Raw genomic sequence first — 57671 nt, forward strand, 5'->3', positions numbered from 1 at the left:
TCTCTTTACCACACTCCCCCCCTCCCCCCCGCGCGGGTGTGCTGGGCACATTATCGCCCCCGCCCCACCGCACTGCCGTGTCGTCCTGCCCTACCGGTGGATCAGACCGCCGGAGCCGGGAAGGTCGGGTACTCGACGCCCGAGATGTACTGCACGACCCGGACGACCTGGCACGAGTAGCCGAACTCGTTGTCGTACCACAGGTACAGGATCGCGTTGTCGCCCTCGACCTTGGTCGCGCCGGCGTCCACGATCGAGGCGTGGCGCGAGCCGATGAAGTCGCTGGAGACGGCGTCGGGCGAGTCGGTGAAGTCGATCTGGCGCTTCAGCGGCGAGGTCAGCGAGATCTCCCGCAGGTAGTCGAGGACCTCCTCGCGGTTGGTCTCGCGCTTCAGCTGCAGGTTCAGGATCGCGATGGACACGTCCGGCACCGGCACGCGGATCGAGCTGCCGGTGATCTTCGCCTTGAGGTCCGGCAGGGCCTTGGCGACGGCCGAGGCGGCACCGGTCTCGGTGATCACCATGTTCAGCGGCGCCGAGCGGCCACGACGGTCGGCCTTGTGGTAGTTGTCCAGCAGGTTCTGGTCGTTGGTGAACGAGTGGACGGTCTCCACGTGGCCGCGGACCACGCCGTACTCGTCCTCCATCGCCTTCAGCGGCGGGACGATGGCGTTGGTGGTGCAGGAGGCGCAGGAGATGATCTGCTCGTCCGGCTTGATCATGTCGTGGTTGACGCCGTGCACGATGTTCGGCACGTCGCCCTTGCCCGGGGCGGTCAGCACGACCTTGGCGATGCCGGGGCGCAGGTGCTTGGACAGGCCCTCGCGGTCACGCCACTTGCCGGTGTTGTCGATCAGGATCGCGTCCTTGATCCCGTACTCCGTGTAGTCGACCTCGCTCGGGTCGTTGGAGTAGATCACCGTGATCTCGTTGCCGTTGACGACGATCTTGTTGTTCGCCTCGTCGACGGTGATCGTGCCCTGGAACTGGCCGTGGATCGAGTCCCGGCGCAGCAGCGAGGCGCGCTTGACCAGGTCGTCGCCGCCGCCGTTGCGCACGACGATGGCCTTCAGCCGCAGACCGTTGCCGGACGCCTTCTCGATCAGCAGGCGGGCGACCAGGCGGCCGATCCGGCCGAACCCGTACAGCACGACGTCCTGCGCGGACCGGCGCTCCAGCTTGTTCTCGCCCGTGGCGCCGACGACGGCCTGGGCGGTGAACTCCGCCACCGACAGGCCCCGGTCGTCCGCCTTGTAGGTCGAGGCGAGCATCCCGAGGTCGATCTGCGAGGGGCCGAGGTCCAGGGCGGTCAGGGCCTCCAGGAACGGCATCGTCTCGGTGACCGAGAGCTCCTCGCCGGCTATCTGCCGGGCGAAGCGGTGCGTCTTGAGGATGCTGACCACCGACTTGTTCACCAGGGACCGGCTGTGGAGCAGGACGGTGACGTCCCGCTCCCGGTGCAGGCGCCCGATGATCGGGATCATCGACTCCGCGATCTCCTCGCGGTTCTTCCAGTCCGTGAACACGTCGTCGTTGACAGTCACAAGTCCATCTTTCGAGCTGAGGGTGTTGCCCACATGGTAGCTTCGCCCGCCCGCGCCCCGACCGCCGGTCCCCGCCCAGCCCTCTCCACCCACGCCCCCGACCTGCGCTTTCGCCCCCCGCCCCACCACCGAAGGTGATCACCGCCACCCCGCAGGGGCTCCCGCCGGGCGGCCCGCCGCGAGTGATCACCGGGGCCAGTACAGTGAGGCGCACTGCCCGGCCGCGCGGACGGGCCGGGAGCGCGAGGGGGGCCGGGGTGGCGACGCTGGGCATGCACCGGGACTTCCTGATGGAGTTCGCGGCGCTGGAGAAGCCGGTGCAGCGGCGGGTCTTCGAGACCTTCGAGAAGTTCACCGAGGCCACCCACACCGGCGTGCACCTGGAGAAGCTCACCAACCAGCGGGACCCCCGGATCCGGACCATCCGGATCACCGACTTCTGGCGCGGGGTCGTCCTCAAGGCCGACCGGGGCGACGGCTACCTCCTGCTGAAGGTCCTTCCGCACGACAAGGCCAACGACTGGGCCGCCAAGCACCGGGCCTCGGTCAACGCCGCCACCCAGGGCGTCGAGATCCGCAACGACGTCGCGCTGGAACGGGCCTCCCGGTCGCTGAGGGTGCTGGCCGCCGACGAACCCCGGAGGCTCTTCGCCGACCGCTCCGACAAGGTCCTGCGCAGCCTGGGCGTCGACGAGGAGATCCTGCCGATCATCCGGCTGCTCCCCGACGAGGCCCACCTGGAGGCACTCCACCGCGTGCTGCCGGAGCAGCAGTTCGACGTCCTGATCGGCCTCGCGAGCGGGATGGAGCCGGCCGAGATCGACCGTGAGATCGTCCAGGCGTACGCCCGGGCGGCCGCCCCCACGAGCGTCGAACAGCCCGCCGACGGTCTGGTCTCGGCCATGGCCCGCGCGCGCGGCCGGGTCGCCCTGGTGTCCGGGCCCGAGGAGCTGCTGGAGATCCTGGAACGCCCCTTCGACGCCTGGCGGATCTTCCTGCACCCGGCCCAGTACCGGGTCGCCTACCGGGAGTCGTACAACGGGCCGGCCCGGGTGACGGGTGGCCCCGGGACCGGGAAGACGGTGGTGGCCCTGCACCGGGCGTACCACCTGGCACGCCGGTTGCCGCAGGACGCACCTGACGGATCGATTCTGCTGACCACCTTCTCCGAGGACCTCGCCGCGGAGCTGGAGCGCTGCCTCGCACTGCTCGTCACGAACGAGCGGATCCTGGCGAAGGTCCGGGTGGTCACCGTCGACGCGCTGGCCGAGGAGGTCCTGCGGCGGTCCCCCCGCGGCGCCCCGACGAAGGTCCTCTTCCAGCAGCCCGCGGTCCTCGCCCGCTGGGGACGGGTCGTCCGTCGGCTCGGCGCCGAGTTCACCGACGTGTTCCTCGACCAGGAGTGGCGACAGGTCGTCCTGGCCCAGGCGATCGAGAGCCACGAGCAGTACCTGCGGGCACCGCGCTCCGGACGCGGCAAGGCCCTCGGGGCCACGGAGCGGACCCGGCTCTGGCGGGTGGTGGCCGCGTTCGAGGAGGAGCTGCGCCAGGCCGGGGAGTTGACGTACCTCCAGGTCTGCGCGCAGGCCGCGCGGGCCCTCGACGACCAGGACGCCCGCCCGTTCCGGCACGTGGTGATCGACGAGGCGCAGGATCTGCACCCCGTCCAGTGGCGGTTCCTGCGGGCGCTCGTGGCCGTCGGGCCGGACGACCTGTTCCTCGCCGGCGATCCGCACCAGCGGATCTACGGGAACAAGGTCTCGCTGCGCTCGCTCGGCATCCAGGTGGTCGGCCGTTCCTTCCGCCTGCGGATCAACTACCGGACGACGCAGGAGATCCTCAGCTGGTCCGCGTCCCTGCTCACCGGCGAACGCCCGGACGACATGGACGGCGGGGAGGACTCGCTGGCCGGCTACCACTCGACCCTGCACGGCGCGCACCCCGAGGTGGTCGGCCACCCCGACCAGGCCGAGGAGATCCGGGCCCTGGTCGCGCGCGTCGAGGAGTGGACCGCCTCGGGCGTGAGCCCGGCGGACATCGGCGTCGCCGTGCGCACCGCCCGACTCGGCCGCGACATCGCCCGGGCCCTGGAGCGGAGCGGGACGCCGGCCCACCTGCTCGGCGACGTGCCCTCCCCCGGTGTCCGGGTCGGGACCATGCACCGGATGAAGGGGCTGGAGTTCCGCTGCGTCGCCGTGGCGGGTGTGAGCGACGGGATGCTGCCCATGCCCAGCGCGGTCACCCCGCAGGACACGGATCCGCTGCAGCACCGCGAGGACCTGGACAGCGAACTGAGCCTGCTCTTCGTGGCGTGCACGCGCGCACGGGAAGCCCTCTTCGTCTCCTGGCACGGGGCACCCAGCGACTTCCTCGAACCGGTCGTCCCGGCGCACTCGCCCGCCCGGTGACCCGCGCGGCCGTGGGACTGCGGGACCGCGGGGCTGCGGGACTGCGGGTGACGCTCGGTGAGGGGCCGAAGGCGGTCGATCCGCCCGGAAGTTGCCCCGGTCTCCGTGGGGTGGGGTAATGGGAGGCGGCCGGTGTTCGAGCGTTGACGAGCAGCCCCGGGAGCTTGGGATGAGCGGTGGGCCGGAACCGATCAGTGCCGAGGGTCTGCGTGCGGTGCGGGAGGAGTTGGCGCAGCTGCGGGCGGACCGGGGGAAGGTGGCGGCGACGCTGCGCGGGGTGGAGCCGACGGGGGACCGGGCGGACGCGGCGGACGAGTTGCAGCGGGCGTCGGAGGTGACCCGCCTGGACCGGCGGATCACCGAGCTGGAGACGCGTCTGCGGGAGGCCGAGGTGGCCGGGGAGCCGTCCACGCGCGTGGTCGGGGTGGGGTCGACGGTGACCGTGCGGTTCGGCGACGGCACGGAGGAGACCGTCGAGATCTCGGAGTTGGCGGAGGAACGGGACCTCACCCTGGTCACCTTCGACAGCCCGCTCGGGAAGGCGCTGCTGGGCCGCCACGCCGGGGAGACGGTGCACTACGAGACTCCGGCCGGCGCGGCCAGCGCGATGGTGCTGTCGGTGGGCGACACGGCGTAGCCCGGGCGGAATCGCGGAATTCCCGATCGCACTTCCGGGATATTCGTGGAAGGGCGTTCGGGAATTCACCGATAGGTGTCGCCTATCAGCTCACAGGAACTGCTTCTTTGACGCTCCGGAACGATGGACCACACACTGGACCTGCGGAAATCCAGGAATGGCCGGAAAGTCGGGAACGGGGCAGAACATCGCATGGGCGGTACCGATGGAATGCGTATCGATGGAATGTCCGTGCCGCACCCCACCAGCGCTTGGCTCCCGGCGGCCGCCGCCGTCGCCGTCGCCGCCTGGGGCGCCAATCAGTTCACCGCACTGGCCTCCGTGTACCGGGCGCGCACCGACTGGTCGGCGCTCTCGCTCGCCGCGATGTTCTCGGTCTACCTGCTCGGCCTGGTGCCCGGTCTGCTGCTGGGCGGACCGGCCGCCGACCGGTGCGGACGGCGGCGGACGGTGCGCGGTGCGCTGGGCCTGTCCGCCGCCGCCAGCGTGGTGCTGGCCCTGCCGGACGAGCCGTCGGTGTACGCCGCCCGGCTGGCCACCGGCTTCGCGGCCGGGCTGGTGTTCCTCGCCGGGACGGCCTGGCTGCGCGAGCTGTCCGGGCCCGGCGTCCCGGCCGAGCGGAGCGCCCGCCGGGCGATGTACGCCACCGGTACGGGCTTCGCGGCGGGTGCGCTGGCCTCCGGGGTGATCGCCGAGTGGCTGCCCGCCCCGACGGTGCTGCCCGCCCTCGCCCAGGCGCTGGGCTGCCTGCTGGTGCTGCGGGCCACCCGCGGGCTCCCGGAGACCGCCCGCGGCCGCGGCAACGGACTCGGCGCGGGACCCGGCAAGCGCGACCGCACCGGACCGGTGCACGGCACACCGCCGCCGCCCCGCACGGCCGCCGTCCGCCACCCACGGTTCCGCTACGTCGTCCTGCCCGCCAGCCCGGCCGTGCTCGGCGCCGCCACCGTGGCGTACGTGGTGCTGCCGCCGCTGGTTGCCGACCGGGTGCCCGGCTACGCGCCGCTGTTCAGCGGTCTGGTCGCGGCGCTGACCCTGGCCACGGGCGTGGTCGCCCAGCCCTTCGCCGCCCGGCTGGACGACGCGGACAGCGCCCGGGCCACCCTCACCGCGATGGCCACCGTGATCGCCGGACTGCTGCTCGGCGCGCTCGCCGCCGCCCGGGACTCGGTGGGCCTGGTGGTGGCCGCCGCCGTCGTCCTCGGCACCGGGTACGGGCTGACGCTCGGCGCGGGGCTGCACGAGGTGGAGCGGCTGACCCCGCCCGCCTCCGGGCCGACCTCCGCCTCGCTCTACCAGAGCACCACCTCCAGCGGATTCCTCACCCCGCTGCTGCTCGCCGGCACCGCCGGCCACGCCTCCTACCCGGCACTGCTCGCGGGCATGGCGGCCGTGGGCCTGCTCTGCCTGGCGGTCACCGCGACACACAGCCGCCGCCACCTGCCGGACCCGCCGGAGCCGCGCACCGCCGTCAGGAGGGAGGATTCATCCGTACAGACCTGACGGAGAGCACCGAGGAGCCGACGAGCATGGGCCGAGTGACCGTACCCCGCAGAGTGCTGCGCCTGCGCCAGGGCAAGCCCTCGTACCGTCCCGACACCCTGGCGGCCGAGGAGCCGATGGAGATCCGGGTCGGCGGGCGTCCGCTGACGGTGACCATGCGCACCCCCGGCAGCGACTTCGACCTGGCGGCCGGCTTCCTGGTCGGCGAGGGCGCGGTGCACGCCGCCGAGCAGGTGGCCGGCATCCGCTACTGCGCTGGCGCCACCGCCGACGGCGGCAACACCTACAACGTGGTGGACGTCCTGCTCGCCCCCGGCGTGCCCGCCCCCGACGCCTCGCTGGAGCGCAACTTCTACACCACCTCCTCCTGCGGCCTGTGCGGCAAGGCCAGCCTGGACGCGGTGCGCACCACCGCGCCGTGGAGCGTCGCCGAGGACGGGCTGCGGGTGACCCCCGCACTGCTCTCCGCGCTGCCCGACCGGCTGCGCGCCGCCCAGAAGGTCTTCGACAGCACCGGCGGCCTGCACGCGGCCGGGCTGTTCGACGCCGACGGGCGGCTGCTCTGCCTGCGCGAGGACGTGGGCCGGCACAACGCGGTGGACAAGGTGGTCGGCCACGCCCTGCGCGAGGGCCTGCTGCCGGCCCGCGGCACGGTGCTGATGGTCAGCGGCCGGGCCTCCTTCGAACTGGTGCAGAAGGCGGTGATGGCGGGCATCCCGTTGCTCGCAGCGGTCTCCGCGCCGTCCTCGCTGGCCGTGGACCTCGCCGAGGAGAGCGGGCTGACCCTGGTCGGCTTCCTGCGCGGCGACTCGATGAACGTCTACACCCGCACCGACCGCGTCGACACCGACGGCCCCACGACCGCCGCCACCCGCACCGACGGCCACGGCACCGCCGTCCCCGGGATCGAGTAGGCGATGCTGTTCCGCCAGCTCGAGTACCTCGTGGCGCTCTCCCGGGAGCGCCACTTCGCGCGCGCCGCCCAGGCCTGCCACGTCTCCCAGCCGGCCCTGTCCGAGGCGCTGCGCAAGCTGGAGGACGAGCTCGGGGTGCTGCTGGTGCGGCGCGGCCGTGCCTACGAGGGCCTGACCCCCGAGGGCGAGCGGATCGTGCTGCGGGCGCAGCGCATCCTGGCCGACCGGGACGCCCTGCGGGACGAGGTGGACGCGCTGCGCACCGGTCTGAGCGGACGGCTGCGGATCGGCTCGGTGCCGACCGCCTCGGGCGCCGTGTCGCTGCTCACCGGGCCGTTCTGCACCGCCCACCCGCTGGCCGCCGTGGAGCTGTCCACCGATCTGCGCTCCGAGGAACTCCTGCGCCTGGTACGGAACTTCGAGATCGACGCGGGCGTCACCTACCTGCCCGGGCCGGGCCACGAGGACCTGCGCGCACTCCCGCTGTACGAGGAGCGGTACGTCCTGCTGACCGGCGCGGCCGACGAGCCGGCCCAGCACCCGCGGGTGACGTGGGCGCAGGCCGCCCGGCTGCCGCTGTGCCTGCTGCACCCGGGCCTGCAGGGCCGCCGGGTGCTGGACGAGGTGTTCGCCGGCCTCGGGCTGGAGCCGACGCCGCGGGTCGAGACCGATTCGGTGGCCTCGCTCTTCGCCCACGTCCGCACCGGGCACTGGGCGAGCGTGGTGCCGTACGCGTGGCTGCACGTGTTCGGCGTGCCGCGCGGGATGCGGGCCGTCCCGCTCGCGGAGCCGGCGCACAGCGCGCCCATCGGGCTGGTGATCGCCGCCCGGGAGCCCGGCTCGGTGATGGCCCGTGCGCTGCTGGAGGTCGCCCGGCGCACGGAGGTGGCCGCCGTGCTCAACAGCCTGCCGACGGCGTGACCGCTCGACACGCGGGGCCGGACCGCCGGACGTGGCCTCGCCCCCGACGCCGGGTGTCCGACCGATCATGAAGCGCCTGAAGGTAACCGTGACGAGGGGGCCCGAAGGTAAAGATTTAACCAAGTGCGCAAGTATCGCCTCCGAGCAGGGCTAAGCTCGGACGAGTTGGGGTGAACCGGCGGTCGCGTTCCGCGGGCCGGTGAACTCCTTGCCGCGTCGATGACACGCACCACGGGGTGCGCCGGCCGGGAGGAGGCGAGAGACATGGATTGCAGTAGTCCGGGCCACAGTTGCCCCTACCCCCGCTTGCCCTCGTACACCTCCGGCATGCGGTAACACCTTTCCCTGCACAACGCTCTGACGAACAGTCAGCCACGACGACACGTCGTTTCCACACGCGGTTCCGCCGTGCCCGCACGCCTGCGTACGGGCCGCGCCACCGCGTGTCGATGCGCCGTGCCCGCCTGCAGGGAGCGCTGCCGCCTGCCTCCGACCCGCCCCGCCTGCCCGGGGCCCAGGGAGGAAACCTCATGACCACCCACGCCACTCTCAACTCCACGGTCCCCGAGCCGCGTTCGGCCGTCCTCGACGACGCGCACGTCGGCGACATCAAGGGTGCGCTCGGCACCATCAGGCTCGACGACGACACCCCGCGCCACGGCCTGTCGGCGCGGCTGAAGACCCTGCTCGCGATCGTCGGCCCCGGCCTGATCGTGATGGTCGGCGACAACGACGCGGGCGCCTTCTCCACCTACGGCCAGGCCGGGCAGAACTACGGCACCAAGCTGCTGTGGACGCTGCTGATGCTCGTCCCGGTGCTCTACGTCAACCAGGAGATGGTGCTGCGTCTGGGCGCCGTCACCGGCGTCGGCCACGCCCGGCTGATCCTGGAGCGCTTCGGCAAGTTCTGGGGCGCTTTCAGCGTCATCGACCTGTTCCTGCTGAACGCCCTGACACTGGTCACCGAGTTCATCGGGGTGACGCTCGCGGCCGGGTACCTGGGCCTGCCGAAGGTCGCCTCGGTGGTGCTGGCGGCCGGGATCATCATCGCCTCGGCCTTCACCGGCTCCTTCCAGCGCTTCGAGCGGGTCGCCGTCACCCTGTGCATAGGCTCGCTGCTGCTGGTCCCGATCTACTTCATGATCCACCCCAGGACCTCGCAGCTGGCCCACGACTTCGTCGTGCCCAGCATGCCCGGCGGCGCCGGCGAACTCGCCGCCGTGATGCTGGTCATCGTCTCCATCGTCGGCACCACCGTCGCCCCGTGGCAGCTGTTCTTCCAGCAGTCCTACGTCATCGACAAGCGGATCACCCCCCGCTTCATGAAGTACGAGAAGGCCGACCTCTGGATCGGCATCGTGATCGTCATCGTCGGCGCCGCCGCCATGATGGGCCTCACCGCCGCGGCCTTCACGGGCACCGACGGCTTCGGCCGGTTCTCCGACGCGGCCGCCGTCGCCAGGGGCATCGAGGACAAGGCCGGACACCTGGCCGGCGTGCTGTTCGCCGTCGCGCTGCTGGACGCCTCGATCATCGGCGCCTTCGCGGTCTCCCTGTCCACCGCGTACGCGATCGGCGACGTCTTCGGCATCAGGCACTCGCTGCACCGCGGGGTGAAGGGCGCCAAGGGCTTCTACGGGATCTACGCGGGCCTGGTCGTCGCGGCGGCGGCGATCACGCTGCTCTCCACCGACTACACCCAGGGCCTGATGACCCAGTTCGTCCAGGTGCTGGCCGGGGTGCTGCTGCCGTCCGCGACCGTCTTCCTGCTGTTGCTCTGCAACGACCGGGCCGTGCTCGGCCCCTGGGTGAACGGCCCCAGGACCAACGCCTTCACTTCGGCGGTGGTCGGCGTCCTGGTGATGCTCTCGCTGATCCTCACCGCCGCCGTGGTCTGGCCGGACATCAGCTCCGGGGCCATCCTGTGGATCATGGCGGGCTGCGGCGTCGCCGGGGTGCTCGTCGCCGGGTACTCCTTCACCGCCGGGCGCCGCGGCACCAAGGAGGACCCCGTCGACCGCACCGGCCGGGAGAACTGGCGGATGCCCCCGCTGGAGACCCTCGACAAGCCGGTGATGTCCACCGCCCGCAAGGTCGGCATGGGCGCGCTGCGCGCCTACCTGCTGCTCGCGATGGCGATGGTCGTCGTCAAGATCGTCCAGACCGCACTCGACCACTGAGCCGCGGGCCGGGCCGGCGGACCGCCGCCCCCGCCGCCCCCGTCCGCCCCGACGTCCACCCCGCTCGCCCCGACCCCGAAGGAGTCCGACCACCATGGCCCTGCGCTACCCCAGGCTCGACGCCCTCTTCTCGGACCACCCCGCACCCGCCCCGAACCGGCGCCCGGCCCCGCGCCCCTTCCCCGCGCCCGGCCTGGTGGTGGACACCGAGCAGCGCACCGTCACCGTCGAGGGCCGCCAGGTCACCATGCCGTACCTGGAGTTCGAATTGCTCGCCCACCTGGTCGGCAACCCGCTGCGGGTGCACTCCCGGCGCCAGCTGATGGAGAACGTCTGGGGCCGCACCGACACCGGCGACTCCCGCACCGTCGCCACCCACATCGCCCGGATCCGGCGCAAGCTCGGGCCCGGGCACCGGGAGGCGATCGCCACCGTCCGGCAGATCGGCTACAAGTACGACCCCCGGCTGGCCCGGACGGCCTGACCGCCCGACCGCCCGACCACTTGACCGCCTGACCGCCTGACCGCCTGACCGCCTGACCGTCCCGCAGAGGACACGACACCCGTCGAAGGAGGGCCCCGCGATGACCCGAACCGTCCTGTTCCCCCGGACCGGCAGAGGCACCGCGCTGTGCGGCGTCCTGCTCCTGATCACCATCGAGGGCCTCGCCGTCGGCCTCGCGCCCCACCCGCTGCGACTGTTCCTGTCCGGCGCGCTCGTCGGCGCCTCGGTCGCCGGGCTGCTGCTCGCCCTGCTGCTGGCCGGCAGCGGGCGGCGGCAGTCGTCGGGCAGGCCCTAGCCGGACGGGCCCCGGGGCGGTACGCCATGCGGTACGACATGCGGTACGACATGCGGGACGGGTTTGCATACGGACGTACCGAGGGAGCAGACTGCCCGGGTTTGCGCCGGAGGTACCGCCATGACCCTGCTGAAGCCCGCCCCGGGCCGTTCCCGGGGCCCGCTGCCGGGCGGCCGCTCCCGGAGCCCGCTGCCCGGCGGCCGGTCCGCGGGCCTGTCGCCCGTCCGGACGGCGGGCCTCCTCGGCGGGCGGGTGTGGGTGGACCTGGTCGTCGCGGCCGCCGTCCTGGTGCTGCTCTACCTGGTGCTGCGGCTCGGCCAGGGCGGCTCCGTCCGGTTCTCCGCCGTCCGGGACGCGGCCGTCGACACCGACCCGGCCCGGCTGCCGTACGACGCGGTGCGCTCGCTGCTGCGGATGTTCGCCGCGCTCGCCGTCTCGGTCGTCTTCACCTTCTGCTACGCCTACGCCGCCGCCCGCAGCCGCCGGCTGGAGCGGGTGCTGATCCCGGCGCTGGACATCCTCCAGTCGGTGCCGGTGCTCGCCTTCCTGAGCGTCGCGGTCGCCGGCTTCCTCGCGCTCTTCCCCGGCTCGGTGCTCGGCCTCGAGTGCGCCGCCGTGTTCGCCATCTTCACCTCCCAGGCCTGGAACATGACCTTCGCCTTCTACCAGGCGCTGGTGTCGATGCCGCGCGAACTCGACGAGCTGTCCCGCTCGTTCGGGTTCAGCCGGTGGACGCGGTTCTGGAAGGTCGAGCTGCCCTCGGGGATGATCGGCCTGATCTGGAACGGCATGCTCGGCTTCGGTGGCGGCTGGTTCTTCCTGGTCGCCTCCGAGGCGATCACCGTGGACGGCCGGCGGTACGCGCTGCCCGGGGTCGGCTCGTACGCGGGCGCGGCCATCGCCGCCGGGGACCTCGGCCGGGTCGGCTGGGCGATCGCCACCATGGTGGTGCTGGTGATCGGCGTCAACTTCCTGTTCTGGCGGCCACTCACCGCCTGGGCCGAGCGCTTCAAGAACGAGCAGTCCGAGGCCACCGAGGTGCAGCGCTCGGTCGTACTGGACCTGCTGCGCCGCTCCCGGCTGCCCGCCGCGCTCGGCGGGGCGCTGCGCCCGGCCGGACGGGTGCTGAACCGGGTCGGGCGGGTCTTCGGCACCGCCGCCCGCCCGCCGGCGGCCCGCCCCGGCCGACGGCGGGCCGGGGACGTGGCCTTCGCCCTGGTCGCGGGCGGCATCGTGCTGTGGGGCGTCCTCGACCTGGGCCGCTACCTCGCCGACCGCACCGGCCTCGGCGTCTTCGGCGAGCCGCTGCTGCTGGGCCTGGCCACCCTCGCCCGGGTGCTCGTGCTGGTCGCGGTGGCCACCGTGGTCTGGGTGCCGATCGGTGTGAAGATCGGCTTCTCGCCCCGGCTGACCAGGATCGCCCAGCCCGTCGTCCAGGTGCTGGCCGGCTTCCCGGCCAACTTCCTCTTCCCCCTGGTGGTCTGGCTGCTGCTGCGCACCGGGGTGTCGATCGACCTCGGCGGCATCCTGCTGATGGCCCTCGGCTCCCAGTGGTACATCCTGTTCAACGCCATCGCCGGTGCCATGGCCGTGCCCACCGACCTGCGCGAGGCGATGGACGACCTCGGCGTGCGCGGCTGGCAGCGCTGGCGGCGGCTGATCATCCCGGCGGTCTTCCCGGCGTACGTCACCGGCGGCATCACCGCCTCGGGCGGCGCCTGGAACGCGTCCATCGTCGCCGAGGTGGTCACCTTCGGCTCCACCACGCTGACCGCGACCGGCCTCGGCGCGTACATCGCCCGGGCCGCCGAGCACGGTGACCACCCGCGCCTGCTCGCCGGGGTCGCGGTGATGAGCCTGTACGTCGTCGTCCTCAACCGTCTGCTCTGGCGCCGGCTGTACCGGCTGGCCGAGCGCCGCTACTCGCTGTAGTCCGGAGTCCGCCGATGCGCTTCCCGTTCCGCCTCCGCGCCACCACCGCCGTTCCCACCGCTCCCGTTCCCGTTCCTGGCCCCGCTCCCGTTCCCGAGGGGGACGAGGAGGTGCTGCTGGAGGCCGTCGGCCTGACCAAGGCCTACGCCGGGGCGGCCGGCGAACTGCCGGTGCTCTCCGGCATCGACCTCACCGTGCGGGCCGGCGAGATCGTCGCCGTGCTCGGGCGCTCGGGCTCCGGCAAGTCCACCCTGCTGCGCTGCCTGGCCGGGCTGATCCCGCCCAGCTCCGGCACCGTCCGCTACCGCGGCACCCCGCTCACCGGCGCCAACCCCGGCACCGCGCTGGTCTTCCAGACCTTCGCGCTGCTGCCCTGGCTGACCGTCCGGCAGAACGTCGAGCTCGGCCTGGAGGCCCGCGGGGTGCCGCCCCGGGAGCGTGCCCGGGCCGCCGCCCAGGCCATCGACCTGATCGGGCTGACCGGCTTCGCGTCCGCCTACCCCAAGGAGCTCTCCGGCGGGATGCGCCAGCGGGTCGGCTTCGCCCGGGCGCTGGTCGTCGAACCGGACGTGCTGATGATGGACGAGCCGTTCTCCGCCCTCGACGTGCTCACCGCCGAGAACCTGCGCGGCGAGCTGATGGAGCTGTGGGACTCCGGCCAGTTCCCCACCCGGGCCGTCGTCCTGGTCACCCACAACATCGAGGAGGCGGTGCTGATGGCCGACCGCGTCGTGGTCCTCGGCGCCCGCCCGTACGGGACCATCAGGGAAACCGTCGAGGTCGCCCTGGAGCGGCCGCGGGACCGCGAATCGGCGGCCTTCGACGAACTGGTGGACCGGGTGTACCGGATCATGACCGGCCGGCCCATGGACACCCGACCGGCCGGCCGCACCGGCCACGACCCCGACCCCGATCGGCGCACCGTCGCCAGCACCCCGCTACCCCCGGCGAGCGTCGACGGCCTCTCCGGTCTCGCCGAGACGGTCGCCCACCGCGGCGGGAGCTGCGACCTGGCCGGGCTCGCCGACGAACTCGGCCTGGACATCGACGACCTGCTCCCCCAGGTCGACGCGCTCGACCTGCTCGGGCTCGCCGAGGTCCACGGCGACGACCTGCTGCTCACCCAGACCGGCGCCGCCTACGCCGGGGCCGACGCCCAGGACTCCCGCGCGGTGTTCGCCGCCGCGGCCCTGGAGGTCCCGCTGGTCAAGCTGATCGCCAACAGCCTCGGCGGCCGGCCCGGCGCCACCGTCCGCACCGGCTTCCTGCGCGACCTGCTCGGCCGCCACTACACCGTCGAGCAGACCGACCGGCAACTGGAGACCGCCACCGACTGGGGCCGCTACGCGGGGCTCTTCGCGTACGACGCCGACCGGCAGGAGTACCGGCTGCAGTAGCGGCTCCCGGACCGGGGGCGTACGGACCGGCGGCCGGCGGTAGCGGCGAACCCCGGCGCACCCGTCGTGCCGACACGTCGACCGGACGGAACCACAGCGATGTCGGACAACAGGCGCTCCTTCCTCGGAACCGCCGCCGCGACCGAGTGGCCGGACCGGACCGCCGATTATCCGGTCGCCGGGCGGCGGCGCACCGCGCGGGCCGCGCGGGCGAAGGGCTGCGGGGCGGTCGCACCGGCCGGAGCGGCTCCGTCGTCGCCGCCGTCGCGACGGTCGGGCAGGTCCTGGGCGATCAGCGCGGCCTCGGTGAGCAGCCCGCGCACCTCGGTGGCCCGGTAGAAGATCCGCGTGCCCTCCCGCCGGGCCACCACCAGTCCGGCCGCCCGCAGCTTCGCCAGGTGCTGCGAGGTCGCCGCCACGTGCGCCCCCAACAGCTCGGCCAGCTCGCTCACCGGCAGCTCCCGGCCGCTCAGCGCCCACAGCAGCCGGTAGCGCGACGGGTCCGCCACCGCCTTCAGCACCGCCACCGCCCGCTCCGCCGCCTCGGCGTCCCAGGCCTCATCCCGCGCACCACCCATACAGGGATCGTACCGAGGTGCGCCCGCGCGCCCGGGGCCGGGAAGATCCGACGGCGGCCCCGGGCGTGCGCCGGGCGTTCGCGCCGGGCGTTCGCGCCGGGGTCAGCGCGCCGGGTACGCCTCCGGCTCCAGGGTCGAGCTGGTCCGGAGCACGTTGGTGACGCTCAATTCGTAGAACGAGTACCACTTGTCCCGCCCCTGCTGCTGGGCGTTCCGGTGCTCCAGGTCGGCGCGCCACTGCGCCAGCGTCTCCGGGTTGCGCCACCACACCAGGGTCAGGCGTTCGCCGTCCTCGGCCTCGTAGCTCTTGACCCGGACGAGGTCGTCGCCGTAGACCGCCCGCGCCTTCTCGGCGAGGTGGTCGTCCGTCATCCGGTAGTCGCCGTCGACCTGCTCCGAGAAGCGCGACCTGAACACGACCAGAATCATCTCTGTCTCCCATCAGTTCCGGCTGATGACATCTGACGACACAGCAGTTCCCCCGGTTCACGCGGTTCACCCGGTCCCCGGTGGTTCCGTTCCCGCCCCGGCCCCCGCGAAGGGCCTGCGGAACGTTCCGGAAGTCCGTTCCAGGCGGGCACGAAACCGCAGGTCAGAGGGCGTGGAACCGTTCCGGTGTCCCGGCCTGGCCGGGAAGCCTGGCGGACCGGGCGGACGGCGGACCAGAGTTCTGCCCAGCGGCCGGTGCCGATGGCCCGCCGCCCCGTCCACTCCTTCATCCGCGGCTCCGTCCGCGATCCGTTACGGGGGAACCTCCATGTCCGCTCGCCGTGCCGTGTCCGCCCGCCGTGCCCTGTTCGTCCCGGCCGCCCTCGCGCTGGGCGCCGCCCTCACCCTGACCGCCTGTGGGCCCGACGGCGGCGGCGACGCGGCGAAGCCCGCCCGGTCCGCCTCGGCCGCCTCGCCCGGCACCGCCGCCCCCGCTCCCGGGGCCCCGGCTCCGGCGGCCCCCGCCGCCCAGCCGACGGCCGCTGCTCCCGCCCCGGCGGCTCCCGCCGGAGCCGGCACGGCCCGCCCCAAGACCCCCGTGGTCCCCGCCACGGGCGGCGCGGCCGCGGCCGGTGGCGATGAGGCCTACGCCTACACCCACTCCTGCAAGGCCGACAAGCTGACGGTCAGGGTGACCACCAGGACCGGGTCGCCCGACCAGCGGGTGATCGAGGTGCACAACCAGGGCGGCACCTACTGCGGTCTGAGCTACTACCCGCTCGTCAACCTCGGGAGCTCGAAGGCCCCCGACCACGGCGGCGACCTCACTCCGCTGGTTCCGGGCGGGCTGGGCGGCCCGCCGGCCCACGCGCTGGCCCCCGGCAAGAGCACCTACGCGGTGGTGGACCTCAACCCCGGCAGCGGCAGCGTGGCCGACGTGGACCAGCTGAACGTCCTGGCCGACGACCAGATGCCCAACTCCGACACCCGGACCTTCCCGCTCGGCGCCGGCGCGAAGGTCGGCAAGCAGCCCAAGGTCGGCCTGTACCGGGACAACGTCGCCGACGCGGCCTCCTCCACCGAGACGGCCGGCCGGAGCTGACCTGCTGCGTCGCGCTCCCCCCGCTCCCGGTACGGTGACCGGTACGGTGATCCGCGGATCGACGGCATCCCGGGCCCGCCCGGGGTGGGGGAAGGGCAGCAGATGAGTGTGGAGACCGAGGAGTTCGCGGCGATGCTGCGCGAACTCAAGGAGCGTTCGGGCCGCAGCTACGGGGCCCTGGCCGCTCGGCTGCACGTCAGCACCTCCACCCTGCACCGCTACTGCAACGGCGCCGCCGTACCGACCGAGTACGCGCCGGTGGAACGGCTGGCCCGGGTCTGCGGGGCCGGCGCCGAGGAACTGGTCGAGTTGCACCGCCGCTGGATCCTGGCCGACGCGGCCCGCCGCCGGGAGTCCTCCGCCGCGGGCACCCCGGCCGGCACCGGACCGGCGCCCGCACCGCGGCCGGAGGCCCAGTCGGAACCCGAGCCTGATCCGACGCCCGGCCAGGAACCCGGTCCGAAGCCCGGCCAGGAACCCGGCCAGGGGCCGGAGCCTCGGCCGGCCGCCGGGCCCGACCGGCCGTCAGCCGCCCTACCTGAGGAGGGAACGGAGGTGACGAGCGCGACCCCCTCGGCCCCGCCCGCCGGGCCGCGCCGCCGCACCCGCACCCGGGTGCTGCTGAGCGCGACCGCCGTGGCCGTGCTGGCCGCCGTGGTCTCCGGCCTCGTCCTGCGCGAAGCTGGCGGCACCCCGCGCACCTCCGCCCCATCGGCTGCCGCACCGCCCGTCGCCGCCGGTGCGGCGGCCGGCGCCCCGGCTCCGCCCGCCCCCTCGGACCCCGCCGCCGCGGACACCCCGTCCGCGACCGCCTCGGCGATCCCCGAGGAGCTCCCCCCGCCGTTCCACGTCAGTGTCCTCAACAACAACTGGGGCAGCCTCTGCAGCCAGTGGTTCCTCTCCGCCCGTTCCCCCGCCCAGGTGACCCCGCCCCCGTCGTCCTCCGGCCGGATCGACAGCTGGGCGGCCTCCCAGCGCATGGTGCCCGCCGGACACCTGCGCATCGAGCTGACCGCCCTGGGCGCCGACTCGGACACCGTCGTGCTGAACGCCATGTACGTGCAGGTGGTCAGCACCCGGCCCGCACCGAAGTGGAACGCCTACACGCCCGGGTCCGGCTGCGGCGGCGGGCTCGAACCGGCGGCCTTCGCGGTGGACCTCGACGCGGCCACGCCGCGCGCCGTCCCCGTCCCGGGCAAGGAGGGCGAACGGAAGACCGCCACGACGGACTTCCCGTACCGGATCTCGGCCAACGACCCGCAGGTGATCGACGTGGACGCCTCCACCCGGTCCCAGGACGTCAGCTGGTTCCTCGAACTGGTGTGGACCGGCAAGGACGGCCGCAGCGGCACCATGCGGGTGGGCCTCGGCGACCAGCAGCCGTTCCGGACCGTGGGCAGGCACGGCGCGCCGACCTACTTCCACAACGGCACCGCCTGGGCCCCGGACCACGACGAGGGCTGAGCCCGACCACCGGCCGGGGGCGGAAGGTGCCCGCCCTCCGGACACGTCATCCGCCCTCTGGTCCATGTCAACGGTGTTGGCATAACCTCGGCGGATGACCGACCGTGTAGTGCCCGAACCGCAGCGACGCCGGCGCCGCCCCACCAAGCAGGGCGTGGTGCTGTCCGCCGAACTGATCGTCGACACGGCGATCCGGCTGATCGGCGGACACGGCGCCGAGGCGCTCACGGTGCGGCGGCTCGGCGCGGCCCTCGGCGCCGACCCCAGCGCGGTCTACCGCTACTTCCACAGCACCGACGACCTGCTGCTCGCCATCGCCGACGAACTGATCGGCCGTGCCCAGCGCGGCTGGCGACCCACCGGCGACTGGCGCGCCGACCTGCGCGCCATCGGTCTGCGCATCCACGCCAGCTACCAGGCCCACCCGCAGGCCGCCATCCTCGCCGCCCACCGCACCACCGGCCGCACCCACGAGATCGCCGCCGTCGAGGCGATCCTCGGCGTCCTGCGCACGGCGGGCTTCCCCGACCCCGAGGCCGTCCGGATCTACCACGCCTTCGTCGACCAGAGCCTCGGCTTCGCCGCCCTGGACGCCGCCACGCTCGCCCTCCCGGCCGCCGCCCAGAACGCCGACCTCCACGTCTGGCAGGGCTCCTACGCCCGGCTCGACGCCGCCGACCACCCGCACATCGCGGCCACCGCCCATCTGCTCACCACCGACATGCGCCGCAGCGGGTACCCGTACGCCCTGGACCTGCTGCTGGAGGCCGCCGAGGCCCGGCTGCGGGCGGCGGGCGACTGAGGACGAGGGCGCGCGGGAACGCGGCCGGCCGTCGGTGGTGAGCCCGGGGGCTCACCACCGACGGCCGTTCCGGCCCCGGGCCGGCTCACTGCGCCGCGTGCACCAGTTCCCCGCCGACGTACGTCCGCAGCACCCGGGCGTGGGCGATCTCCTCCGGCGGCCCGGTGAGGATGTCGCGGTCGAGCACGACGAGGTCGGCCAGGTTCCCGGCCACCAGCACCCCGGCGTCGTCGTGCCCGTTCAGGTGGGCGCTGCCGGCCGTGTAGGCGGCGATCGCGGAGGAGAGGTCGAGCCGCTGTTCGGGCAGGAAGACCCGCCCGTCGGTGGCCTCCGGCTCCATCCGGTTGACCGCCACGTGCAGCCCCGCCAGCGGGTCCGGGCTGCTCACCGGCCAGTCGCTGCCCGCCGCCAGGGTGGCGCCGGCCCGCTGGAGGGCGCCGAACGGGTACTGCCAGGCGGCGCGTTCGGGGCCGAGGAAGGGGATGGTGAGCTCGTCCATCTGCGGCTCGTGGGCGGCCCAGAGCGGCTGGATGTTGGCGACGGCGCCGAGCCGGGCGAAGCGCGGGAGGTCGTCCGGGTGGACCACCTGGAGGTGGGCGAGGTGGTGGCGGGTGTCGCGCCGGCCGTTGGCGGTGCGGGCGGCCTCGACGGCGTCCAGGGCCTCGCGCACGGCCCGGTCGCCGAGCGCGTGGAAGTGCACCTGGAAGTCGAGCGCGTCCAGTTCGGTGACGTACCCGCGCAGCGCCGCCGGGTCGACGAAGCTGAGGCCGGTGTTGGCGGTGGCGCAGCCGCAGCCGTCCAGGTAGGGGCTGGTCATCGCGGCGGTGAAGTTCTCCGCGATGCCGTCCTGCATGATCTTCACCGAGCCGGCCCGGAACCGCCCGTGGCTCAACTCGGCGCGGCGCCCGACGAGTTCGGGGATCTGCTCGGCGCCGCGGTCGCGCTGCCACCAGAGCGCGCCGGTCACCCGGGCGGTCAGCGCGCCGGAGCGGGCGGCGGCCAGGTAGGCGTCGGAGGGGTCGGGCATGCCGTTGAACTCGCCGAGCAGGGCGTCCTGCCAGCCGGTGATGCCGAGCGAGTGCAGCAGGCGCTGGGCGCGCAGCAGTCCGTCGAGCCGGTCGGCGGCGGTCGAGGACGGGATCAGTCGGGCGACCAGGGCGGTGGCGCCCTCCTGGAGAGTGCCACCGGGGGTGCCGTCGGCTTCGCGCTCGATCCGGCCGTCGGCCGGGTCGGGGGTGTCGGCGGTGAGGCCGGCGAGTTCCAGCGCCCGGGTGTTGGCCCAGGCGCCGTGGTGGTCGCGGTTGGTGAGGTAGACCGGACGGTCGGGGACGACGGAGTCGAGCAGGTGCCGGGTGGGCAGGCCGCCCTCGAAGCTCTCCATCGACCAGCCGCTGCCGGTGATCCACTCCTGCTCCGGGTTCGCCTCGGCGTACGCCCGGATGCGCGCCAGGTAGTCGTCGACGCCGACGGTGCCGGTGAGGTCGCAGGACGCCAGCTCCGCGCCGCCGCCCACCGCGTGGATGTGGGCGTCCTGGAAGCCGGGCAGCAGCAGCTTGCCGGTGAGGTCGACGACCTCGGTCCTCGGCCCGATCAGCTCCCGGACCTCGTCGTGCCCGACGGCGGTGATCCGTTCGCCGGTCACGGCCAGGGCGCTCGCCCGGGTGCGGGCGGCGTCGCCGGTGTGGACGGGGCCGTGGGTGAAGACCAGATCGGCCTCGGTCATGGGTGGTGCTCCGTTCTCGGGTGGTCGTGCTTGGTCGTGCTTCGTGCTTCACGCGTCATGCGCCGTACGGGTCCTACCCGGAGGTCTCCCCCAGGAAGTACGGCGAGCGCCGCCGCCAGCGGGCCCAGGCCGCCGCCGGCAGCCCGCTGACGATCATCAGGATCACCACGGACAGCTCGAACCACCCGTTGTCGGCGGCGAGTTCGAAGTGGTCCGCGGAGTCGTAGAAGGTCCAGGCGAGGTAGCCGCCGACGGCGAGCAGCGCCGCCGCGCCCAGCAGCGGTCCGACCACCGCGCGCAGCCCCTCCAGCGGGGCGGTGCGCAGCAGGCCGCGGAACCGGACGGCGGCGGCGACGGCGGTCAGCGCGTAGTAGAGCGCGACGACGATGCCGATGGCGTTGACGGCGGCCGAGATGAGGTCGTTGACGGTCGGGATGGCGACCGAGCAGAGCGCCAGCAGGACGGCGATCCCGGTGATCAGCAGGGTTCCGGCGGCGGGGGTGGCGTGGCGGGGGTGCAGCCGGGTCCAGACCGGGCCGAGCACCCGGTCACGTCCCATCGCGTACATCCCGCGCGCGGTCGGGATCACCGAGGACTGCAGCGAGGCCACCGCGGAGAACATCAGCGCGATCAACGGCAGTGCGGCCAGCGGCTGCTGGGCGAGCTTGGTGCCGAAGTAGGTCAGCCCGTGGGCGCCGTTGTCGGCCAACTCGTCCAACGGCAGCACCCGTTGGAACGCGGTGCCGGCGAGCAGGAAGAGCAGCAGCATCACCACCAGGGCGATCAGGCCGCCCCGGGAGGCGTCCCGCGGGTCGCGGACCTCCTCGCCGACGCTGAACACCGACTCGAAGCCCCAGTAGCAGAAGACCGCGAGCACCATGCCCTGCGCGACCGCGTCGAAGGAGGGGATGTCGAAGGGGTTGTACCACTGGAGCGAGAACGGCTGGTCCCCGGCGAACAGCCCGTAGCCGCAGAAGCCGAGCAGCACGGCGTACTCGAAGACCAGCAGTGCCTTCTGCAGCCGGGCCGCCAGCTCCAGCCCGCGCACCGCGACCAGTGCGGCGGCCACCAGCACCACCAGGCCGAGCAGGGTGCACTGGACGGTCGAGTCGGCGTCGAGCCGCAGGCCGGCGACGCTGCGCAGGTGGGCCTGGTCGAGCAGTTGGATGACCGAGGAGCCGGTGACGGTCGTGGTGTACGCCATGAAGACCACGGTCCCCACGGTGTTCACCCACCCGGTCAGGAAGCCCAGCCAGGGGCTGAGGGTGCGGCCGACCCAGCGGTAGCTGCTGCCCGCGTCTGGATCGACGGCGTTCAGCCGCCCGTAGCCGCCGGCGATGGCGAGCACCGGCAGGAAGGCCAGCAGCATGATCGCCGGCAGGTGCAGGCCGACCACCCCGGCCATCAGGCCCAGGCCGATCCCGATGCTGCTCGTGGCGGCCGTGCTGGAGGCGGCGATCGCCGCTCCGTCCAGCAGGCCGAGCGACTGTCGCATCGCGACGTGGGAGGCTCGTGCGTCCGCTCTCGGACTGCCGCCCGTGTCCTTCACCGTCGATGCCAACGGATCACCGCCTTGGTAGTGGGGTGCGCGTGTGGGGGGAGCTCCCGCACCGGTCGGAGGGGGTGACCCGGGCGGGAAGTGCGAGCCATGAAACCGGCGGCGCCCGCACACGTCAATGCTGTTGTCATAAGGACTCACCCGGGCGCCGGCCGTCGCGCTCCGCGCCGACCGCCCCCGGTTGACTCCGGATTCACCGGCCGCCTGGCGTCGTTCGTTCCCCGGCGCCAGCCGTGTGACCGCACCGCCGCCTGCCGGCTCGGTCTGCACCGGCGGCCGGGCGATCGACCTGCCGATGTCGGCGGCCTCGTCTCGCTGGTCTACAACCTGGACGGCGTCGACAACCTGGTGCTGGACGGCCCGACCGCCGCGAAGATCTTCGACTCGCAGATCACCAAGTGGAACGACCAGGCGATCGCCGCCCTCAACCCGGGCGCCACACTGCCGGACGCGGAGATCCACGCGGAGATCCAGTCCTTCCACCGCTCGGACGACTCCGGCACCACCTACAACCTGACCTCCTACTTCGCCAAGACCTCCGGCGGGGCCTGGAGCTCGGCGCCGGACAAGGCCTGAAAGGGGCAAGGACGGCCGGTCCGCGAACGGCAGCGCCGGCGTCTCCGCCCAGATCAAGCAGGTCAAGAACTCCATCGGCTACGCGGAGCTGCCCTACGCCCCGGTCAACGACCTGAAGAGCGCCAGGATCTCCACCGGCGCCGCCAAGCCCGTCAGGGCCACCACCGCCAACGCGGCCGCCACCATCGCCTCCTCCACCGTGGCCGGCACCGACGCGACCCCGCGCTCTCCCTCGACTACGGCACCAAGGCCGCGACCCTCGCCGCCCTCAAGTCCTTCATCACCTACACCGTCGGCGACGGCGCCCAGAAGGCCATCGGCGAGAAGGGCTACGTCCCCCTCCCGGCCGCCATCGCCGACAAGGTCAAGGCCGCCGTCGCCACCCTCGCCTGATCCGGGCCGCACCCGCGCCGCCGCCGGGCCCCACCGGGGGCCGGCGGCGGCGTCCCGGGGCGGACTCCTTCGACGCGATGTCGGTGCCCGGAGCCAGAATGGGATCATGCCCTCCCTGGAGACCACTCCGAAGATCCGCGCCCGGATGAGCAAGCAGCGCAGTCACGACACGGGTATCGAGGTCACCCTCCGCAGGATCCTGCACGCGGCCGGGCTCCGCTACCGCGTCCACCGCAAGCCGCTCAAGGGCGTGCGCCGCGAGGCCGACGTCCTCTTCGGCCCGGCGCGCGTCGCGGTCTTCGTCGACGGTTGCTTCTGGCACGGCTGCCCCGAACACGCGACGTGGCCGAAGAGCAACGCCGAGTTCTGGCGGGAGAAGATCGAGAAGAACCGTGCCAGGGACGTCGACACGGACGCCCGTCTCGCCGAGGCCGGCTGGCTGTCGGTCCGGGTCTGGGAGCACGAGAGTGCGACCGAAGCCGCCGAGCGGATCATCGCCCTGGTGCACGAGCGGCGGGCGGGTTCCGGGCGGAAGGCGGTGCCGGAACCGGCCGAGTACATCACACCTTCCGCCGCCGGCTAGACTCTGGCCACATGACCAGCTCGGGCTCTGCCGCTTCTTTCCTCACGAAACCGCACATTCTGGACCTTTTCGCCGGTCCGGGTGGTCTTGACGTGGCCGCGAAGATGCTCGGGGTCGAATCGCTCGGGATCGAGTGGGACAAGAACGCCTGTGAAACGCGTTACGCGGCCGGGCTCAGGACTTGGCACGCGGACGTCAGCGAGGTCCGGCGCAAGCGGTTCGAGGAACTCGACGCAGACCTTGACGTGCTGGCCGGCGGTCCACCCTGCCAGACCTACTCCGTGGCCGGCAACGGGGCGGGGCGCAAGGCCCTGGAAAAGGTCCAGAAGCTGATCCACCAGCTGGTGGACGGGGCCGGCGAGGCGGAGATCGACGAAGAGTTGGAGAGGATGGGCGGTGATCCCCGAACCGCCCTGGTCCTGGAGCCACTCCGATACGCGATCAAGGCCCTCGACAGCAAAAACCGGAACGGGCGGCCGTTCGACGTGATCGTCCTGGAGCAGGTGCCCGCGGTCAAGGCACTCTGGGAGGTCTACAAGGAGGCGTTGGAAAAGGGCCTGCCCCGCGAAGACGGAACGCGGTTCCGGTACAACGTTGCCGAGGTCAAGACCCTGCACACCGAGGCGTACGGCGTGCCGCAGACCCGTCGCCGCACGATCTTGATCGCGCGGCTCGCCGAGTACGACGCTCCCCGGCTCCCCGCCCCCACGCACCACGTCTTCGACCTGCGCAAGCCCGAACAGGGCAGCCCGCAGGACATCCGGACCGCACTGGACGGGGTCGCGGCTCCATTGCTGCCCTGGGTCCCGATGGGGGACGTTCTCAAGAAGCGACAGGCCCCCTTCGAGATCGTCTCGAACTACGGCAGCGGCGGTGACCCGAAGAAGCGCGGCGTCCGGACGGACAAGCAGCCGTCGTTCACCGTCACCGGAAAGGTCTCGCGCAACGCCGTCCGGCACCCAGACGGCAGGGAGCCCGATCGGGACCGCCTGACCATCCCCGAGGCCGGGATCCTGCAGACCTTCCCGCCCGACTACCCCTGGGACGGTGGCGACCAGTCCCAGCAGGTGGGCAATGCGGTGCCTCCGCTGTTCGGCATGCACGTACTGGCAGCGGCACTTGACATCCCGCTTCCCGCGGAAGAGGTACTGCGGGAAGCGTGGACCCGGCTCGACAAGGAATCGGAGCAGTACAAGAAGCTCCGCCTGGAAGGTTGCGACGCCAGGGAGGGCTGCGGCACCGACTGCCCGAAGCCCGAGGATCAGGCTTCCGCCCCCTCCTCCGCTTCCCCCCGCCCCCGGACCGGCGCGTCCGAGAAGAGCTCGGCGAAGTAGTCCGTCAGCAGGCTCACGGACAGCTCCGGCGCGGGCTCCTCATCGGGGCCCGTCGGGAGCGCGTTCCGTGACACCTGGCGGGCGGTCTCGGCCTCGTCGATCCAGTCGAGCAACGGGCGGGAGTCGCGGTCGGGGTGATCGGGAGCGATCACGTCGTACATCAGTGTCGCCGCAGAGGCGTTGATGGCTCCGGCCAGCGCGTTCACCTCGCGCCCACCGGTGACCGTACCCTTCGCGACCAGCCGCGCGATCGCCTGGGCGGTGGGCCGGTGGTTGATCACGGACATTCGGAGCGCGGTGTTGAGGATGTCCTGGTTCCCGCAAGCCGTGACCACGGGCTCGTAATCCGGGCCGTCGCGGAAGAGCTCGGCCGCCCACCAGAGTCGGGAGAAGGCCTGCTTGTGGTAGGGCCCGCGAAAGCGGTCGGCCGCCACCCTGGCCACCGCGCCGTCCTTGGGTTCCGCCAGGTGCCGCCAGACCACGTAGTCCGGGGCGACGCCGAGGGCGAGGTAGTTCCAGAAGGCGGGGTCGGCCGCTTCACGGCGGGTGAGTCGGAGCGCCGCGTGGAGACGGGGGGCCAACCAGGCGTCGGCCTGGGTCGCCTTGAGTCCGTTGGCCCGGCAGTAGGCCATGGCGTCCTCGACCAGGTCCCGGACGGGGCGCAGCTCGCCACGCCGGTCGTCGTTCGGGAGCGGTTGCGTGACGTCGTTGAGCTTGATGCTCGGCACATTCTCGCGACCCGTGAGCAGCCCTTCGGTGACGAAGTCCGTCGCCTCGGCGCCGGGCAGCAGAGCGAGCCGCTCCGGGAGGTGGTCGGGCCGGTCGGTCATGCGTCGTCCCCCTGAGTGAGGCGTTCCAGGTCGTGGATGGTGGTGGAGAGAGTCCGGGGGACGCCGGCACGCCGAGCGGCGGCGTAGTGGATCCGGGACTGCAGTTCCCCCCACCCGGCAGCGGACACTCCGGTGCGCGCCGTGTGGACCGCCCGCAGGGCCGTCTCCGGGTCACGGTCGGGGTACACGTCGGGGAGCATCTCCCGGAGCACCTCGCCCTGCCAGCCGTGCGGGAACACCGGGCTGCCGTCCTCCTCGACCTCCAGGTCGCCGACGGCGGAGTGGAAGACGGCCGTCCAGACCTCGGAGCACATCTGGGCGAGAAGGAGTTCCCGCACGGTCTTCTCCGGGCCGCTGCCACCCTCGGCGCCGATCAGGTCGCCGAGACCGTCGAAATCGGTGTTGACCCGTACGGCCGGGATCCGACCGGTGGTGTCGACCAGCCAGGGCGAGTCCTTGAACCGCTGGAGTCGGCTCGCTCCTGACCCGAACCTGACCATCTTGACGTCGAGTTCACGGGCGAGCGAGGGCACGACCTCGACCACGTCGACGAACCACTCCAGGTCGGAAGTGGCGATCACCCGGCCGGGCACATTGTCGACGGTGGCCACCACGTGCACGGTGAGGGAGGCACGGTCGAGGAGGTCGCAACGGTGCAGATACAGCTCGGCCGTCTGCTCGCGGCCGTCCTCGGAGATCGACGAGAAGTTCGCCGTCGTACGGGTGTTGGTGGCCCGCTCGGTGAGGACCGCGACCATCTTGACGTTCTGCCAGGGCCCCGACGGGTCCAGCGCCTTGGCCGGGAGACCGGCGGAAAGACGCAGCCGGGCCGCGACCCAGTCGGGGCGTTCCTCGTCCGGTCCGAGGGCGACGACGCGCTCGACGGTGGAGACGTACTTGGTCTCCACGTCCTCCCATGGCTCGCCGTCGGCCTTGAGCTGGGCGCTGTCGACCCGCCAGGACACGTTCCCGGTGAGCCGCCGGTAGGGGTAGACCTTCACGCCTACTCCCCCTTTCCGCTGCGGAGTTCGACGACGAGTCCGGTGAGTTGGGCCCGGACCGGGTGGCGGGAGACGTCGGTGACTCCCCGGAAGACGGCCTTGCGGCTGCCCGGCGACAGGAGCAGGGCGCCGTCCACGACCTCGCAGCCACTGACGGCGACGAGGTCCTTCCACGGCGCGGCGGGCCTCGGGCCGGAACGCACGTCGAACTTGGCGACGGGCGTGACCGGTAGGTCGGAGTCCACGCCGGACGGCACCCGGAGGTCCACGGTGACCGACCAGGCTCCGGTCTCGTCGATCAGTGCGTCCACGTTGTCCAGTTCGGGCAGGGCCGAGGCCGCTTTCGGTCGCGGCCGCTTCGTGGCGCCGCCGACCTTGAGCCGGCGCGCGATCTTGGCTTCGCCGTCGTTGCGGCGCTTGGCCTTGGGCACGGCAACGAGATCGCGTACGGCGTTGTTCACCTCGGTCGTCAGAGCATTGATGCGCCGGTAGGCGGAGGGCGAATAGGCGAGCCGCAGCTCCTCCGTCTGCCCCCACTTGTTGTGCTCCGGCGGCTCGGAGGCCCGGAGGAACTCCTCGGCGGCCTCGGCGCCGAGGGCTTCCGGGCCTGCCGCACGGCCCGCGAGGAGGATGGCCTGGAAGGCGACGCCGATCGGCACGTTGGGGACGGAGCTGTCTTTGACGGTCATACGGTTGCCTCGCATGGAGACCAGCCGGTTGGAACGGCCGTCGGCGTCCTCGGCGTCGGTGACCAGGACCACTGCCTCATGGGGCACACCACCGCGTACCTGGCCACCGTGGAGCGGCACGTCGAGTCGCACGGTGGCCTGGGCGACCTGGCCGCGGCCGGTGAGGCGCTCGACCGTGGTCCCCTCCAGGAAGGCCCTCAGGGCGCGGGTGCGAGAGGGCTGGGCGACGGCCGGATCCACGTGCTCCTCGGGGATCAGCACTTCACCGTTGCGGTACGTACGGACAGACGCCTCCAAGTGCGGCTTGTGGTCACCGCCCCCGGTCATCGCGGCCCAGAAGTTGCGGCCGAGCGCGTCGACGAGTCGGGCGTGCATGCGGTGGACGGAGTCGTCGTCCTCGCTGCTCTCTTCCTGGCCGACAGCGCCGTTGACGGCCAACAGGCTGGCCACGTCGTGAGCGCCGACGATGAGGAAGGAGGTGCCCGGAGCCGCGCTCTCGCGAGTGAGGTAGAGCCTCTCGACGGTCTCCTCGTCGGCCCACCACGAACGGACGACGTCCGTGGACTTGGCGGTCGGGTCGGCACGTCCGAACCAGGCCGGGCCGGCGTACTCCTTTCCTTCCGTCACGCGCCAGGGAAGGTCGAGCCGACCGATGAGACGCCGCTCGGTGTGGCCCTCGTGAGGCTGGGAGAGGGTGGAGTTGATCAGCACCAGGCCGAGTCGACTGGTCGCCCACAGGGTGGCCTTGCCAAGGCCGTAGGAGCCGCCCGCGCCGACGTCCCGCTTGTGACTGTCGAGTTGACGACGGACAACAGCGGCGAAGGGCCCGTCCTCGTAGTCGCCGCCGGTCAGACCGATGGCGTTGTAGTCGTCCACCCGCAGCAGCACCAGGCGGTCGTGCTGGTACATGTCGCGCAGCCCGGCCGCGATCGTGCGCGAGACCTTGCTCTGCTTCCCGCCGTCGGCGGTGAGCGCCTCGTAGTGCGGGCGCAGGCGATCCCAATGGATGGCCTCACGGAACCGAGCGAGGGCCTCGCCGGTGAGCTCGTGCAGGGTGTAGCGTACGCGGACCGGCTCGATCGGGTCGAGACGAGCGTCGAGACTGTTCTGGGTGGCCTCACGGGCGAGCACAGAGACATCGGCCTCGAAGGCGAACGCGGCGGCATTGCCGTATTCGCGGCCGCCGTCGGCGTAGGCCGGCCGGTGGTACCAGTCGATGGGCAACCCGAGTTCGGCGTCGGAGCTGCGCGTGTGGATGGTCTCCAGGTCGGTGTTGAGCAGGGCGGCGATTTTTCGGATGGTCTCGTCCCTGGGGACGGAGCGACCGACGATCCATGCCGAGACGGCGGCCCGGGTCTTGCCCAGATCCTGCGCGAGCTCGGTCTGGGTCTTCCCTGCGTTCTTGAGCTGGCGCGCCAGCCAGGGGCCGAATTCCTCAGCCGCCTTCACGTCCCACCTGCTTCCGCATGGCTTGTTTCACGAGGTGAGAGCCACGCTACCGCATCACTGTTGACAGCGACAGCCTCCTGTCAACTGAAGATTGACATGGGTCGCGCCCAACGAGAGCAGACGTCGAACGCGATCGAAAAACAGGGTCGGCAAGCCCTCCCCGCTTGTCCGAATTCCTCCGATTAAGCCCCCTATGGCCCCACGGTTGCATTTCATCGGGACCCCCGTTAAGGTTCTTTCCAATGTCGCAGCGGGTGCTGGGGCAGCGCCCCTTGACATGGGGTGTGGCATATCTGTGTGGTATATCCGTTCCTGGGGGGGAATTCTTTACGGCCGCCTCCGGAATCCTTCATGGATTCCGTGGATTCTTGCGCGACCCGTTCTCTCCTGCACCACTTCGCACCATCCCATCGTGTCAATTCTCACGAAATGCGAAAGCAGGTACCTCGGTGTCCCCGAAGCACTTCCCGTTCCACCGCATGTGCTCCATCGTCTCCGCCTGCGACGAACTCGCCGACGACCCGCAGGCCCTGGGCATGTACCTCTACCTGCACGACCTGACCCCCGACATGGTCGCCATCTACCGGAACGCCATTCGCGACGCCGAGGCTCAGGCCCGCCGCCCGCGCCGTAACCCCAACCAGTGTCGGCGCATCACCCGCCGCTTCCACTGCACCATCACGTTCACCGCGCACCGCGCCCGCTGACGGCACATCCGACGCTCCTCGCCGCCCACCCTCCCTCCGCATCCGAAGTGGAACCATCCGTGGCCGATCCGCAGTCCCCCGTGATCCGCACCGTCGTCGAGCAGTCCCTCCGCGTCCTGGAGACCTATGCCGTCGACCCGGGCCTGATCCCCGAACACGCCAACGGCGAACGCCGCATCACCCAGGGCGGATACGGCGACCGGCAGCTCTTCGAGCTCGTCCAGAACGCGGCCGACGAGCTGCGCGACGAGCCCGGCGGCCGGATCCACGTCGTCCTCACCGGCACCCACCTGTACTGCGCGAACCAGGGCAACCCCGTGACGCCCGAGGGCGCGGAGACCATCCTGCGCATGAGCATGTCCCGCAAGCGCGGTGGACAGATCGGCCGTTTCGGCGTGGGGGTGAAGTCGGTCCTGGTGGTGACCGACGCACCCGAATTCTTCAGCCGCGAGGGCAGTTTCGGCTTCGACCGTGCCTGGTCGTACGAGTCGATCCGGAACGTCCCCGGGGTGCGCGAGCGGCTCGGCGAGGAGTTCGAGGCGCCCGTGCTGCGCATGGCCCGCGAGCTGGACATGGCGGCCGAGCGCCTCAAGGACCAGGTGCTGGACGAACTGCTGGAGTGGGCCACCACGGTGGTCCGCCTCCCGCTGCTGCCCGGCGCCGCCGAACGGCTGGGCAAGGACATGCACGGCCACCAGGGCGCGGCCAGTCACGACACCCGCGAGGAGTTCCCCTCCGGTTTCCACCTGTTCTCCCCGCACGTGGGGCCGGTGGTCCTGGAGGACCGCCGGCCCCACCCGATCGCGCGGCGGACCCTTCACTCCGAGCAGGCCGGCAACCTGCACACGATCCGGGAGGAGCGGGTCGGCAAGCCTCAAGTGACCTCGCAGTGGCGGGTCTTCACCCGTACCCACGAGCCCACCGAGGTCGCCCGGCGTGACGCCGGCGAGCTGCACGACCGCCTGTCCATCGACGTGGCCTGGGCCGTCCCGGCCTACCGCGAGGACGAGCGGACCGGCCTGCTCAGCGCCGCCGACGCCCGGGGGCGCGGCCGCTTCTGGTCTTTCTTCCCCACCAAGTACGAGATGACCCTCAGCGGCATCCTGAACGGGGCTTGGAAGACCAACGAGGACCGGCAGAACCTCCTGGACTCCTCGCCGTTCAACGTCGAGATGATCCGGATCGCCGCCCGCCTGGTGGTCGACTCGCTGCCCGACCTCGCGCCGGCGGAGGACCCCGGCGCGTACCTCCCGCTGCTGCCCGGCCGTTCCAAGGGCGTGGAGACAATCAGTTGGGCCGACCGTCTGCTCACCGAGCAGATCTGGGCCGCCACCGCGGTGCGTCCGTCGCTGCCCGACCAGGACGGCGTCCTGCGCACGCCCGGTGACCTCCACGTCCACCCCGAACTGGGGAAGGACAGCACCGCGGTCAACCGCTGGTTGAGGGACTGGCATGCCTACCCCGGGCGCCCCCGCGACTGGGTGCACCCCTCGGTCGAGGCCACCGACCTGAGAACCGGCAAGGTCCAGCACATCCTGGCCGCGGCCGGCCGGCGACGGGCGTCCGTCGTCGAGTGGCTGGAGGCACTGGTCTCCGACGGTACGGCGGAGGCCTCGGCGGCCGCCATCCGAATCGTCGCCGACATGATCCGTTCGGAGGCCGGCTGCGCCGCCGAGGCCCGCAAGGCCCGGATCGTCCTCACCGAGGAGAACGGCTTGGTCGCCCCCCTGGGCAGTGTGGTGTACCGCCGCACCGAGGAGGACGGTCTGCGGGAGTCACTGGTCTACGTGGACCGCGCACTGTCCGACGACCCGTCGCTGCACTCCGCGCTCACCGCCCTCGGCATCCAGGAAGCCGACCTCCGGGGGCGCTTCATGAGCGTCCTGGATCAGGGCTTCGGCTCGTACGGCCCGCAGGAGTGGACCCGGTTCTGGGAACTCTTCCACCGGGCGGGTGCCTCCGTGGTGGGCCACGAGGTGACCAAGCGGGTGTCGGCGCCGTTGGAGACCCTGATGGTACGAACGGCGAGCGGCCGCTTCCACCCCATGCGCAACTGCATGATTCCCGGGGTCGTCGTCACCGCGGAGAGCGACCCGGAGATCGCCGTGGACATGCACTTCCACTCCGACGACGAGGGGTTCTTCCGCGAATTGGGCCTCCCGAAGGGCCCGACCTCCAGGAACGACCCCACGGGGGAGCCCTGGTTCGACGAGTACCGGGAAGCCGTGCACGCGGCATACTGCAGCACTCTCGACGACCGGGCGAGCCGACCGAGCCTGGCCAGGACCAGGATCGACGGCTCTCCGATCGGGGGACCGCTGCACCTGCTGCCCTGGCTCTCCGAAGAAGCCCGCGCGGCCTTCCTCCGGACACTGCCCGAGGATGCGCTGCTCGCGAACTGGACCTTGCAGATCGGGGCACAGGCCAACACACGCCAGTCGGTGTGGTCCCCGATCCGTTGGATGCTCAACCGGCACGGCGTGGTCGAGACCTCGCAGGGCCTCAAGCCCCTCAAGGAGACCGTGGGTCCCCAGCTCGACGCCTACCGTGACGTGCTCCCGGTCGCGTCGATCAGCGCCGAGAAGGCCCGCAAGCTGGGGCTCGCCGACAGTGTCGAGAAGGTCCGTCCGAAGCAGTGGGAGCAGCTCCTGGAGAAGCTCCAGGAAAGCGAGGACGACGCCTTCGTCGGTTCCACCTACGCCCTCCTGACCCGCCTGGAGATCCCCTTCCCCGAGGACTCGCTGACTCGTTGCCGGATCGGCGACAGCTGGGACACCCGGGCGGACGGGGAGATCGCCGTCGCGGCGAACCCGGCGGAGTACCGCTCCTTGCAGGCCGAGCGGGTGCCCGCGCTGCTGGCGCCGGACCAGGAGTCCGCCGACCTCATGGTCGAGCAGTGGGGCATGCTTCGCCACGACGACGTGGTGAGCCGGGAGACCCGGCACGAGGCAAGTGTGGAACCGGTCCCCCTGGTCGAGGAGTTCCCGACGCTGCGCCAGAAGATGGGCAGCGCGGTCGCCCCCTATTCCCTGCTGCGCTGCTCCACCCTGGAGGAGGTCGTCCGTACCCCGCACGGTGCGCGGGCGAAGTCTCTGGACAGCGCCCGCCAGGGCAATGTGATCAAGGTCGTGGACTCGCTGGACCGGCTCGGCGTGCTCCGGGCCGTGGACCGCGAGTTGGGTCTGCGGATGGGAGAGGCCGCTTGCCGGGCGGTCCTGGAGGCCCAGGCCCGCCAGGAACAGGACGAGAAGACGCGGTCCGCGATGAAGGCGATTCGCGAGGCCTCGGACGTGACGGCCAAGCTGGAGCTGCTGATCGGCGCGGAGGCCCTGCGCGACCGGCTCCCCGCCGGTCTCATGGACGCCGAGCGTCAGGAGTCGGACGGACAGGAGCCCACCGGACGCCGGATCGCGCAGATGGCGTTCAACGCACACGGCGACACGGTGCTCAAGACCCACGCCCGGGACATCCTGGAGCGTTTCCCGAACGCCCCGGCGTCCTACACCGGCAATTCGGCCGCGGTCTCCTTCGTCGCCGACCTCGGCCTGCCGGCGCCCTTCGCCGGCTACCGGGCACCTTCCCTCGAACAGAGCCTGACCGTGGAAGGGCCCCGGGACTTCCCCCGTCTGCACGAGTACCAGGAGAGGTTGGCCCTCAACATCTTCGAGATGTTGGACCGACTCGCCCCGCAGCGCGCCATGCTCTCGCTGCCCACCGGAGCCGGCAAGACCCGGGTCACCGCCGAGGCCGTCATCCGCTGGGTCAAGCAGACCGGCGCGCTCCGGGGCCCGATCCTGTGGATCGCCCAGACCGAGGAGCTCTGCGAACAGGCCGTACAGAGCTGGCAGTTCGTCTGGAGCAAGGCCGGTGCACAGGAACGGCTGACGATCAACCGGCTGTGGACCTCGAACGAGGCGGCCCCGGTCGTCGACGGGCCGCAGCTGGTGGTGGCCACCGACGCCAAGCTGCGGGTGTGCCTGGACACCGACCGGTACGCCTGGCTGCGGGAGGCCGCACTGGTCGTGGTCGACGAGGCGCACGTGGCGACCAGCCCGAGCTACACCGAGATCCTGAGCCGGCTCGGTCTGACCCAGTACCAGACGGACCGGCATCTGCTCGGGCTCACCGCGACCCCGTTCCGCGGCCACAACGAGGAGGAGACCCGCCGACTGGTCAACCGGTTCGGCTCGCGCCGGTTGGACGAGGGGGTCTTCCCCTCCGACGACGCCTACGGGTACCTCCAGGAGATCGGTGTACTGGCGCGGGTCGAACACCGGGAGTTGACCGGCGGCACCATCGAGCTGTCCCGCCAGGAGCGGGAGAGCGCCGAGCAGTTCAGCCTGCTGTCCAAGGCCGCCGAGCAGCGGCTGGCCGACGATCACGACCGCAGCCGCCGCATCGTCGAGCAGATCACGGCGATGGACGAGGACTGGCCGGTGCTGGTGTTCGCCACCTCGGTGGAACACGCCAAGCTCCTGGCGGCCATGCTGATGGACCAGAAGATCTCCGCGTCCTCGGTGGACGCCACCACCTCCGACGCCGACCGACGAACGCGGATCGGGGACTTCCGCGACGGACGGATCCGGGTGATCACCAACTACGGTGTCCTCACCCAGGGTTTCGACGCCCCCGCCACCCGCGCGGTGGTCGTCGCCCGGCCCGTCTACAGCCCGAACGTGTACCAGCAGATGATCGGGCGCGGTCTGCGTGGCCCCCGCAACGGAGGCAAGGACACCTGCCTCATCCTCAACGTCCGCGACAACATCCGGAACTTCGACACCGCTCTCGCCTTCACGCAGTTCGAGTACCTGTGGAGCAACCGATGACCACCCGCTCCGAGGACGGCCCCCTCCTCACGGCCGAACAGCAGGCCGTCGTGGACCGGCCGTGGGACACCCGGCTCCTGGTCACCGCGGGGGCGGGGACGGGCAAGACCCACACCCTGGTGCGCCGGATGGACGCACTCATCGGCCACATCGACCCGGACGAGGCGCTGGAGGCCTCCGAGCTGTTGGTCCTCAGCTTCTCCCGCGCCGCCGTCCGGGAGTTGCGGGACCGGATCGCCCGACATGGCGAGCACGCGCGACGGGTGCGGGTGCAGACCTTCGACTCCTGGGCCTACTCCCTGCTGCTCCAGGCATATCCGGACGGGGCGTGGTCGGAACTCTCCTTCGACGAGCGGATCCGGGCAGCCACCGACGCGATCGAGAAGGGCGCGCTGGAGTCACTGGAAGCAGGCCCGCCCACACACGTGATCATCGACGAGGTGCAGGACCTGGTGGGCGCGCGCCGGGAGATGGTGGAGTCGCTGCTCGACCGCCTCCAGGGCTCCTGCGGGTTCACCCTGGTCGGCGACTCGGCCCAGGCGATCTACGACTTCCAGATCGAGGACCCGGAGGAATTCGCCGATCGTGCCGACCTCTTCCTCCGCTGGGTGCGGATCTCCTTCGCCGACGACCTGGAGGAACTGCGGCTGACCCGGAACTTCCGGGCCGTCACCCCCGAGGCACGGACCGCGCTCCCGCTCGGCCCCGCCGTCCAGGCCATCGGCAGCGCCCCCGAGGGCGCGGACGCTGCCGCCGAACGCCTGCACGGGGAGCTGCGCGAGCTGCTGCTCGACCTTCCCGACCTGGGCTCGTTCACCGACTCCTTCACGCTGGACTCGCTGCGGTCCTTCCCCGGTACCTGCGCGATCCTGTGCCGCGACAACCGGCAGGCGTTGGTCGTCTCCGAACTGCTGCACACCCAGGGGGTCCCGCACGCCCTGCGCCGCCCGCTCCGGGACCGGCCCGTGCCGTACTGGGTCGCCGAGGTGCTGCGCCGGACCGCGGCCGTCACCCTCACCGAGGAGCGGCTGCGCGAGCTGCTCACCACGATCCCGCTGCCCGAGGGCACCGACCTCGACCGAGTGTGGCGGTCCCTGCGGCCCGCGGCGCGCGGCGCAGGCCGGGGCACCCTCGACGTGGTGCGGCTGCGCCGCCTGGTGGCGGAGCGCCGCTTCCCGGACGAGCTGGCCGATCCGGAACCGGCCCGGCTCGTGGTGTCCACGGTGCACCGCTCCAAGGGCCTGGAGTTCGACCGGGTGGTGCTGCTCAATCCGCCGACCGTGGCCGAGCTTCGTCGTCGTGTCGAGGGGCCTGACCTGCCCGCCGAGGCCCGCGCACTCTACGTGGCGATGACCCGGGCACGGGAGGACCTGTACCGGGTCGCCGCGCCCGACACGGTGACGGTGCTCAGGCACAAGCCGACCGGACGGCTGTACCGGGGAGTCCCGAACCAGCGCCTGCAGTGGCGGCGCGACGGCGTCGAGGTGCGGGCCGGGGACGTGGACGCCCTGGAACCGGCCGACGCCCAGGTCGACGCCCCCGGTGCCCAGGCGTACCTGCTGGAGCGGGTGAGGCCGGGGGACGCGGTGACGTTCAGGCTGCGCGACGCCCTCCCCATGGGCCCCACGCAGAGTCCCCGGTACGCACTGCTCCATGAGGGACGGGAGATCGGCGACGCCTCCGAGGCCTTCCGGAGCCAGCTTTACTCCGTCCTGAAGGTCGGCACGAAGTGGGAGATCCGCTGGCCCCAGGAGATCTGCGGTCTGCGGATCGACTGCCTGGAGTCGGTGGCGGGCAGCCCGGCTGCCGGGACCAACGCGGGCCTCGGCGACCACGGTGTGTGGATCGCCCCTCGCATCAGTGGAATCGGACGGTTCCGGCACACCGCCGGAACCGAGGAGGAGCAGGAATGACCATCCACGCAGGACGGCACGCCGGGCACTACCGGGTCCGTGAGGACCTGGTGTCCCGCCTCCGCCGGGAGCTGCTGGGCCCCGACACCGGCGACACCGCCGAGGACCGGGCCGAGGTTCTCGACCAGGACGCCCCGATCACCCGTTACCCCATCGGCGTGCTCTATCCCCGCCCGGCGGACGCCGCGGCGACCCGCCGGCTCGAGGAGGACGACGAGGAGCAGAACGGGCTCGACGAGGAGCCCCTGCCCAGGTCCGCCGGTCTCGACGAGTCCGGCCCGAACGTCGGCCGCCCCGACTCCGGCAGCCGACGGCCCTCCAGTGTCGGCCTGACCTTCGCGGTCGATCTGGACGTGTGCCGGGAGATCGTGGTCTCGGCCCGCGCCGCCGCGTACGAGCCGGAGGACGCCGAGGGACGCAGGATCTCGGCGCGTCGCAGTGAGGCCCGCACCACCTCCGAGCAGCGGGAACACTGGCGCCGGGTGGAGCTCGACCTTCCGGACGTCCGGATCGACCTCGACCTCCCGGGTCGTCGCGAGACGTACTACCCGATCGCCCGCCCGGTCCGGCTGGACGTACACGTCCGCCGCCCGGCGCAGGGGACCGGCACGGTCACCGTCACGGTCACCCTGGTGAACGAGCAGCGGGTCGGCGAGCGTGAGCTCCAGGACGCCTTCGCCCTGTTCCAGGCCGGGCTGACGGTCCGTGCCGTCGACGGGTCGAGCGCCTTCGTGGACCGCACGACCGCCCTGCCCGCCGTGGACTCCGAGCTGGAGAGCAGTCGGCTGCTGCACCGGCACGCCCCCACTTTCGCCACCGGCCACGGCTGCGCGGCGGTGTGGGACTGGACCCCGTCCCCGATCGGCCTCACCGACGTGGTGCCGGCCGGGGTGAGCGAGGTGCGCACCGAGTTCGTGCCCACGCACGAGGTGCTGCTCACCGACTCCAATCCGACGATCGACGCGAGCGCCCTCACCATGCTCGGTCTCGCCGAAGGCGGGGACGCCGAGGTGATCGCCGCGCTGGAGGGACTGGCCGACGGCTACGAGCGGTGGATCGAACGGAAGCAGGACGAGGCCGCCGAACTCGCCGACACCTCCTACGGGCCGACCGCCGCCGACCAGGTCCGCGCCTGCCGCGAGGCCCTGGAACGGATCCGGGGGGGCATCGCGCTGCTGCGCGACAAGCCCGACCTGATGTGGGCGTTCCGCCTGGCCAACCGGGCGATGGCGACCCAGCGGGCCCGGGCCGCCTGGGTCAAGGGGGGTCGGATCGGTGAACCCGCCCCGACCACGGCGCGCTGGCGTCCGTTCCAGATCGCCTTCGTCCTGCTGTGCCTGGCCGGAGTGGACGACCCGGAGCACACCGACCGGGGCGTGTCCGACCTGCTGTGGTTCCCCACCGGTGGTGGCAAGACCGAGGCGTATCTCGGTCTGATCGCGCTGACCACCTTCCTGCGCCGCAAGCGACTCGGACCGGCCGGCGGTGGTGTCACCGTCCTGATGCGCTACACGTTGCGCCTGCTGACCCTCCAGCAGTTCGAGCGCGCCGCGATCCTCATCTGCGCCATGGAGCGGATGCGCCTGGAAAACCCCGAGGAACTGGGCCACGAGGAGATCTCCATCGGCATGTGGGTCGGACGCTCCGCCACGCCGAACACCCTGGAGGTGGCTTCCCGGCAGCTCGCCACCGCCCGCGCCGGACGGGTGCTTCAGACGGAGAATCCCGTCCAGTTGCACGCCTGTCCGTGGTGCGGGACCGCCCTCGACGCCCACCACTACGCGGTGGACGAGGAGGCCGAGCGGATGGACGTGTGCTGCCCCGGCACGGACTGCCCGTTCTCCGGCGGGCTGCCGGTGCACCTGATCGACCAGGCGGTGTACGCGGCCCGGCCCACCCTGGTGATCGCCACCGTCGACAAGTTCGCCTCGATGCCGTGGCGTGCACAGACCGCTGCCCTCTTCAACCGCGACCGCCAGGACGCCACCCCTCCACCGGAGTTGATCGTGCAGGACGAGCTGCACCTGATCTCCGGGCCGCTGGGCACCCTGACCGGCCTGTACGAGACCGCCGTCGACGTGCTCGCGGACCGGCCCAAGGTGATCGCCTCCACCGCGACCATCCGCAGGGCCGCCGACCAGGGCAGGGCCCTGTTCTCCCGCGAGGTACGGCAGTTCCCGCCCGCCGGGCTGGACGCCCGCGATTCCTGGTTCGCCGTGGAGACCCCCGCGAGCGAGAAGGCGTCCCGCCGTTACGTGGGCCTGCTCGCCCCCGGCACCAGCCAGTCCACCCTGCTGATCCGCACCTACGCCACGCTGCTCCACCAAGCGCTGCATGCCGACGCGGACCAGAAGGTGCGCGACGCCTACTGGACCCTGGTCGGGTACTTCAACAGCCTTCGCCTGCTGTCCGCCGCCGAACTCCAGGTCCACGACGACGTCGTCTCCTACCTGGACCACCTGGCCGAGCGCGACGGGCACGAGCCGCGCTCAGTCGGCAACTACTCCGAGTTGACCAGCCGGGTGGACGCCAGCGAGATCCCGGCCCGTCTGAAGCAGATCGAGCGCAGACTGACGGACGGTGACGCGGCGGACGTGGTGGACGTGCTCCTGGCCACCAACATGATCGCGGTCGGCGTGGACGTGGACCGACTCGGGCTGATGGCCGTCATGGGTCAGCCGCAGACCACCGCCGAGTACATCCAGGCCACCAGCCGGGTCGGCCGAGCCCACCCCGGACTGGTCGCGGTGATGCTCAACTCCAACCGCTCCCGGGACCGTTCGCACTACGAGAACTTCCAGCACTTCCACTCCGCGCTCTACCGAGAGGTCGAGTCCACCTCGGTGACGCCGTTCTCGGCCCGGGCCCGCGCTCGCGGCCTGCACGCGGTGATCGTCGCGCTGGCCCGCCTCCTGATCCCGGCGGCCCGCAGGGACGAGGACGCGGGAAAGATCGACCTCTTCCACGACCGACTGCGGGAACGGATCCGCCCGCTGATCCTCGACCGGGTCGCGAAGGTCTCCCCTGAGGAGGTCGCCCACGTCGCCGCGGCCTTCGACGAGTTCGTCCAGTGGTGGTACGACGAGGCCGAAGCGAACGACGGCCTGTGCTACGAACCGAAGCGCGGGCGTTCCAGCCCCTCGCTGCTCAAGCCCTACGACGACGCCCTGGAGGACGTCGAGGCGTGGGAGACCCTGTGGTCCCTGCGCGACGTCGACGCCGAGTCCGCTCTGTTCATGGAGGCATCCCGATGACCCCGCCGCCGTCCCGCCGCCGGCGCACCGCCGGCTCCGCCGCTCCGGCCCACAACCTGCCCCGCCGCGGCGCGGTCCGTCGGGCCCAGGCCATCACCACCTACGGCGTCGGATCGCTGGTCGCCGTGGAGCAGGAGTCCTTCATCGTCTCGGGCATCGACGGCGCGGCGGAGCAATGGCCGCGCGACGAGGCCCCGGTGATCCGCGAACCCCGCCTCGCCCGGGTGCTGGGAGTGACGCACTTCCGTCTGCCGCCCGCCTCGGGTGACGACAGCCGCGACGGCATCCGGGTGCGCCGTTTCCCGCTCTGGCACCACTGCGCCGAGTGCCACGCGCTGGACCACGTGCGGAAGTTCAACTCTCCGCCCGGACGCAACGAGTGCGGCGAGTGCGGCGAACCGCTGGTCCCCTCCCGCTTCGTGGTCGCCTGCGAGGACGGACACATCGCCGACTTCCCGTACTGGAAGTGGCTGCACCGGGGCCGGCGCGGCGAGAGCGGGTTCTGCGGTGGCCGGATGAGCCTGACGTCCTCCGGACGCACCGCCTCGCTCCGTTCGGTCGTGATCTCCTGCTCCTGCGGGGTGCCGGAGGTGTCCATGGAGGGTTCCTTCCGTACCGGCACCCTCAAGGAGCTGAACATCGACTGCCCCGGCGAGCGCCCCTGGCTGAAGGGTGCCGATCGGGTTCCGTGTTCCCGGACACCGCGGACCCTCCAGCGCGGTTCCTCTTCCGTCTGGCAGCCGGTGCTGCGCTCGGCCCTGTCCATCCCGCCGTGGAGCGACACTCGGGTACACGCCTTGGACGAGCACTGGGAGGATCTCCGCAAGTGTTCCGACCTCGCCCAGATCGAGATCCACCTGAAGTACATCTTCAAGGGGTCCGCATCCCCGGTGAGCCCCCAGCAGGTCCTGGACCTGATCTCGGCGATGGAGGCCGAGGACCCCTCCGCCGAGGACACCGTCGATCGCGACCAGGAGCAGCGTTACCGGGCGCTGCGCGACCTGGAGTACCAGCGTCTGTGCGTCGGCAATCCGGAGGAATCCGACCGACACACCGAGCAGTTCGTCTGCGAGCCCCCGGTCGGTGACGAGAAGCCCCTGACCGAGCTGGGCCTGGTCACCCCGATGCTGGTGAAGAAGCTGCGCGAGGTCCGCGCACTGAAGTCCTTCACCCGGGTCATCGATCCCGAGACCTCCTCCGACGGCCACGAGGCAGAGTTGTCACTCGCTCCGACCGACTGGCTGCCCGCCATGGAGGTCCACGGCGAGGGGGTGTTCCTTCGGTTCGACGAGGAGCGCGTGGACGCCTGGGCCGAACTGCCCGATGTCGCCGACCGCGTGGCACGCATCCACGACCGCCACCAGCAGGTCCTCGCCGAGCGGGCCTCCGACCCGACCCGGGTCCCGCCTTCCCCCGCCACCCCGCGCATGGCCCTGTTGCACACCTTCGCACACGTGATGATCAACGAGTGGAGCCTGGACTCCGGCTACCCGGCCGCCTCGCTGCGCGAGCGGATCTACTCCGGTGACGACATGGCCGGAGTGTTGATCTACACGGCCACCAGCGACTCGGCCGGCAGCCTCGGCGGCTTGGTCGCCCAGGGCGAGATCGACCGTCTCGCCCAGGCCGTGCGCTCGGCCGTCCGGCGCGCGGAGTGGTGCTCCGCCGACCCGCTCTGCGTCGAGACCGAGATCTCCGGCACGGGGGGCACCAACCTGGCCGCCTGCCACGCCTGCGTGATGCTCCCGGAGACCAGCTGCGAGCACAACAACGGCCTGCTCGACCGGGCCTTGCTCGTCGGCACCCCCGAGGACCCGTCGATCGGCTTCTTCTCACACCTGCTCACCCGTTGAGCGCCGACCGGTGATGTCTGGGCGGGACGGCACACCCGATGCCGTCCCGCCCCGGCATCATGTTCGCCGCGCGGCTCGGTTCACCGCCGGTCCCGTGGTGCCGGTGCGGGGTGACCCAACGCGGCCCGGATCGCGAGCCCGAGGGCCCTGGCCACCGGAGGCGGCGACGCGTGGCCCACCTGCCGGTAGCGGTGTGTCTTGCCACCGGCGAACGCCCAGTCCTCGGGGAATCCCTGAAGCCGTGCTGCCTGCTCGACCGTCAGCGTCACCATGTCCGTGCCGTCCGGCGACGGGTCCCAGCGGTCGTCGGGGCCGGGGACCTCATTGCCGACAGTGCCACCGTTGACCCGCATGCGGGCCCAGGAGCGCTTCGTCCCGGTCGGCCCCAGGTCCGGCCCGCCACGCTTCCAGGAACCTCCGACCAGGGTCGGGGCGACCTCGTCGGCCTGCGCTGCCCAGGCGGCGGCGTGCGGCCACCCGCGAGCCGCCATCGAGGCGCCCAACGCCTCCCCCACCGTCAGCGGCGGCTCGGTGTCACGCGCCGGGGGCACGAAGTCACGTATGGAGCCCTCTTTCAGCGCCACCAGGATCCCCTGCTTGCGGTCCTGGGGCACACCGTGCCACTTGGCGTTGACGACGAACCACTCGTACTCGTACCCGAGGTGGTCGAGCTCGGCCTCGACCTCCGAGCGGATGGACTCGTACGCGGGCTTGGAGGCCAACTCGGAGAGATTCTCGATGAGCAGGGCACGCGGCTGCACACCGTGCATCAGCATCACCGTCGCTTCGAGCAGCTCGAGTTCCTCTGCGCTGTCCTCGCGCCTCACCGCGGCGTTCGCCTTCACCCGTGGCAGACCGGCGGCCAGCAGGTCCACGTCGTAGCACTCCTGGTGTTCCTCGGGAACGAAGTCGAGGAGGTCGGCCTCGAGGACGTGCCAATCCGGGCGGTTCAGCCGCAGGGTCTCGCAGGCCACCGGACGGTTGTCGAGGAGCAGCACGGGGTCGAAGCCCGCCTGTTCGAGACCGAGCGCGAGGCCACCCGCCCCGGCGCACACGGCGAGGCAGGTCAGACGGTCGGGACGGGACTCTTCCATGATCACCATTTGTGTTCGTCGGAATTCTCGGCAACGGCCGGGGCTGAGCACCGGTGTGACGGCTCCCACTCGGCGAAAGCCGATCGTCAGGGTCCGTACGGTGCGTGCCCGAGCCGACCCGGGCCGGCTGCCCCCTCGTCAGAGTTCGTCGAGGGGCTCGTCGAGGACGCCCTGGCGGGCGATGATGTAGCCGAGGTGGCCGCGGCTGCGGCTGCCGAGGAGTTCGCTGGCCTTCTGGATGTGGCTGGAGACGGTGCGGGTGCTCATGCCGAGGCGGGAGGCGATGGCCTCGTCGGTGTAGCCGTTGACCATCAGGCGCAGGACGTTCTGGCGGGTGCGGGCGGTCAGCAGCCGGGGGCGGTGGTGGCCCTGCTGGTAGGTGACGGGCTCGGCGCGCTCCCACATCAGCTCGAAGATCTTGAGCAGGTACTCGACGAGCGGCGGGAGTTCGATGAGCATGGCGGCGGCCTCGCGGTCGGCGCCGGCCGGGATGAAGGCGGTGGTGCGGTCGCAGATGATCACCCGGTCGAAAACCTCGTTCAGGGTCCGCACCTGGGCGCCCTGGGCGGTGACCTGCTCGATGTAGGCCAGCGTCGGGCCGTGCGAGCGCACGGTGTGCTGGTAGAGGGTGCGCTGGCGCACGCCCCGGCCGGCCAGGGCGAGGTCGCGCGGGAGCGCGTCGGCGAGCTGCTCGGTCCTGCGGCCGCCGCCCGGCTGGGCGGTGAGCAGTTCCTCGGAGCAGGCGGCGACGGCCTTCTCCAGCGCGGGGTTGATCTCCTCGCCCGCCAGCAGCCGGATCGGCAGCTTGGCCCGTCGCATGACGTCGCGGTAGGCGTGCTCGGCGGCGTGGAAGGAGGTGTGCAGCGCGGCGAGCCGTTCCTGGTGCTCCAGTACGGCGAGTTCGAGCGGCCGCGCCAACCCGGTGACGGCGATGTCGGGCGGGACGGGGGCCAGCCGGTCACCGGAGCCGGGCAGCGGGCGCAGCAGCCCCATGGCGAGCAGGCATTCGGGGGCTTCGCCGGTCGCCTCCCCCTCGGCCAGCGCCGTGCGGTAGAACTCGATGCCCCGGTCGCAGAGCTGGGGTGTTCCCCTTTCCGCGCAGTTGTCCTGGGTTGGGCACATCTGGGCATCCTTCCGGCTTCGGCATTGCGGTTTCACGAATGCCCGTACCGGCTACCGCCAGGCATCAGAACCGGCAAGATGGAGGTGACTGCCGTTCGGACGCCGCCCCCCGGGCTCCGACAGCCGTGAGTGTACGCCCAATGGGCGCGGAAATCATCGGCTGACAGTAGTCGGGTGAGCACGCAGGAGGGGGAGCCGACGGTGGCGGTCACGATCACGGCCGCGCCCGGCAGCGGTGACCCGGGGGATTGCCGGCGCAGCGCACCTGGCGCCCCGGCGGGGTGCCCGGAGCGGGCGGTCGGCGCGTGGAACGGCCTACAGACGGAAGGCACCCCCAGTTGCGAGCTGATTCCGACCCAGCGACACCGCCCGCCGCCCTCGCCGGCCTGGTGGACCAGCGCCTGGTACGACAGTTCGCGGAGGCCGCCGCCGCGCAGGTCGGCTCCGGCGCGGTCCGGCTGCTGGGCGACGGCGGGATCCTCCAGGCCTTCGCCAAGCAGCTGATCGAGGGTGCTCTGGAGCTCGAACTCCAGGAGCACCTGCGCGGCTCCGGCTCGGACCCCGGCTCCGGGTCGGGCTCCGGCTCCGGGCCCGGTCCCGGCACCAACGGCCGCAACGGCGCCCGGGCCAGACGGCTGCTCACCGAGATCGGCCCGGTCGAGGTGCGGGTGCCCCGGGATCGCGAGGGCAGCTTCACCCCCAAGGCCGTCCTCCCCCGGGCCCGGCGGCTGCCCGGGCTCGACCGGCTGGTGATCTCGTTGACCGCGCGGGGCCTCAGTTCGGGCGAGCTGGTGGCGCACCTGGCCGAGGTGTACGGGGTGGAGTTGAGCAGGGAGACCGTCTCGGCCATCACCGACCAGGTGCTCGACGAGCTCGCCGAGCGGCGCGGGCGGCGGCTCGACCCGGTCTACCCGGTGGTCTTCGTCGACTCGGTGCGCAGCGGCCGCTCGGGCGGGCCGCTGGTGCACCTGGCGCTCGGGGTCTCCGTCGAGGGCCGGCGCGAGGTGCTGGGCCTGTGGCCGGCCGCGGACGGGGAGCAGTGGCCGCAGGTGCTGGCCGGGCTCGCCGAGCGCGGAGTGCGAGAGGTCTGGGTGCTGGTCGGCGGCACCGGTGCGGCGCTGGCCGAGGCGGCGGCCGAACAGTGGCCGAGCACCGTGGTGCACGGCTCGGTGGCCCACCTGCTGCACGCGGCGCTGCGGCACGCGCCCGGCGAGGACTGGGCGGCGCTGTCGCGGGCGCTGCGCGGGACCTGTACGGCGGCGACCGAGGCGGCCGCGCTGGAGCGGCTGGCCGAGGCCGAGCGGCAGTGGGGGCCGAGCCACCGCGAGGTGTTCCGGGTGTGGCGCTCGGGCTGGCCGCTGCTGGCGCCCGGTTTCCGCTTCGGCCCGCAGGCGCGGCGGCTGCTGACGGGCGGAGGCGCGCTGGAGCGGCTGCACGCCCGGCTGCGCCGGATCGAGCAGTCCGCGGGCCGGGTGCAGGACGAACGGGCCGCGCTCAAGCGCGCCTACCTGGCGACGCTCGCCCTGGAGTCGCCGGCCGGGGCGGGGCGGCCGGGGGTCGAGGACTGGCCCGCCGTCCGCGGGGAGCTGCGCCGGGGCTCGCTGCGGCGCGCCGGGGTGCCCGTCTCCGCACGGCTCCCACCACTGATCTGACAGAGCCAGGCGGGGGTTGGATCATGTCTGTCTGTTTTTGACACGATCTGCCCGGGCTTCCGGTTCCCGCATTGCGTGTTCACGATCACAAAGAGAGCTTCCAAGCACGTTTGGGCCTTCGGCAGGATGCGTTCCAGAGCGAAGAGGGCAGACCGCCCTCCTCAGGAAGAGGAATTCGCGATGCCAAGCCTTGCCGTCCGCGTCCACAAGATGCCCGGGATGCGCACCGTTCGACCGGTCGCCGTGGTGGGCCTGCGACTCCACGACCGGCCGCGCCTGTCCGTGGTTTCCCTCACCGCCCACGACTCCCTCTGCGGGGACTCCGGCTGGGGTCCGTGAGCCTCGGCTCCGTCGACCACCCGATCCTCACCTTCTCGCACTGCTTCGAACAGACCTGATCAGAGAGGAACCGACGATGGCGAACCCGTTCGAGGACCCCGAGGCCAGCTACCTCGTCCTGGTCAACGACGAGGGCCAGCACTCGCTCTGGCCGGCCTTCAGCCCGGTGCCCGCCGGCTGGCAGCAGGTGTTCGGTGCCGCCGGACGGCAGGACTGCCTCGACTACGTCGAGCAGAACTGGCAGGACCTGCGGCCGAAGAGCCTGATCGCGCAGCTGTCCGAGCACTGACCTCGGCCACCGCCCACCGACCGTCGGAGGGCTGAACACCCGGCTTCCGTACGGGGATCCCCGCCGAGCGGCCGCTCACCCGGCCACACCGCCTCTGCGCCGACCGCGGAGAAGAAACGCGGAGCAGCCCGTCGCTCACCCGGCGGAGCACCGCGCCCGAGCCGCCGCTCACCCGGCCGCTCCCCGGCCCTTCCCCCGGCCGCCGGCACCACCCGCAGCACGGATCGCACCGCACCACTGCGGCACGGACCGCACCGCACCGCACCGCCGCGAGCCTTGGCACCACCGCGAGCCGCCTCATCCTCGCGAGCCACCGCAGCACCCCACCCCCGCCGTACGGCCCCGGCATGCCGTCGGCGCGGTCCCGTGTCCGACATCTACGCGCGTGTATCGAACAGCGCCGGCGCGCCGGCATCCTCCGCTCCGTCACACCGCGCCGCACGGCCGCACCACCACACCGCGCCACACCGCGCCACACGGCCGTCACCCGAAGCACACCCCCAGCACCGCAAGACGACCGCAACATCGCTTCCGCCGACCGCCGGGCTGACCGCCCCGAGGTCAACCCAGCTCGCCGCTCCCGCCACCGCGGGGGCCAGCCGCACGAGGGAGAGAGTCACATGTCCGGGGTCCAGCAGACGCACAGATCCGAGCAGCGGCCGGAATCGGCCGAGGTCCTGTGCCGCGCCCGTCCCGACGCCCGTCCGACCCTCACCGAGCTGGTCGACGCCCAGGTCGCCCGCACCCCCGACGCCCCCGCGCTGTACGCCGAGGGCACCACCCTCACGTACGCCGAGCTGGACGCCCGCGCCAACCGGCTGGCCCGGGTGCTGGCCGCCCGCGGCCTGGGCGCAGAGGACGTCGTCGCGCTGGCCCTGCCGAAGTCCCCCGAGGCGATCGCCGCGATCCTCGCCGTCGCCAAGACCGGCGCCGCCTGGCTGCCCGCCGACCCGGCCTACCCGGCCGAGCGGCTGCGCCACATGCTGACCGACTCCCGCGCCGCCCTGGTGCTCACCACCGCCGAGGCCGCCGGGCAGCTGCCCGGGACCGGCGCCCCGCTCCTGCTGCTCGACTCCCCCGAGCACCGGGCCGAACTCGACGCCCAGCCGGACGCCCCGTTCACCGCCGCCGAGCGGGTGCGTCCGCTGAGCGCGCTGAACACCGCGTACGTCATCTACACCTCCGGCTCCACCGGCGTGCCCAAGGGCGTGGCCGTCACCCACACCGGGCTGCCCAGCATGATCGGCACCCAGGTCGCCGCCACCGGGGTCGGCCCCGGCAGCCGGGTGCTCCAGGCCTCCTCGCTCAGCTTCGACGTCTCCGTCTCCGACCTGTCCGTGGCGCTCACCACCGGCGCCGCGCTCGTCCTGCCGCGCGAGCAGAGCCAGTTGGTCGGCGAGCCGCTGGCCGCCCTGATCGACCGGTTCGGCGTCACCCACGCCGACATCGCCACCGCGATGATCTCCACCCTGCCCGACCTGCCGATGCCCTCGCTGCGCACCCTGATCGGCGGCGGCGAGGCCGTCTCCCGCGAGCTGGCCGCCCGCTGCGGCCGCGGCCGGTTGATGCTCAACAGCTACGGGCCGACCGAGGCCACCGTCATCGTCTCCATGAGCGAGCCGCTCACCGGCGAGGAGCAGCCGCCGATCGGCCGGCCCTGCCAGGACGTGCGCGTCCACGTGCTGGACGAGCGGCTGCGCCGGGTCGAGCCGGGCACCGTGGGCGAGCTGTACCTGGCCGGCCCGCACCTGGCCCGCGGCTACCTCAACCGCCCCGGTCTGACCGCCGAGCGCTTCGTGGCCGACCCGTACGGCGAGCCCGGGAGCCGGATGTACCGCACCGGCGACCTCGGCAGCTACCGCCCGGACGGCCAGCTGGACTTCCTCGGCCGGGCCGACGACCAGGTGAAGATCCGCGGCTTCCGGGTGGAGCTCGGCGAGATCGAGCAGACCCTCTCCGCCCACCCCGAGGTGCGCCAGGCCGTGGTGCTGGTCCGTGAGGACCGCCCCGGCGAGCGCCGCCTGGTCGGCTACACCGTCGGCGCCGCCGACCCGGCCGAGCTGCGGGCGTACTGCGCCGAGCGGCTGCCCGACCACATGGTGCCCACCGTCGTGGTGCTCGACCGGCTGCCGCTGACGCCCAACGGCAAGGTGGACAAGCGCGCCCTGCCCGCGCCGGTGTTCGGCGCCGGCGAGGAGGACGGCCGCGCCCCCGTCGGGGAGCTGGAGCACACCCTGGTCCGGCTGTTCGGCGAGGTGCTGGGCCTGCCCCGGGTGGGCGTCACGGAGTCCTTCTTCGAACTCGGCGGGGACTCCATCGTCGCCATCCAGCTGGTCTCCCGGGCGCGGCACGCGGGCCTCCAGCTCACCCCGCGCGAGGTGTTCCTCGCCCCCACCGTCGAGGCGCTGGCGCTGATCGCCCGTCCGCTGGAGGGCCCGGTCGTCGTCGAACCCGCCGGGGCCGGCCTCGGCGAGGTGCCGCCGACGCCCATCGTGCACTGGCTGGCCGCGCAGCACGGCGCGGTCGAGAGCTTCTACCAGTCGACCCTGCTCACCCTGCCCGCCGGCACCACCCGGGAGCACCTGGCCGCCGCCGTCCAGGCCCTGCTCGACCACCACGACCTGTTCCGCGCCCGCACCTCCCCGCTCGCCGAGCGCCCCTGGACGCTGCACGTGCCGGAGCCCGGCGCCGTCGCCGCGGCCGACGTGCTGAGCCTGGTCGAGGGCCCGGCCACCGCCGAGGCGCTGCGCGCCGCGACCGAGGCCGCCCGCGAGCGGCTGTCGCCCGAGGACGGCCGGATGGTGCGGGCCGTGCGCTTCGACGCCGGCCCGGAGCTGCCCTCGCAGCTGCTGCTGGTGATCCACCACCTGGTGGTGGACGGCGTCACCTGGCGCATCGTCGAGGAGGACCTGCTGGGCGCGCTCGACGCGCTCCGCGAGGGCCGGGCCGTTGAGCTCGCGCCGGTGCCCACCTCCTTCCGCCGCTGGGCCCAGCGCCTCACCGCCGAGGCCAACACCGACCGCCGCTCCGCCGAACTCCCGCTCTGGCAGGCCGCGTTGGCCACCCCGGACCCGCTGCTCGGCGACCGCCCGCTGGACCCGGCGCGGGACACCTACGCCACCGAGGGCCTGCTGCGGCTGGTGCTGCCCGCCGAGACCACCCAGGCGCTGCTCACCAAGGTCACCGCCGCCTACCACGCCCAGGTCAACGACGTGCTGCTGACGGCGCTGGCGCTGGCCCTCGGCCACTGGCGCGGCCGGGAGACCACCGGGCCCGACGGCGCGGTGCTGGTCACCGTGGAGGGACACGGCCGCGAGGAGATCGTGGAGGGCGTCGACCTCCACCGCACCGCCGGCTGGTTCACCTCCGTCTACCCCGTCCGGCTCGCCCCCGGGGCTCTGGAGTGGTCCGAGGTCATCGCGGCCGGCCCCGCGCTCGGCCGGGCCCTCGGCCGGGTGAAGGAGCAGCTGCGGGCCGTCCCGGACAACGGCATCGGCTTCGGCCTGCTGCGCCACCTCAACCCGGAGACCGCCGCCGTCCTCGCCGACCGCGCCGACCCGCAGATCGAGTTCAACTACCTGGGCCGCTTCGCGCCCGAGGGCGTCACCGCCGAGGACGTGCTGGCCGGCACCGAGGCGATGTCCGAGGGCGCCGCGACGGGCCTCGCGCTCGGCCGGGTGCTCGGCCTGGACGCCACCACCGTGGACACCCCGCAGGGCCCGCTGCTGGTCGCCCAGTGGTCGTACGCCTCCGGGCTGCTCTCCGAGGAGCGGGTGCGCGCCTTCGCCGAGGCCTGGTTCGCCGCGCTGGGCGCGCTCGCCGAGCACGCCGAGCGGCCGGACGCGGGCGGGCACACCCCCTCCGACTTCCCGCTGGTCGAGCTGACCCAGGACGAGGTGGACGCGCTCGCCGCCCACCACGCCCCGGCCCGCCTGGTGGACGTCTGGCCCACCTCGCCGCTCCAGCAGGGCATGGCCTTCCACTCGGCGTACGACGCCGAGGGCGCGGACGTCTACACCTCGGTGGTGACCTTCGACCTGACCGGCCCGGTGGACGCCGACCGGCTGCGCGCCGCCGCCGAGGCGCTGCTGGTCCGCCAGCCGAACCTCAGGGCCGCGTTCCACCAGCGGCACGACGGCCCGCCGGTGCAGGTCGTCCCGGACGGCGTCGAACTGCCCTTCACCGTCGTCGACCTGAGCGGGCACGCCGACCCGGAGGCGGAGGCCGCCCGGGTCGCCGCCGCCGAGTACGGCCGCCGCTTCGACCTCGACCGCCCACCGCTGCTGCGCTACACCCTGCTCAGGCTCGCCCCCGGGCGCCACCAGCTGATCGCCTCCGCGCACCACATCCTGCTGGACGGCTGGTCCACCCCGCTGTTCGCCGAGGAGCTGTGGGGCCTGTACTTCGAGCAGCCGATGGCCCCGGCCGCCCCGTACCGCGAGTACCTGCGCTGGATCACCCGGCGCGACGGCGTGGCCGCCCGCGCCGCCTGGGCCCAGGCGCTGGCGGGCGCCGACGAGCCCACCCTGCTCGCGCCCGGCCGCTCGGCCGCCACCCCGCAGCTGCCGCTGCGCCTGCACACCGGGCTCACCCCGGAGCGCACCGAGGCCCTCGCCCGTACCGCCCGCCGCTACGGCGTCACCCTCAACACCCTGGTCCAGGCGGCCTGGGGCGTGCTGCTGGCCCGGCTCACCGGCCGCGAGGACGTGCTGTTCGGCACCACCGTCTCCGGCCGCCCGCACGACCTGCCGGGCGTGGAGCGGATGATGGGCCTGCTCATCAACACCGTGCCGGTGCGGGTGCGGCTGGACCAGGCGGAGAGCTGGGGCCAGCTGCTGCTGCGCCTGCAGCACGAGCAGTCCGCACTGCTGGACCACCAGCACCTCAGCCTCACCGAGATCCAGCAACTCGCCGGAATGGGAAGCCTGTTCGACACCGTCACGGTGTACGGGAACTACCCGGACCCGTCCGCCCTGGACGGCGCCGACCCGAGCGGCGCGACCGGCGTCACCCTCGTCGAGGACGTCGACAGCGCCCACTACCCGCTGGTGCTGGCCCTCACCCCCGGCGACGGCCTCCAGCTGCGCCTGGACCACCAGCCAGACGCCTTCACCGCCGACGAGGCCCGCGCCCTGCTGGACCGCTTCCTCGCCCTGCTCGACCGGATCGTCGCCGACCCGGCCGAACTCGTCGGCACCGTCGAGGTGTTGACGGCAGCCGAGCGCGCCGAGCTGGTCACCGAGTGGAGCGGCACCGGCACCCCGCTGCCGGAGGGCTCGCTGCCCGAGCTGTTCGAGGCGCGGGCCGCCGCCGCCCCGGACGCGATCGCGCTCACCGCCGACGACGCCGAGCTGACCTACGCCCAGCTCAACGCCCGGGCCAACGGCCTGGCGCTGCGGCTGGTCGAGGCCGGGGTCGTCCGGGAGACGCCGGTCGCGCTGATGATCGACCGCTCGGCCGCCCAGGTGGTGGCGATCCTGGCGGTGCTCAAGGCCGGCGGCCTCTACGTGCCGCTGGACGACGCCCAGCCGACGGAGCGGCTGCGGACCGTCCTCGCGGACGCCGGGGCCGAGCTGGTGCTGGCCGACGACGCGCACCGCGAGCACCCCGCGCTGGCCGGCCTCACGGTGCTCGACCCGCACGCCGAGGAGCACCCGGAGAACCTCGGACTTCCGCAGCGCGCCGACCAGTTGGTGTACGTGATGCACACCTCGGGCTCGACCGGCGTACCCAAGGGCATCGCCATCACCCACCGCGGCGTGGTGGACCTCGCCCTCGGCGGGCAGTTCACCGGCGGCGGCCACGAGCGGCTGCCGGTGCACGCGCCCTCCGCCTTCGACGCCTCCACCTACGAGATCTGGACCCCGCTGCTCTCCGGCGGCCAGCTGGTGATCGCCCCGGCCGGCCGGCTCGGCATCGCCGAGCTGGCGGCGGTGATCGGCCACGAGCGGACCACCTCCGCCTGGATCAGCGTCGGCCTGTTCAACGTGCTGGCCGCCGAGGCCCCGGAGACCTTCGCCGGGCTGCACGAGGTGTGGACGGGCGGGGACATCGCCTCGCCGGTCGCCATGCGGCGGGTCCTGGACAACTGCCCCGGACTGCGGCTGGTCAACGTCTACGGGCCCACCGAGACGACCACCTTCGCGACGCACTTCCCGATGACCTCGGCCGCCGAGGTGCCCGCCGTCGTGCCGATCGGCCGGCCGCTGCCCAACAACCGGCTGTACGTGCTGGACGCCGGGCTGCGCCCGGTGCCGGTCGGGGTGGCCGGCGAGCTGTACATCGGCGGCAACGGCCTGGCCCGCGGCTACGTCCGTCGCCCCGGCCTGACCTCCGAGCGCTTCGTGGCCTGCCCGTTCGGCGAGCCCGGCGGCCGGATGTACCGCACCGGCGACGTGGTCCGCTGGACCCCTTCGGGTGACTTGGAGTTCGTCGGTCGAGCGGACGACCAGGTCAAGCTGCGCGGCTTCCGGATCGAACTCGGCGAGGTCGAGGCGGCGTTCACCGCCCACCCGGCGGTCGGCCAGGTCTGCGTGGCGGTCCGCCAGGACCAGCCGGGCGACAAGCGCCTGGTCGCGTACGTCACCGGCGAGGTGCGGGCCGAGGAGCTGCGCGACTTCGTCACCGACCGGCTGCCCGGCTACATGCTGCCGGCCGCGATCGTCGTCCTCGACGAGCTGCCGGTGAACCCCAACGGCAAGGTGGACCGCAAGGCCCTGCCCGCGCCCGACTACAACGGCGCCGACGGCGGACGCGAGCCTCGCAACGCCACCGAGCGGGCCCTGTGCGAGCTGTTCGCCGAGGTCCTCGGGCTCACCCGGATCAGCATCGACGACAACTTCTTCGAGCGCGGCGGGCACTCGCTGCTCGCCACCAAGCTGGTCAGCCGCGTCCGCGCCGGGCTCGGCGCCGAGCTGCCGATCCGCGTGCTCTTCGACAATCCGACGGTGGCCCTGCTGGCCGCCGCGCTGCCCGACTCCGCCGCGGCCCGCCCGGCCCTGCGGCCGGCCGGGCGGCCGGAGCGCGTGCCGCTCTCCTCCGCCCAGCAACGCCTGTGGTTCATCGAGCAGTTCGAGGGCGCGAGCGCGCTCTACAACACCCCGGTCGCGGTCCGGCTCACCGGCGCCGTCGACGCCGCCGCGCTGGAGCGGGCCGTCCGGGACGTGGTGGAGCGGCACGAGGTGATGCGCACCGTCTTCCCGACCGTCGACGGACAGCCGCACCAACTGGTCACCGGTGCGGACGGCTTGGCCCTGCAGCGGGTGCGGGTCGCCGACGAGGCGGAGCTGCGGACCGCGCTGGTCGCCGCCGGCGAGGAGGTCTTCGACCTCGCCCGCGACCTGCCGGTGCGCGCCACCCTGCTGTCGCTGCCGCACGACGAGCACGTCCTGCTGGTGCTGATGCACCACATCGCCAGCGACGGCTGGTCGGTCGAGCCGCTCTTCCGCGACCTCGCCGAGGCCTACCGGGCCCGCTGCGCCGGCGCCGAGCCGCAGTGGCGGCCGCTGCCCGTGCAGTACGCCGACTACACCCTCTGGCAGCGCGAACTGCTCGGCACCGACGAGCGGCCCAGCGCCCTGCTGAACGCCCAACTCGCCTACTGGCAGCAGGCCCTGGCCGACGCACCGGAGGAGCTGGCGCTGCCCTACGACCGGCCGCGCCCGGCCGTGCCGGGGCACCGGGGCGGCCTGGTCGAGGTCGCCGTCGACGCCGAACTGCACGGAAAGCTCGGCGAGTTGGCAGCGGCACAGAACGCCAGCCTGTTCATGGTGCTGCAGGCCGCGGTGGCCGCCCTCTACACCCGCCTCGGCGCCGGCACCGACCTGCCGCTCGGCACCCCCGTCGCCGGCCGCACCGACGAAGCGCTCGACGACCTGGTCGGCTTCTTCGTCAACACCCTGCTGCTGCGCACCGACACCTCCGGCGACCCGAGCTTCCGGGAGCTGCTGGACCGGGTCCGCCGCACCGACCTGGACGCCTACGACCACCAGGACATCCCCTTCGAGCGCCTGGTCGAGCACCTCAACCCGACCCGCACCCCCGCCCGCCACCCGCTCTTCCAGACCCTGGTGGCCCTGGAGAGCCGGGTCCCGGTGCCGGCCGCCTTCGGCGACCTGGGCTGCGCGGAGCACCCCTTCGAGCTGGACGTGGCCAAGTTCGACCTGTCCTTCCGCTTCACCGAGCAGGGCCCCCGGGCGGGCCTGACGGTGGCGGTCGAGTACGCCGTCGACCTCTTCGACCACGCCACCGTCGCCGCCCTCGGCGAGCGGCTGCTGCGGGTGCTGCGCGCCGCCGTGGACACCCCGGACGCGCCGATCGGCGGCATCGAGATCCTCGACCCGGCCGAGCGCGAGCGGCTGCTCACCGGCTGGAACGGCACCACGGCGCCCGTCCCGGACGCGACCCTTCCGGAGCTGTTCGAGGCCCAGGCCGCCGCCACCCCCGACGCGCCGGCCGTGGTCACCGCGGACGCCACCCTCAGCTACGCCGAACTGGACTCCCGCGCCGAGCACCTGGCGGCCCACCTGGCCGCCGCCGGGGTCGGCGCCGAGACGCCGGTGGTGCTGCTGATGGACCGCTCCGCCGACCTGCTGACGGCGATCCTCGCGGTGGCCAAGGCGGGCGGCGTGTACGTCCCGCTGGACGACCGGCACCCGGCCCAGCGGCTGCGGCGGATCACCGCCGAGACGGCCGCGGCGCTCGTCCTGGTCGACCCGGCGCACCGGGACCACCCGCTGGCCGCCGACGCCCCCTGCCCCGTCCTGCCGCTCACCGAGGGCTGGTTCGACGGTCCGCGCGAGCGGCTCGCCCACCGGGCCGCGCCCCACCCGGAGCAGCTCGCGTACGTGATGTTCACCTCCGGCTCCACCGGGGAGCCCAAGGGCATCGCGATCACCCACCGGGACGTGGTGCAGCTCGCCACCGACCCCTGCTGGCGGCACGACGAGGGCCTGCGGGTGCTGTTCCACGCGCCGCACGCCTTCGACGCCTCGACCTACGAGATCTGGGTGCCGCTGCTGTCCGGCGGCCGGGTGGTCGTCGCGCCGCAGGGCGACCTGGACGCGGCCGCCATCCGCGACCTGGTCAGGGTCCACGCGCTCACCCACGTGCACGTCACCGCCGGCCTGTTCCGGGTCATCGCGGAGGAGGACCCGGCCATCTTCGCCGGTGTGCGCGAGGTGCTGACCGGCGGCGACGTGGTCTCCGCCCCGGCCGTGCGCCGGGTGCTGGAGGCCGTCCCCGGCATCGCGGTGCGGGCGCTCTACGGACCGACCGAGACCACCCTGTGCGCCACCCAGTACCCGATGCCGGACGCCACGGCGGTACCGGGCACGGTGCCGATCGGGCGCCCGCTGGCCAACACCCGGCTGTACGTGCTGGACGCCGGGCTTCGCCCGGTGCCGGCCGGGGTGGCGGGCGAGCTGTACATCGCCGGGGCCGGCCTGGCCCGCGGCTACGTCGGCCGCCCGGCGCTCAGCGCCGAACGCTTCGTCGCCTGCCCGTTCGACGAGGCGGGCGGCCGGATGTACCGCACCGGTGACCTCGCCCGCTGGACGGCATGGGGGTCCCCCCGGCCGGTGGGGGCACCTCCCAGCCGCCAGGCTGGGGGCGCCGGGGGAGGCGTCCTGGAGTTCCTCGGCCGGGCCGACGACCAGGTGAAGATCCGCGGCTTCCGGATCGAACTCGGCGAGGTCGAGGCCGCGTTCACCGCCCACGAGAACGTCGGCCAGGCGCTCGCGGTGGTCCGCGAGGACCAGCCGGGCGACAAGCGCCTGGTGGTGTACGCCACCGGCAAGGCCACCGACGGCGAGCTGCGCGCCTTCGTCGCGGACCGCCTCGCCGGCTACATGCTCCCGGCCGCCGTCGTCGTCCTGGACAGCCTGCCGGTCACCGCCAACGGCAAGGTCGACCGCCGGGCCCTGCCCGCGCCCGAGTACGCCGGGGCGGCCGAGGGCCGCGCCCCGCGCACCGAGCGCGAGCGGGCACTCTGCGCCCTGTTCGCCGAGGTGCTGGGCGTGCCGACGGTCAGCATCGACGACCGCTTCTTCGACCTCGGCGGCCACTCCCTGCTCGCCACCCGGCTGGTCAGCCGCATCCGCGCCACCCTCGGTGCGGAGCTGCCGATCCGCACCCTGTTCGACGCGCCCACGGTCGCCGCCCTCGCCGCCGTCCTGCCCGGCGGCGAGCAGGCGCCCGCACCGAAGAAGGCCCGCCCGGCCCTGCGGCCGATGCGCCGCCCGCAGGCCTGACCGGCGGCGGGACGCGGGCCGCCCACCGGCGGCGGCCCGCCCCGCCCCTCGACCGCCCCGCCCCACCGGGCGGAGCGGCCCCACCAGCCACAGCAGCCGTACGTCGCCAGTCGGAGGCAGACCTTGATCCCGTTGTCGTTCGCCCAGCAGCGGCTCTGGTTCATCGAACAGTTCGAGGGTCCGAGCGCCCTCTACAACACTCCGTTCGCCCTCCGGCTGACCGGTGAGCTCGACGCCGCCGCCCTCGAGGGCGCGCTCGGGGACGTGGTGGACCGGCACGAGGTGCTGCGCACCGTCTTCCCCACCACCGACGGCCAGCCCCACCAGCACATCCTCGCCGAGGGGCGCCCGCCGCTGCACCGGGTGGCGGCGGCCGGCGAGGCCGAGTTGCACGAGCTGATGCGCGAGGCCGCCGGGCAGGTCTTCGACCTCGCCGCGGACCTCCCGGTCCGGGCCTGGCTGTACGCCCTGCCCTCGCCGGACGAGCACGTCCTGCTGCTGCTCACCCACCACATCGCCAGCGACGGCTGGTCGGTGGCCCCGCTCTTCCGCGACCTCGCCGAGGCCTACCGGGCCCGCCTCGCCGGCACCGAGCCGCAGTGGGAGCCGCTGCCGGTGCAGTACGCCGACTACACCCTCTGGCAGCGCGAACTGCTCGGCGAGGAGGACGACCCCGAGAGCGTCGTCTCCCTGCAACTCGCCTACTGGCAGCAGGAGTTGTCCGGCCTGCCGGAGGAGCTGGCACTCCCCTACGACCGGCCGCGCCCGGCCCTGCCGAGCCGCCGCGGCGGCGCCGCCGACTTCGAGCTGGACTCCGAACTGCACACCGCCCTCACCGAGTTGGCCTCCGAACGGCACGCCAGCCTGTTCATGGCGCTGCAGGCCGCGGTGGCCGCCCTCTACACCCGCCTCGGCGCCGGCACCGACCTCCCGCTCGGCACCCCCGTCGCCGGCCGCACCGACGAGGCCCTCGACGACCTGGTCGGCTTCTTCGTCAACACCCTGCTGCTGCGCACCGACACCTCCGGCGACCCCAGCTTCCACGAGCTGCTCGACCGGGTCCGCCAGGCGAACCTGGACGCCTACGACCACCAGGACATCCCCTTCGAGCGCCTGGTCGAGCACCTCAACCCGACCCGCACCCCCGCCCGCCACCCGCTCTTCCAGACCGTCGTCACGCTGAACGCGGAACGGGCCGGCGACCTCGCCTTCGGCGCCGCCGTGGGCACCCCCGTCGAGGTCGGCGAGGCGCAGGCCCAGTTCGACCTCAACTTCAACTTCGTCGAGCGGCTCGCGCCCGACGGCACCTGCCTGGGCGTGCGCGCCGCCGTCGACTACGCCGCCGACCTCTTCGACCACGCCACCGCCGTCTCCCTCGCCGAGCGGCTGGTACGCGTGCTGCGCGCCGCCGTCGCCGCCCCCGGGGCGCCGATCGGCACCGTCGAGATCCTCGACCCGGCCGAGCGCGAGCGGCTCCTCACCGGCTGGAACGGGCCGGCCGCGCCCGTCGCCGAGCAGAGCCTGCCCCGGCTGTTCGAGGCCCAGGCCGCCGCCACCCCCGAGGCCCTCGCCCTGGTCTCCGACACCGAGCGGCTCGACTACGCCGAGCTGAACGACCGCGCCAA

General features: G+C 72.7%; 35 protein-coding genes and 1 pseudogene (1 of these 36 only partly in view). 26 read left to right on the forward strand and 10 right to left on the reverse strand.

Features of this window, described 5'->3' with window-relative positions; all coding sequences use genetic code 11:
• Positions 1-101 precede the first annotated feature (101 nt).
• The gene (locus ACWDBE_RS21100) at positions 102-1544 is read right to left on the reverse strand and encodes a glyceraldehyde-3-phosphate dehydrogenase (RefSeq protein WP_449788651.1); all 1443 of its coding nucleotides are present in this window, start codon (positions 1542-1544) and stop codon (positions 102-104) included.
• A 257-nt stretch (positions 1545-1801) separates the two neighbouring features.
• Between ACWDBE_RS21100 and ACWDBE_RS21105 the strand changes: the two genes are divergently transcribed.
• The 10 genes from ACWDBE_RS21105 to ACWDBE_RS21150 all read left to right on the forward strand — a co-directional run bounded on the left by ACWDBE_RS21105 (position 1802) and on the right by ACWDBE_RS21150 (position 14236).
• Positions 1802-3952: a UvrD-helicase domain-containing protein gene (locus tag ACWDBE_RS21105; protein WP_449808758.1), complete on the forward strand. Its 2151-nt coding sequence runs from the start codon at positions 1802-1804 to the stop codon at positions 3950-3952.
• A gap of 169 nt (positions 3953-4121) precedes the next feature.
• On the forward strand, positions 4122-4589 hold the full coding sequence (locus tag ACWDBE_RS21110; protein WP_449788653.1) for a GreA/GreB family elongation factor: 468 nt from the start codon (positions 4122-4124) through the stop codon (positions 4587-4589).
• A gap of 225 nt (positions 4590-4814) precedes the next feature.
• Positions 4815-6092: an MFS transporter gene (locus tag ACWDBE_RS21115; RefSeq protein WP_449788705.1), complete on the forward strand. Its 1278-nt coding sequence runs from the start codon at positions 4815-4817 to the stop codon at positions 6090-6092.
• A 26-nt stretch (positions 6093-6118) separates the two neighbouring features.
• Positions 6119-7006: a formate dehydrogenase accessory sulfurtransferase FdhD gene (gene fdhD, locus ACWDBE_RS21120; RefSeq protein ID WP_449788654.1), complete on the forward strand. Its 888-nt coding sequence runs from the start codon at positions 6119-6121 to the stop codon at positions 7004-7006.
• Between the two features lie 3 nt (positions 7007-7009).
• Entirely contained in the window at positions 7010-7927 is a 918-nt protein-coding gene (locus ACWDBE_RS21125; RefSeq protein WP_449808759.1) for a LysR family transcriptional regulator, read from the forward strand.
• Positions 7928-8457: 530 nt separating this feature from the next.
• Entirely contained in the window at positions 8458-10107 is a 1650-nt protein-coding gene (locus ACWDBE_RS21130; RefSeq protein ID WP_449788656.1) for an NRAMP family divalent metal transporter, read from the forward strand.
• Positions 10108-10201: 94 nt separating this feature from the next.
• On the forward strand, positions 10202-10591 hold the full coding sequence (locus ACWDBE_RS21135; RefSeq protein ID WP_402400731.1) for a winged helix-turn-helix domain-containing protein: 390 nt from the start codon (positions 10202-10204) through the stop codon (positions 10589-10591).
• Between the two features lie 100 nt (positions 10592-10691).
• Complete coding sequence (locus ACWDBE_RS21140) at positions 10692-10907, forward strand: hypothetical protein (RefSeq protein ID WP_449808760.1); 216 nt, start codon at positions 10692-10694, stop codon at positions 10905-10907.
• A 120-nt stretch (positions 10908-11027) separates the two neighbouring features.
• Positions 11028-12839: an ABC transporter permease gene (locus ACWDBE_RS21145; protein WP_449808761.1), complete on the forward strand. Its 1812-nt coding sequence runs from the start codon at positions 11028-11030 to the stop codon at positions 12837-12839.
• Positions 12840-12853: 14 nt separating this feature from the next.
• The gene (locus ACWDBE_RS21150) at positions 12854-14236 is read left to right on the forward strand and encodes an ABC transporter ATP-binding protein (protein ID WP_449808762.1); all 1383 of its coding nucleotides are present in this window, start codon (positions 12854-12856) and stop codon (positions 14234-14236) included.
• 167 nt (positions 14237-14403) lie between these two features.
• On the opposite strand, the gene ACWDBE_RS21155 is transcribed toward ACWDBE_RS21150, so the two are convergent.
• Positions 14404-14814: an ArsR/SmtB family transcription factor gene (locus ACWDBE_RS21155; RefSeq protein WP_392919885.1), complete on the reverse strand. Its 411-nt coding sequence runs from the start codon at positions 14812-14814 to the stop codon at positions 14404-14406.
• A 102-nt stretch (positions 14815-14916) separates the two neighbouring features.
• The gene (locus ACWDBE_RS21160) at positions 14917-15243 is read right to left on the reverse strand and encodes an antibiotic biosynthesis monooxygenase family protein (protein ID WP_449808763.1); all 327 of its coding nucleotides are present in this window, start codon (positions 15241-15243) and stop codon (positions 14917-14919) included.
• Positions 15244-15571: 328 nt separating this feature from the next.
• Between ACWDBE_RS21160 and ACWDBE_RS21165 the strand changes: the two genes are divergently transcribed.
• The 3 genes from ACWDBE_RS21165 (at position 15572) to ACWDBE_RS21175 (ending at position 18611) form a co-directional block, all read left to right on the forward strand.
• The gene (locus ACWDBE_RS21165) at positions 15572-16345 is read left to right on the forward strand and encodes a DUF4232 domain-containing protein (RefSeq protein WP_449788661.1); all 774 of its coding nucleotides are present in this window, start codon (positions 15572-15574) and stop codon (positions 16343-16345) included.
• A gap of 102 nt (positions 16346-16447) precedes the next feature.
• The gene (locus ACWDBE_RS21170; protein WP_449808764.1) at positions 16448-17809 is read left to right on the forward strand and encodes a helix-turn-helix domain-containing protein; all 1362 of its coding nucleotides are present in this window, start codon (positions 16448-16450) and stop codon (positions 17807-17809) included.
• Between the two features lie 94 nt (positions 17810-17903).
• Positions 17904-18611 (forward strand): TetR/AcrR family transcriptional regulator, encoded by a 708-nt coding sequence (locus ACWDBE_RS21175; protein ID WP_449788663.1) that lies wholly within the window; start codon positions 17904-17906, stop codon positions 18609-18611.
• A gap of 85 nt (positions 18612-18696) precedes the next feature.
• On the opposite strand, the gene ACWDBE_RS21180 is transcribed toward ACWDBE_RS21175, so the two are convergent.
• Both ACWDBE_RS21180 and ACWDBE_RS21185 read right to left on the reverse strand, forming a co-directional pair.
• The gene (locus ACWDBE_RS21180) at positions 18697-20334 is read right to left on the reverse strand and encodes an amidohydrolase (protein WP_449808765.1); all 1638 of its coding nucleotides are present in this window, start codon (positions 20332-20334) and stop codon (positions 18697-18699) included.
• A 73-nt stretch (positions 20335-20407) separates the two neighbouring features.
• A complete protein-coding gene (locus ACWDBE_RS21185) occupies positions 20408-21829 on the reverse strand; it encodes an APC family permease (protein ID WP_449788665.1) in 1422 nt (473 codons plus the stop codon).
• A 153-nt stretch (positions 21830-21982) separates the two neighbouring features.
• On the opposite strand from ACWDBE_RS21185, the gene ACWDBE_RS21190 reads away from it, so the two are divergent.
• The 3 genes from ACWDBE_RS21190 (at position 21983) to ACWDBE_RS21200 (ending at position 24778) form a co-directional block, all read left to right on the forward strand.
• The gene (locus tag ACWDBE_RS21190) at positions 21983-22468 is read left to right on the forward strand and encodes a substrate-binding domain-containing protein (protein ID WP_449808766.1); all 486 of its coding nucleotides are present in this window, start codon (positions 21983-21985) and stop codon (positions 22466-22468) included.
• 499 nt (positions 22469-22967) lie between these two features.
• Positions 22968-23444: a very short patch repair endonuclease gene (locus ACWDBE_RS21195; RefSeq protein WP_449808767.1), complete on the forward strand. Its 477-nt coding sequence runs from the start codon at positions 22968-22970 to the stop codon at positions 23442-23444.
• 11 nt (positions 23445-23455) lie between these two features.
• Positions 23456-24778: a DNA cytosine methyltransferase gene (locus ACWDBE_RS21200; RefSeq protein WP_449808768.1), complete on the forward strand. Its 1323-nt coding sequence runs from the start codon at positions 23456-23458 to the stop codon at positions 24776-24778.
• On the opposite strand, the gene ACWDBE_RS21205 is transcribed toward ACWDBE_RS21200, so the two are convergent.
• Genes ACWDBE_RS21205 through ACWDBE_RS21215 form a run of 3 tightly spaced genes read right to left on the reverse strand, consistent with a single transcriptional unit; the run spans position 24706 to position 28747 of the window.
• Positions 24706-25608, reverse strand: a complete 903-nt coding sequence (locus ACWDBE_RS21205) for a DUF6339 family protein (RefSeq protein WP_449808769.1) — start codon at positions 25606-25608, stop codon at positions 24706-24708. The two genes, ACWDBE_RS21200 and ACWDBE_RS21205, sit on opposite strands and share 73 nt — an antisense overlap.
• Positions 25605-26609 (reverse strand): hypothetical protein, encoded by a 1005-nt coding sequence (locus tag ACWDBE_RS21210; protein WP_449808770.1) that lies wholly within the window; start codon positions 26607-26609, stop codon positions 25605-25607. The genes ACWDBE_RS21205 and ACWDBE_RS21210 overlap by 4 nt, the downstream gene beginning before the upstream one ends.
• A 2-nt stretch (positions 26610-26611) precedes the next feature.
• A complete protein-coding gene (locus tag ACWDBE_RS21215) occupies positions 26612-28747 on the reverse strand; it encodes a helix-turn-helix domain-containing protein (RefSeq protein WP_449808771.1) in 2136 nt (711 codons plus the stop codon).
• Between the two features lie 449 nt (positions 28748-29196).
• Between ACWDBE_RS21215 and ACWDBE_RS21220 the strand changes: the two genes are divergently transcribed.
• The 5 genes from ACWDBE_RS21220 to drmB are packed head-to-tail and all read left to right on the forward strand — an operon-like array spanning position 29197 to position 41300.
• Entirely contained in the window at positions 29197-29454 is a 258-nt protein-coding gene (locus tag ACWDBE_RS21220; RefSeq protein WP_449808772.1) for a hypothetical protein, read from the forward strand.
• A 59-nt stretch (positions 29455-29513) separates the two neighbouring features.
• The gene (locus tag ACWDBE_RS21225; protein ID WP_449808773.1) at positions 29514-34280 is read left to right on the forward strand and encodes a DEAD/DEAH box helicase; all 4767 of its coding nucleotides are present in this window, start codon (positions 29514-29516) and stop codon (positions 34278-34280) included.
• Positions 34277-36193, forward strand: coding sequence for a UvrD-helicase domain-containing protein (locus ACWDBE_RS21230; protein ID WP_449808774.1), 1917 nt, complete (start codon positions 34277-34279; stop codon positions 36191-36193). The genes ACWDBE_RS21225 and ACWDBE_RS21230 overlap by 4 nt, the downstream gene beginning before the upstream one ends.
• On the forward strand, positions 36190-39447 hold the full coding sequence (locus ACWDBE_RS21235; protein ID WP_449808775.1) for a helicase-related protein: 3258 nt from the start codon (positions 36190-36192) through the stop codon (positions 39445-39447). Before ACWDBE_RS21230 ends, ACWDBE_RS21235 begins: the two co-directional genes overlap by 4 nt.
• Positions 39444-41300 (forward strand): DrmB family protein, encoded by a 1857-nt coding sequence (gene drmB / locus ACWDBE_RS21240; protein ID WP_449808776.1) that lies wholly within the window; start codon positions 39444-39446, stop codon positions 41298-41300. The genes ACWDBE_RS21235 and drmB overlap by 4 nt, the downstream gene beginning before the upstream one ends.
• Before the next feature lie 80 nt (positions 41301-41380).
• Here the strand turns inward: drmB and ACWDBE_RS21245 are convergent, their stop codons facing one another.
• A complete protein-coding gene (locus ACWDBE_RS21245) occupies positions 41381-42403 on the reverse strand; it encodes a DNA cytosine methyltransferase (RefSeq protein WP_449808791.1) in 1023 nt (340 codons plus the stop codon).
• 129 nt (positions 42404-42532) lie between these two features.
• Positions 42533-43516, reverse strand: a complete 984-nt coding sequence (locus ACWDBE_RS21250) for a LuxR C-terminal-related transcriptional regulator (RefSeq protein ID WP_449788666.1) — start codon at positions 43514-43516, stop codon at positions 42533-42535.
• A 338-nt stretch (positions 43517-43854) separates the two neighbouring features.
• Between ACWDBE_RS21250 and ACWDBE_RS21255 the strand changes: the two genes are divergently transcribed.
• From ACWDBE_RS21255 to ACWDBE_RS21275, 5 genes and pseudogenes are all read left to right on the forward strand, one after another.
• Positions 43855-45168: an IS256 family transposase gene (locus tag ACWDBE_RS21255; RefSeq protein WP_449788667.1), complete on the forward strand. Its 1314-nt coding sequence runs from the start codon at positions 43855-43857 to the stop codon at positions 45166-45168.
• 180 nt (positions 45169-45348) lie between these two features.
• A complete protein-coding gene (locus ACWDBE_RS21260) occupies positions 45349-45507 on the forward strand; it encodes a hypothetical protein (protein ID WP_449788668.1) in 159 nt (52 codons plus the stop codon).
• 76 nt (positions 45508-45583) lie between these two features.
• Entirely contained in the window at positions 45584-45796 is a 213-nt protein-coding gene (locus ACWDBE_RS21265) for an MbtH family protein (protein WP_392872619.1), read from the forward strand.
• Between the two features lie 620 nt (positions 45797-46416).
• Positions 46417-56046 carry an amino acid adenylation domain-containing protein gene (locus ACWDBE_RS21270; protein WP_449808777.1) on the forward strand — a complete coding sequence of 3210 codons (9630 nt, stop codon included), beginning with the start codon at positions 46417-46419 and terminating at the stop codon, positions 56044-56046.
• A gap of 123 nt (positions 56047-56169) precedes the next feature.
• Positions 56170-57671 (forward strand): annotated as a pseudogene (locus tag ACWDBE_RS21275) (amino acid adenylation domain-containing protein); its annotated part runs 5581 nt beyond the window's last position; the annotation flags it as partial.

The sequence above is a fragment of the Kitasatospora sp. NPDC001132 genome (assembly GCF_053598415.1).

Coding starts and splice junctions, on each gene's coding strand:
- ACWDBE_RS21110 (WP_449788653.1), top strand. CDS start 4,122: ATGAGCGGTGGGCCGGAACCGATCAGTGCCGAGGGTCTGCGTGCGGTG.
- ACWDBE_RS21115 (WP_449788705.1), top strand. CDS start 4,815: ATGTCCGTGCCGCACCCCACCAGCGCTTGGCTCCCGGCGGCCGCCGCC.
- fdhD (WP_449788654.1), top strand. CDS start 6,119: ATGGGCCGAGTGACCGTACCCCGCAGAGTGCTGCGCCTGCGCCAGGGC.
- ACWDBE_RS21125 (WP_449808759.1), top strand. CDS start 7,010: ATGCTGTTCCGCCAGCTCGAGTACCTCGTGGCGCTCTCCCGGGAGCGC.
- ACWDBE_RS21130 (WP_449788656.1), top strand. CDS start 8,458: ATGACCACCCACGCCACTCTCAACTCCACGGTCCCCGAGCCGCGTTCG.
- ACWDBE_RS21135 (WP_402400731.1), top strand. CDS start 10,202: ATGGCCCTGCGCTACCCCAGGCTCGACGCCCTCTTCTCGGACCACCCC.
- ACWDBE_RS21140 (WP_449808760.1), top strand. CDS start 10,692: ATGACCCGAACCGTCCTGTTCCCCCGGACCGGCAGAGGCACCGCGCTG.
- ACWDBE_RS21145 (WP_449808761.1), top strand. CDS start 11,028: ATGACCCTGCTGAAGCCCGCCCCGGGCCGTTCCCGGGGCCCGCTGCCG.
- ACWDBE_RS21150 (WP_449808762.1), top strand. CDS start 12,854: ATGCGCTTCCCGTTCCGCCTCCGCGCCACCACCGCCGTTCCCACCGCT.
- ACWDBE_RS21155 (WP_392919885.1), bottom strand. CDS start 14,814: ATGGGTGGTGCGCGGGATGAGGCCTGGGACGCCGAGGCGGCGGAGCGG.
- ACWDBE_RS21160 (WP_449808763.1), bottom strand. CDS start 15,243: ATGATTCTGGTCGTGTTCAGGTCGCGCTTCTCGGAGCAGGTCGACGGC.
- ACWDBE_RS21165 (WP_449788661.1), top strand. CDS start 15,572: ATGTCCGCTCGCCGTGCCGTGTCCGCCCGCCGTGCCCTGTTCGTCCCG.
- ACWDBE_RS21170 (WP_449808764.1), top strand. CDS start 16,448: ATGAGTGTGGAGACCGAGGAGTTCGCGGCGATGCTGCGCGAACTCAAG.
- ACWDBE_RS21175 (WP_449788663.1), top strand. CDS start 17,904: ATGACCGACCGTGTAGTGCCCGAACCGCAGCGACGCCGGCGCCGCCCC.
- ACWDBE_RS21180 (WP_449808765.1), bottom strand. CDS start 20,334: ATGACCGAGGCCGATCTGGTCTTCACCCACGGCCCCGTCCACACCGGC.
- ACWDBE_RS21185 (WP_449788665.1), bottom strand. CDS start 21,829: ATGCGACAGTCGCTCGGCCTGCTGGACGGAGCGGCGATCGCCGCCTCC.
- ACWDBE_RS21190 (WP_449808766.1), top strand. CDS start 21,983: ATGAAACCGGCGGCGCCCGCACACGTCAATGCTGTTGTCATAAGGACT.
- ACWDBE_RS21195 (WP_449808767.1), top strand. CDS start 22,968: ATGCCCTCCCTGGAGACCACTCCGAAGATCCGCGCCCGGATGAGCAAG.
- ACWDBE_RS21200 (WP_449808768.1), top strand. CDS start 23,456: ATGACCAGCTCGGGCTCTGCCGCTTCTTTCCTCACGAAACCGCACATT.
- ACWDBE_RS21205 (WP_449808769.1), bottom strand. CDS start 25,608: ATGACCGACCGGCCCGACCACCTCCCGGAGCGGCTCGCTCTGCTGCCC.
- ACWDBE_RS21230 (WP_449808774.1), top strand. CDS start 34,277: ATGACCACCCGCTCCGAGGACGGCCCCCTCCTCACGGCCGAACAGCAG.
- ACWDBE_RS21235 (WP_449808775.1), top strand. CDS start 36,190: ATGACCATCCACGCAGGACGGCACGCCGGGCACTACCGGGTCCGTGAG.
- drmB (WP_449808776.1), top strand. CDS start 39,444: ATGACCCCGCCGCCGTCCCGCCGCCGGCGCACCGCCGGCTCCGCCGCT.
- ACWDBE_RS21245 (WP_449808791.1), bottom strand. CDS start 42,403: ATGGTGATCATGGAAGAGTCCCGTCCCGACCGTCTGACCTGCCTCGCC.
- ACWDBE_RS21250 (WP_449788666.1), bottom strand. CDS start 43,516: ATGTGCCCAACCCAGGACAACTGCGCGGAAAGGGGAACACCCCAGCTC.
- ACWDBE_RS21260 (WP_449788668.1), top strand. CDS start 45,349: ATGCCAAGCCTTGCCGTCCGCGTCCACAAGATGCCCGGGATGCGCACC.
- ACWDBE_RS21265 (WP_392872619.1), top strand. CDS start 45,584: ATGGCGAACCCGTTCGAGGACCCCGAGGCCAGCTACCTCGTCCTGGTC.
- ACWDBE_RS21270 (WP_449808777.1), top strand. CDS start 46,417: ATGTCCGGGGTCCAGCAGACGCACAGATCCGAGCAGCGGCCGGAATCG.